Raw genomic sequence first — 57,671 nt, 5'->3', positions numbered from 1 at the left:
CAGTTCCAACAGTTAGATAAAATGGTCAACTCCATGACTAACTCCAGTGCCTCAATCGGCCGTTTATTAGGTTAATTTTTTAAAAAGTAGGACATTATGTATCAACAATCAGCCAGTAAAATGTATGCTCAAATCGACGTTGAAAGCGAGATTTTAAATGCCACGCCTTACCAGCTGATCCAGATCCTATTTAATGGGGCGCTTAGCGCCCTTCGCCGTGCATTAATATTAATGGAACAAGGAAATATCGCCGGTAAAGGCGAAAATATTTCTAAAGCCATTAATATTATTGGTAACGGACTCAAACAAGGTCTGGATAAAGAAAAAGGCGGTGAGCTTGCAGAGAACCTGGAGCTCCTTTATGACTATATGGTTAATCAGCTACTCGATGCCAACTTAAAAAATAACCCAGAAAAAATTCATGAAGTCATCAAGCTCTTAACTGAAATTTCTGATGCTTGGCAACAAATTGGCACACAGATTAATTCTTATTAAATTAGAGTGGATAACAATATGGATATTACGGCGGCTTACGAGCATGTTTTGAAATCAAGTGAGCAAATGTTAACGCTTGCCAAAAGTCAGCAATGGGACGAGCTGATCGAAATGGAAATGGATTATTTAAAAAGTGTAGAAAATATCACTAAGATGGTAAAACCTGCTGATGGTGAACTAAGCCTACAGCAGCGTCTCACTGATATGCTAAAGAAAATCTTAGAAAATGAAAATGAGACACGAAATTTATTACGAGCAAGGTTAGATGAGCTCGGTGTGTTAATCAGACAGACTGAACAAGAGCAGAGGGTACAAAATAGCTATGGTCAGTTTACAGAACATAGTTATTATCCTGACCTCAATCTTAAATAACTTTCCTCTGCGCCAAAAGCGGTTTTATTAGCTAATGGCGTCTTTGCTTAGAAAAAATCACTCTGATTATTCAGCTAAATTTGTTATCGGTAACGTAAGAAAGTACAACTCTACTTTTATTTTTTTGATTAAACGGTCTGCGTTAAAATCATATCAACATGAGGAATGTTATCTTCAAGATAAGGTTCTGAGTCAATGATAAAACCATAAGATTGATAAAATGACACTAAATAAGCCTGTGCCATTATCTTTATTGTCTCTGTATTAAATTGTTTAAACGTTGTTGAAATGGCTTCTTTTATTAATTGATGAGCTATTCCCTTTCCCCGCTGATTTTGAGCCACAATCACCCGCCCTATTGAAGCTTCTTTAAATACAATACCTTGAGGCAATAAGCGTGCATAAGCAATAAGCTGCTGGCTATCTTCCTCTTTGGCAAACAGATGTAATGTATTTTGATCGACTCCATCCAGATCTTGATAAACACATTGCTGCTCACAAATAAAAACCTGATTTCTTAATACCAAAATAGCGTAAAGCTCATCTGTGGTGAGTTGTGAAAATGATTTTAACATCCAATTCATGCGCTTTATCCCGTGATTTAAAGTGATAACAAAGCAGTCCATGATAATGCAATATCATCGACAAGCGCTTTATTTAATAAAAAGAGTGAAATAATAATATTGGTTGCACGTTTTTTATTATAAAAACGGAAAAGAACAGGCGATAAAGCAGTCAATCTAAATACGTTCAGACTCCCCACGAGCCTTTACTTCTTGTACTATAAAAATAATCTTATAGTCGCTCTAACCCTTTCCACGCTCTATTTTTTACTTCTGTAACTAAAATGGCAGGATTTAAGGTTATTTTTGCTGCAATTGAAAAAGCTAACTCAATAACGTCTTTGTGACTCTCTGTTTCTGTATAGTAATTAAACTCTGCGAGTGGCAGAACATATTTACCTTTCAAACCATCAATCTCTTTCTTAAATCCTTCTTTTACCATCTTTTGTGTTAATAACACATAATCTGCATTTTCAGGATCGGATAACTCAACTCTAACAGTAAACTCAGGCATAGAAACCTCCTACAGTCTGTCTATGTCTAATGAAATTCTGTTAGCTCTCGGAAGGAAGTATATTAAATCAACAATCATTTTCCTAGTAAGAAACTGTGATAAATAATGTGATAATGATTGAAATAAAAATCGCCCACTTCACGGTGGGCGACCTATTAGTTCATAATAATCTGATAAATAATCCGCGGTTAAACCCGCTGATGGATTATATTGTACGCCAACGATCTCAGAGAATGCTTTCCCCTCTTTGCCTAGTGAGACTTTACGTTCATCTTTCCCCGTACTTTCATGGATAGAGTAAGTCTTACGGCGCATTGTAATGTACTTATCGGCATCATTCACCATGTCCGTGTGATAGCCCGTAATTTGTGTATCCGTTAAGGCTAATTTATTTGCTAGATCACAGCCCCAACGAGTTAAACAGACTTCGGCAAAATGGCGAACCACTAAACCTGGTGCATATAACGCATTTTCACCTTCGCTACCATCAATAGAGGCATTGCCCACTAATGTGGCATGACGACCTGAAATAGGGAAAATGTGCATTTTTGTTTCAGACGTGATGGTTGGGATCACACACGTAAATCCTTTTGAACGTTCATCTTTTGCATAAAATCCGACGTATTCTTTCACATTTTGACCTAACGTGACTTTTTCAGGTTGAAAATTCAATGGGCCCGGAACTGGGTCAATCGCAAAAATATTCACTGGAATATCTTTTAATTGTGGATCTGCCAACATCGCATTCGCAAGCATATGGCAAGTAATACCACCACGACTCCAACCCACTAAGTTAACTTGCGTTGGAATAATGCCATCTTTGCGGAAAATACGGATAATTTGCTGTTGAAGTTGCTGCTGAGTGATATGACGATCGCCATAATCATATTTGCGCCATAAAAAAGAGCCTGTAACTTTCACATCTTCGATAGGAATACCGGCTTTTTTTAGTTGGTTATACTGTTCTTCGGTCAATTTTTCACGTTGCCAATCAAAGTTACCTTTCATTAAACAAAGTGCATGATTGACGTTTTCTTCCCAACCACTGCCAAAAAGCGAACCCTTAATATCAGAGTAATTAGGGCTTTCAACCCATAAATCATCTTCTTGCAGATTACCACTGCCTGGGCCATCAACAATAAACCACTGTGCAAACTCTCGTCCTTGGTTGTTTTGCGCTAAAGTGGCAACTAATTCGCCTTGCCAGAAGGTAGGATTATTGTGATCAAATGAGTGAGAGCCAGTACCACATAAATAAACGGTTAATACGGTCATAGTGTAAATTTCCTTTTAATAATGACTAAAAAATCAAGATAATGATTTTTATTTCCTTGTATTGAGCTATTCCTTAGCCCACCAGCACATTAACCATAACGTTTTTTTTATTCAATTATTAAAAATGAATTAGTAAAGCTCAGGTCACATAATTGAATTATATTTAAGTAAAAAAAGTGTGGTTAGATCAAAATAATTAAATAATATAAGTAAATACTTTATTTTTGATAATTTGTAATTGGGAATAAATACATTACATAATGTGCTAAAATAGCCATTATTAGAATTGCTTTAATATAAAAAAATCCCACATAAATAAATGTAGGATTTCTATTAGGTAGGTATAATTTCTTATAAACGATTAAAAGCAACTACTCTCACTGCAGGAATATCTGCTTGAGCCCCTTCGGCTACTTCCTGACATGCTTTATCTAACGCAATATGGGGCGTGATCCCACTTTCTGTTTCTACAATTTTATGTCCGGCGTAGGTATCACCATTTCTGGAACGCACTTTATACGCAATAAACCAATATTCCATATCATCACCGTTTACGTTATTAATCATGTAATTACCATAGCGGTTTATGACTCGCTTTAATGTGATAATAATCAACAATTTTTAGTTTAATAAAATTGTTTTAAAAAATAATGAACGTAATCGCAGAAAATTTAAGCATTACATTCCATTTCTGATTGTACTAATTTTTTTATTTTGAGTGCTTTTTCAAAGTGATCAAATTTATGCGTCATAATCCACCATGTTGCAACTTCCATTAATAATTCAGGGTTGTCATTTTTATTTGCAAAAAAAGCATAAAAAGATAATCCCACCCCCTCTCCTTTAGCCCTTATTTTTTCATTACATATTTGAATGATTTTTTGTTGCAGTGATTTTCTCATATTCTCTCTATCTATATTTTTTAACATGATAATAATAGTTAAGAGTAAATACTTTACCCATGAAACTTGTTCCATAACTGAATCAGTAACCAAGCAGCAATAACCCAGCAGAGCACCGCCGTAACCAGTGCCGTAAATAATTTTACATAGTTGATCATCACATAGAGTGAAATTAGATAAACCATATAAGGAATAACAGCCCATAGACTAAAAATAATGGTGGTGCGTAACGCTTCAATAGAGCGTTCAGAGCCCACAACATAGTGTGCAATAAGTGCAAAAGTGGGAAATAACGGAACCAATCCCGCAATATAGTAGTGGCGAGATTTCGATAAAACGGCGATTAATACCACGACAAACGCACCTATCAGTGCTTTAACCAGTAAGCCCATTATTTTTTCATCAAGTTATAAAAACCTTAGTTTTATCATACAAGCTAACACCTGTATGTGAACTGATTTTATTTTTTTAGTGTAAGATAGTATGATATTTTTAACGATGAAAAAACAGACTACACTACGTGTTTTCCAGAAAATGGAATAAAAATAAATAATGACAGAACGTTATACAAAACTAATCCAACAAGAAAAAACACTTCATAAAAGTACCCATCGAAAAAATACAGATATACTTATTCAACTTCTACATAATGAGTTTATGGAGTTTTGTCGCTCTGGTATTTGTGTTAATAAAGCAGACACAATTAACAGCCTGACAAACGACAATCGCAATATAGAGATTTATTCAGAAAACTATCAAGGTTCACAACTAAGTGATGATGTGGTGCTATTAACTTACGTCAGCTATCAAGTAGAAGATAACAAAAAAATAAAGCAGACTTACCGTTCATCCCTCTGGATAAAAAACTCTCACGATGATTGGCAACTACGATTTCATCAAGGCACCGCTAAATCGGAAGGATAATACACATCTCAAGAAATGGGATTGAGCTAAATCTCATTATTTAGCTCAAAAGTAACATTCTTAAGCATCTAAATGTGTTTTCTTTTTTCCTGTTGTCGTTATTTTTTCTTTTTACAGCGATCATGTGAATATCTTTATTTAATATAAAAAATAGGGCTAGTTTTTAATTAAACTAGCCCTATCCTATTTGGTCATTATTGATTAAATATTAAAAAGTTGCTTCATATTCTTTGGATTTATTCTTATCAAATTGGTGCTCCCATTTTGCGATCACCAAAGCAGCCAATGCATTACCAATCACATTTAATGCCGTTCTTGCCATATCCAGTATTCGGTCGATACCCGCAATAAATGCCAGCCCTTCAAGTGGAATACCCACACTGCCTAATGTGGCTAATAACACCACAAATGAAACACCGGGTACGCCAGCAATCCCTTTCGAGGTGATCATTAAGGTCACTACAAGCGTTATTTCTTGCCAGATAGAGAGATCAATACCATATAATTGCGCAATAAAAATAGCCGCAATACTTTGATAAAGTGTAGAACCATCAAGATTAAATGAATACCCTATTGGAATAACGAAACTAGTTACTGATTTAGAAGCCCCATATTTTTCCATTTTATCCATTATTCGAGGTAATACAGTTTCAGAACTTGCTGTAGAATAAGCTAATATCAATTCGTCTTTTAAAATCTTAATCAGCGTAAAAATATTTATTCCACAATACTTTGCCACTAAGCCTAGCACCACGATCGCGAAAAATAGAATAGCGCCATGAACCAGTAATACTAATTTAATTAATGGGATTAATGAGGTAAAACCAAAACTTGCCACCGTGACAGAAATAAGCCCAAAGACCCCAATAGGCGCATACATCATAATCATATGCGTTACACGGAACATGGTTTCAGAGAAAGTCTGTAATACTACTAATAACGGCTCTCTTTTCTCAGCGGGTAATGATGAAAGTCCCATACCAAAAATAACTGCAAAGAAAATAACAGGCAGCATTTCACCACTCGCCATAGCTGCAAAAATATTTGAAGGCACCAGAGAGAGTATAGTTGCCATAATACCATGTGATTGGCTTTCAACTTGTTGAGTGGTTTTCTCATACTGAGATATATCGACTTGACTGAGTGCTGACATATCAATGCCCACACCTGGTTGAAATATATTTGCAAGACTTATCCCGACAATAATGGCTATCGTTGTGATAATTTCAAAATAGAGAATCGTTTTAAATCCCAATTTACCTAGTTGTTTGGTATTTCCAACACCCGCTATTCCTACCACCAGTGTTGAAATAACTATCGGAACCACAATCATTTTAATTAATTGAATAAATATTTTACCTGCGGGAGATAAAACATTAGCAATTAACCAATCTTTATTTTCATTATCGTGCAAAATTGCACCGACAATGATCCCTAAAATAAGGGCGGTAATAATTTGCCACCCAAGACCAAATTTAAATTTGTGTGCTTTGTTTGCTGTCATTATGATATTCCTATTTTTTGTTTCTATTTTGTTATACTTGATCTCCCATCCATAAAACAAATGAATATTTTATAAAAATGTTTTTAAGCGCACTAATCAAACAAAAAAAACCAAAGAAATTAACACGAGAATCAATTAATTAACAAAGGACATTAAAAAACAACAAAATAAAACCTTATCATTCTAATTTATAAGGTTAAATATCATACATATTATTAAATAAAACATTCTCTTTTACTTGAAAGATCACAATAACAAGCTTTTTATTATATTTAATTAAACTCAAAGTAAAAAAAAAGAAACGATATAAATATCTTTATTTTTTCGGATAACACGTTTTACATTTTTCACTTTCTATAATGAAATTTCTTTTCATTCTCGTCATGTTGAAGACAGATCATTTTATCTATTTTTGCTAATTCAAAATCTGAAAGAGAGCATACTCTTTAGTTAATATTTGGCCCGTAACATTCTAGGCACACTTTATTCTGAATAGACAGAAAAAATAACTTCAACCATTATGGCGTTTTCTAATATTATTCATATTATTACTGTTCCATAGAATAATGGATTAAATAGCTTATTTAATCATCATTTTTTATCCGTTTGAAATATAAGAAGCGATAAAAGAGTGAATGGCTTTGATATAGATGAGCAGAAGCGCACATCAATTAAATGATGTGTTTATTATTTTAATTCAAGTCGGGGCTCCCATTATCGAAAATAGCGGATAAAAGTATAAGTATTCAAATATTTAATAATATTCGATTGCTTAAACCCTCTATTCAACGAAATAAAGTAAGATACCCCATCTCTATTTTGATTGGCTGCTTCTTATAGAAATCATATAAAAGAAAAGCCACCTTTATCAAATGATAAAGTACTAAACTTGCATCGACATAATTTCTTGATAAGCGCCCACTAATTTATTTCTTACTTGGATACCCATTTGTAATGAGATACTGGACTTTTGCATATCTACCATCACATCGTTTAACTCAACACCGGGTGTTCCTAACGTAAATGCTTGGACTTTGTTGGTTGCATTGACACGTGTTTCATTAATTTTACCTACAGCTTCAACAAGCTGAGTGGCAAACCCTGCTTGTACTGGCTGGGGTTTCGCAATATTGGATGCTTGTAAAGTCTGGATTTGCATTTTATCCAGAACACTTTCAATAGCTGGAATTGACATATAAACCTCTGCGTTAATCATCTAATTCAATTACTGAATCAATGTCATAGTAAGGAAGTGAACCAACACGCTTACCGAGTTATACCCTAACACAGGGGCTTCATTCCAAAGCGAGTAATTGACACAAAAGTTAAGGGTTAATTACGCCATTAAATGAAACGCAAAAGGCCAATAATGAGACACCTGAGAGTAGGATTATTTATTTGCGTAAGGGGAGTCTGTTTTGTTACGCCACGCTTTTAGTATTCATCCCGAACTACAAGGCAAGGATTGTCTATGAATGCCGAAAAAACCGACGTTGTGAACCAGAATAAGGGTTTTAACGCCATTATTAACCGGATAAAAGCCGATCCGAAAGTGCCGCTCATTATTGCGGGTTCGGCGGCAATTGCCATTTTTGTTGCTGCATTTTTATGGTTACAAAGCCCTGATTATAAGGTGCTTTACAGTAATCTTAGCGATAAAGACGGTGGCGAAATTGTCACACAGTTGACACAAATGAATGTACCTTATCGCTTGTCACAAAATGGCGCTGCGATTATGGTGCCTGACAATCAGGTTCATGAATTACGCCTGAAACTTGCGCAAGCAGGGTTTCCTAAAGGTGGAGCTGCCGGTTTTGAACTGTTAGATAAAGAAAAGTTCGGGATCAGCCAATTTAGTGAGCAGATTAACTATCAACGTGCACTTGAAGGTGAGCTTGCTCGCACTATCGAGACATTGGGTCCTGTACAAAATGCTCGTGTTCATTTAGCACTACCAAAGCCATCTCTTTTTGTTCGTGAACAGAAATCCCCTTCTGCATCCGTTACGGTGGGTCTTTTACAGGGTAGAGCGCTTGATGAAGGTCAAATTAATGCTATCGTGCATATCGTTGCGAGCAGTGTTGCGGGCATGCCCGACAGCAGTGTCACCATCGTTGACCAAAGCGGTAAATTATTGACACAACCTGATGCAATGGGTCGTGACCTTAACTCTACCCAATTAAAATATGTTCAAGAGCTAGAAAATCGTTACCAACAACGCATTGAAACGTTATTAGGCCCAATTGTGGGTCGTGGAAATGTTCATGCACAGGTAACGGCTCAAGTTGATTTCTCTCACACTGAAGAAACTGCCGAAGAGTACAAACCCAATCAGCCGCCTAATCAATCTGCTGTGCGCTCAAAACAATTGAGTCAAAGTGAACAAAATGGTGGCATGTTAGCGGGCGGTGTACCGGGTGCGTTATCTAATCAACCTGTTGCTCCACCTCAAGCGCCGATTGAAGCACCAAAAGCGCAAGAAGGTGAAAAAACAGATGAGGCAAATACAACGGGCACTAATCGTACATTAACCCGTAATCCAAACAGCAATAGCCGTTTAGATGAAACAACGAACTATGAAGTTGATCGCCGTATTCGTCATATCAAACGCCCAGTGGGTAATGTCGAACGTCTTTCTGTCGCCGTTATTGTGAATTACAAAACGGTTGATGATACGAAAGAAGCGGTTGATGGCGAAGAACCGGTTGTTGAAACAAAACAAATCCCGCTAACGGATGAACAAATTCAACAAATTGAAGGACTTGTTCGTGAAGCGATGGGCTATTCCCAAGAACGTGGTGACTCTTTAAGTGTCGTGAACTCACAGTTTAACGATATTGAAGAAAAAGTGATTACCGTTCCTGTTTGGGAAAATCCAGAAATATTGTCAAAAGCATTGGATTTAGGTCGCTGGTTGTTACTTGTCATCATCGCATGGATCTTATGGCGCAAACTGGTGAAACCACAGCTTGAGAAACGCCGTGAAGCTGAAATTGCCGCACAAAAATCTGTGCTGAAAACAAAGCTAAAAGTAAAAGATGATGTTGATGAAACAGAATTAGATGACGAAGCAAGACGTAAACAAGCACGTAAACGTGTGAGTGCCGAATTGCAGAGCCAACGTATCCGTGAAATGGCAGAGAAAGATCCTCGTGTCGTCGCAATGGTAATTCGTCAATGGATGAGTAAAGAGCAATGAGTAATAACTTAACTGGAACCGAAAAAAGCGCCGTTATGTTACTAACACTCGGTGAAGACCGTGCGGCGGAAGTGTTTAAACATCTCAATACACGTGAAGTCCAACAGCTGAGTATTGCGATGTCATCAATGCGCCATATCTCAAACCAGCAATTGATTGATGTAATGGCAAGCTTTGAAGAAGATGCCGTCCAATACGCTGCGTTGAACGTGAATGCAAATGATTATTTACGCTCTGTTCTGGTCAAAGCATTGGGTGAAGAACGTGCAAATAATCTGTTAGATGAAATCTCAGAAACGCGTGAAACAACAACGGGTATTGAGACACTTAACTTTATGGAACCACAAATGGCGACCGATATTATCCGCGATGAACATCCGCAGATTATCGCTACCATCTTGGTTCACCTCAAACGGGGTCAAGCGGCAGATATCCTTGCTCTGTTTGATGAGAAATTACGTAATGACGTCATGTTACGTATTGCGACATTTGGTGGTGTTCAACCGTCTGCATTAGCAGAGTTAACGGAAGTATTGAATAACCTGCTTGATGGCCAAAATCTTAAACGCAGCAAAATGGGTGGTGTTCGTACTGCCGCTGAAATTATCAACCTGATGAAAAGTCAGCAGGAAGAGAATGTCATTACAGCGGTACGCGATTACGATGGCGAGTTGGCACAGAAAATTATCGATGAAATGTTCCTGTTCGAAAACCTTATCGATATCGACAACCGCTCTATCCAGCGCATTCTACAGGAAGTGGAATCCGACTCCTTGGTTGTGGCATTAAAAGGATGCGATCAAGAGCTACGCGATCATTTCCTCAACAATATGTCGCAACGTGCTGCTGAAATTATGCGTGATGATCTGTCTTCTCGTGGCCCAGTTCGAATGTCACAAGTGGAAGCAGAACAGAAAGCCATTCTGCTTGTGGTACGCAGATTAGCAGAGACTGGAGAAGTTGTGCTTCATGGAGGAGACGATACCTATGTCTGATAAACATACTGATACTAACTGGACGCCTTGGGTTCCAAAAGAACTCACTGATTGGGCATTAGCTGCTGAGGATACGGCAGAAGACGAAAAGGAAGTCGAAAAACAGGAAAAAGAAGTCGTTCAGCAACAGAAAGTCCTTGAGCAAATTAATATGCTTGATGACATGAAAGATAAGGCCCAGAAAATGGGCCACACTGAAGGCTTTGAGGCAGGGAAAAACCAGGGTTATCAGGATGGTTATCAAGCGGGATTACAATCAGGTATTGAAGAAGGCATTCGCCAAGGTATTGCTCAGCAATCCCCTTTAATTAATGAGTGGCAAGGATTGTTAGCAGAGTTTAGACATTCACTTAATGGGCTAGACAGTGTTATTGCATCGCGTTTAATGCAAATTGCACTGACCGCAGCAAAAGAAGTGTTGGGCCAACCCGCTGTCTGCGATGGCTCGGCATTACTTGCTCAAATTAGCTTAATGTTGCAACAAGAGCAGATGTTCTCAAGTCATCCTCAATTACGGGTTAATCCTAAGCATATCCCACAGATTGAAAAAGAGTTGGGTGAGTCTCTTTCTGCTCATGGTTGGAAAGTCGTTGCCGATAACAGTATTCATGTAGGTGGATGCCGAGTGGTAACGAATGATGGTGATCTTGATGCCACAATTGCAACTCGTTGGCATGAACTCTGCCGTCTTGCTGCGCCGGAGGCATTGTAATGACAGCCAGATTGGGGCGTTGGTTAGAAAAACTCGGTGAAGCAGAAGCACGTTTAAATAAAATTCCGCGTGTACGCCAATATGGGCGTTTAACCAGAGCAACAGGTTTAGTCATGGAAGCTAAGGGGCTTGTTATGCCCCTTGGCTCTACGTGTTTAATAGAACGTACCATTGGTAAAACGGTTGAAGAAGTTGAAAGTGAAGTCGTCGGTTTTAATGGTAACAAAATGTTGTTAATGCCTTTACAGGAAGTTGAGGGATTAACACCAGGGGCGCGTGTTTATGCACAAGTCACACCCAATGGTGAAAATGAAGGTCGTCAATTACCACTGGGTGATGCGTTATTAGGTCGAGTGTTAGATGGTTCTGGCTACCCTTTAGATGGTTTTCCACCACCAGACACTGGCTACCGAGCTCCACTTATTACGCCGCCAATCAACCCATTACAACGTACACCGATTACAGATGTACTTGATGTGGGTGTGCGTGCGATCAACGCGCTGTTAACCGTAGGTCGTGGTCAACGCATGGGGCTATTCGCAGGCTCTGGCGTGGGTAAAAGTGTGCTTTTAGGTATGATGGCGCGTTTTACTCAAGCTGATGTCATTGTGGTTGGGCTAATTGGTGAACGGGGTCGTGAAGTCAAAGACTTTATCGAAAACATTCTTGGTACTGAAGGATTAGCGCGTTCGGTTGTCGTTGCAGCTCCCGCGGATGTTTCGCCCCTTCTCCGTATGCAAGGTGCCTCTTATGCAACACGTATTGCAGAAGATTTTCGTGATCGCGGAAAACATGTTTTGCTGATTATGGATTCACTGACGCGTTACAGTATGGCACAACGTGAAATTGCGCTTGCTGTCGGTGAGCCACCAGCAACAAAAGGTTATCCCCCTTCTGTCTTTGCAAAATTACCGGCACTGGTAGAGCGCGCAGGTAATGGTGTTGATGGTGGTGGTTCTATCACCGCTTTTTATACTGTTTTAACTGAAGGTGATGATCAGCAAGATCCCATTGCAGACTCAGCGCGTGCCATTTTAGATGGTCATATTGTGCTTTCTCGGTCACTCGCTGAATCAGGGCACTACCCTGCTATTGATATTGAAGCCTCTATTAGCCGTGCAATGACATCATTAATTGATAAAACACATTACCGCCGCGTACAAGTGTTTAAACAGCTTTTATCAAGTTACCAGCGTAACCGCGATTTAATTAATGTAGGGGCTTATGCCGCAGGAAGTGATCCAATGCTGGATAAAGCTATTGCGCTTTATCCGTCATTAGCAACGTTCTTACAACAAGATATTCAAGAGCAATGCAGTTATCAAAGTGCATGTGAGCAACTTAATCAACTGATTACATTAAACTCATTCTGAACATAATCAGAGAAAGTAAAGAGGGTTCCAATGCGGGAGCAGTCACCTTTAGTGACACTGAGAGAACTGGCACAGACAGCGGCTGAACAAGCCGCTATTCAACTGGCTCAGGTCCGGCAGAGTCATCAACAAATGGAACAGCAACTCAATATGTTGATCGGGTATCAGGATGAATACCGTGTACGTCTAAATGAAACGTTAAATTTAGGGGGGATGTCGTCAGCATCATGGCAAAACTACCAACAATTTCTCAAAACGCTTGAATTGACTATCGAACAACATAAACAGCAACTTCGGCATTGGCAGGCGCAACTTGATCTTGCAACTGAACAATGGCGGGAAAAACAGCAACGACTCAATGCTTTTGAGACTTTGGAGCAACGTGCCGAAGATAGCCGTAAGCGACATCTTGATCGTATTGAACAGAAACAAATGGACGAGTACGCACAGCGTAGTACTTTACGGAGAATAACTTGATGGAGATAACGCTTCTGACCATGGATGTCGCTGCAGCCTCTCCGGGAACGACATCTGCTACAAACAGTCAGCCCGGTGATAATGCCCCGACCTTTGCTCAGATTTTGGGCTCTCAACCCCAAAATACACAGAGTGATAAAAAGACGGTCAATATCGCAAATCATTCAGCCAAAGAAAGTAAAACACATTCACACACTGATGAAGACAAAACAAAAGAAGACGACAGTCATCTTGTGTCTGTTGCCACAGCGCCAAATGTGAAAGAAGAGCCAGCTGTAGAAAAATCTCAATTGGCACTGACCTTGCCAGATAATGAACAATTTGCCACTATTGTCGAAAATAGAACATCCTCTTCATTAATGTCAGCAGAAGAACTTGCCGCTGAACTTCCTGTTCAATTAGCAGGCCTACCGGGATTAAAACGTCTTACTCTTCCATCCGAGCAACTGGCCCAAGCATTACAACAGCCGCAGTCAGTTAGGCGAGAAGACGGTTTAACCTCTTTGGCACGCACTTTTTCAAAAGATAACGATATGTCGGAATTCAACCTTACCGACAAGCTAAATCTATCGAAGTCAGATGAAAAATCACTACTAACACAGCGACGTCCTGAAACAGCGACATTAGTGGCAGAGAGCACCCTTGTCAGTACACAGCAAACAGAAAAGCCATCGACTAAAAAAGCAGATAGCATTGCCACCCTTTTAACGCCAACTGCTGAAAAAGTGAATACATTGCTAAATGGCGATAAGCAAATGGCAAATCAAAAACTGACTGACAATATTGCTCAACAAATGATGCCTGGTAACAGTGTTGCAGAAAGAGATCTTCACAGCACCTTATCCAATTCGTCCTCTTTTGCATCGCACGGCATTGCAAGCCATACCCCCTCTTCTACGTTGACACAACCACAAATGCAATTTTCACCAATGGCAACACAGGTATTAAATGCACAAGTGGGAACGCCCGAGTGGCAACAGCAACTGAATCAGCAAATTGTGATGTTTAGCCGTAACGGTTTACAAAAAGCTGAGTTACGTTTACATCCTGAAGAGCTAGGTTCATTGCATATTCGCATGAAAATAGAAGATGGACAGGCACAGTTACACCTTGCGTCACAGAATGGACAAGTTCGTACTGTATTAGAAAATGCCATGCATCAATTGCGTCAAGCACTCTCTGAAAATGGGATACAGCTCACGCAAAGTCAGGTGTCTAGCGACACTAATGACAGTTGGCAACAACAAAATATGTCAGATTCCTCTCAATTTAGTGGAGATGGTGCCGATAATCATCAAGGAAGCGAGGGTAATTCAACGCAATTAGCCTCTGAAACGGCACTACAAAAGATAACGCTTACGCCTCAAGAATTAGCATCTGCTCGTGGTGGTGTTGATATTTTTGCCTAATACAAATGTATTGGGAGGGCACACTGTGTCAATAAACGTAAGAGTTAATGGTTTTTTCCCTATCTGTTTCTGCAATTAAAAAACAGAAATAGCGGGATAATTAAGGTTGATTTAGATGGATATGGAAGTCCACAACAGTGAACACGTATCCACTACAAAACAGGAATTTAACTGTCCATGTCTAATTACAGCAATGAACGTAAAAGCTATAGCTTAATTCTGATCATCGTATTATTGGTGATCGCCATTATTGCAGCGGCATTCGGTGGATATAGTTGGTGGGCATTGAAGCATGCTAAATCAGGTTCAGCGGGCACTAATCAAGAAAAAGTTATACCAGCACCCGTTTTTATGTCATTAGAACCCTTTACGGTAAATCTAATTGATGACGAAGAACACTTAGACAGAGTGCTCTACATAGGTATTACATTAAGATTGCATAATGAAGAGACTCGTAAACGTCTACATGATTATTTACCTGAGGTTCGTAGTCGCTTGCTATTACTGCTTTCTCGTCAACAAGCAAATAAGCTTGCGACAGACAATGGAAAACTCCAGCTAATGACGGATGTAAAAGAAACGCTGAGACCGACTCTCGTACCGGGAGAATCTGAACAGATCCTCTCCGATGTACTGTTTACCACGTTTATTCTGCGATAATCATTATGAGCGATAATATCCTTTCACAGGCAGAGATTGATGCTCTGCTGAATGATGACACATCAGGTGACGACGCCAAAAGCGCGAACAGGGAACCTGCGATAGCGAAGGATCCGAATGAACCGGATATTCAGCCTTATGACCCCAACACGCAACGCCGTGTGGTTCGAGAACGTTTACAGTCGTTAGAAATTATTAACGAACGCTTTGCGCGTCAATTCCGTATGGGGCTGTTTAACATGCTCCGTCGGAGCCCAGACATTACTGTTGGTGGCGTTAAAATTCACCCTTATCACGACTTTGCTCGTAACTTACCTGTGCCAACAAATCTTAACTTGGTGCATTTAAAGCCGTTACGAGGAACAGCCTTATTTACCTTTGAACCCAACTTGGTTTATATCGCGGTAGATAACCTGTTTGGTGGTGATGGACGTTTCCCTATCCCTGTGGAAGGCCGTGAATTTACCAATACAGAACAACGGATAATCAACAAAATGTTGAAACTGGCACTTGATGCCTACCGTGATGCATGGGATTCCATATTCAAAATTCAAGTTGAATATGTTCGTTCTGAGATGCAGGTGAAATTTACCAATATCACTTCATCACCGAATGACATTGTAGTTACGACACCTTTTCAGGTAGAGATCGGCTCAATGGTAGGGGAATTTAGCATTTGTATTCCTTTCGCCATGATTGAACCATTACGTGAACGACTGATCAATCCACCAATTGAAAATGTTCGTCAAGAAGATGGGGTTTGGTTAGATAGTTTAGTCAACCAAGTTCAGCATTCTGAGCTTGAGCTGGTCGCAAACTTTACTGACATCCCACTGCGTTTATCAAAAGTGCTTACACTTAAAGAAGGGGATGTTATCCCTATTGATAGACCAGAAAGATTAATTGCACATGTTGATGGTGTGCCCGTATTGACTAGCCAATACGGTACAGTAAATGGGCAATATGCCCTTCGTGTTGAACACCTAATTAACCCTGTTTTAAACGCTCTGGATGAGGAACAAACCAATGAGTGATGCGAATCGCCCAACTGATAATTCACAATCTGCTGAAGATTTGTGGGCCGATGCAATGGAACAGCAAACTGGGAAAAGCCAGGACAATAGTTCCGATCTATTTGAACATCTTTTACCTGAAGACGATACGCTTAATCATCTGTCCGATATTAATTTGATTATGGATATTCCTGTCAAATTAACGGTAGAGTTAGGCCGTACCAAAATGACCATTAAAAAATTACTTAGCCTATCCCAAGGTTCTGTCGTTTCACTGGATGGTTTAGCTGGTGAGCCGCTTGATATTCTTATCAATGGCTATTTAATTGCACAAGGTGAAGTGGTGGTCGTTTCTGATAAATACGGTATTCGCATTACCGATATCATTACACCATCAGAACGTATGCGTCGCCTGAGCCGTTAATCTATGGAACAGCTTCCTTCCTTTTCCAGCCAAGGTGCGGTAAATACTACCGCGCCCGCTACAACACAGACTCTTCAAGCGCCTACACAACCCTTGCCTGTAGGACAAAGTCTTGCGCAAGTCAGCACAGCACTTGCAGGCATTATTGTTCTTATTATTGTGGCTATGTGGTTATTCCGCCGGTTCGGCCTGACACGTGGTTCATTTAAAGGAACAAGTGCACAACTTAACGTCAAGGCAAGTTGTTCATTAGGGGCAAAAGAGCGTGTGGTTGTTGTTGAAATTGAACAGGAATGGCTTGTATTAGGGGTAACCTCGTCGCAAATAAATCTGCTACATAAGTTACCTGTCCCTGAAAAAGCCTCGCAGGAAGCGACTACATCACCCACATCACCATTGTTTACTCAATTATTACAAAAAACGCTAAAGCGAGATAAAGGCAACTCATAATGCATCAGTGTGTCACTTTTTTTAACGCATTAACGCGTTGGCGTCTCTTCGCTAGTGTGCTGGTTTTGGTTTTATTGCCTAGCAGTGCGTTTGCTCAATTTCCAAGTGTGATTACACAATCTTTACCCGGTGGTGGTCAAAGTTGGTCATTACCCGTACAAACCTTAATCTTCATTACTGCATTGGGTTTTATTCCTGCTGTTTTGCTGATGATGACCAGTTTCACGCGGATTATCATTGTATTGGGGTTACTGCGCAATGCATTAGGAACGCCATCAGCACCACCAAACCAAGTGGTTCTTGGTTTGGCGTTATTTATGACCTTTTTCATTATGGCGCCTGTATTTGATAAAATTTATCAAGATGCCTATATGCCATTTACTGAAGATCAAATTACCTTTGAGCAAGCATTAGAGAATGGTTCTAAACCTTTGCGCGAATTTATGATGCAACAAACACGTGAAACAGATTTAGCCCTGTTTGCTCGTCTTGCAGATGCCCCCGCATTTGAAACGCGTGAAAGTGTACCTATGCGTATTTTGGTGCCCGCTTATATTACCAGTGAGCTAAAAACAGCATTTCAAATTGGTTTTATGATTTTTATTCCTTTTCTTATCATCGACTTAGTTGTTGCTAGTGTGTTAATGGCACTGGGTATGATGATGGTGCCCCCTGCAACCGTATCTTTGCCGTTTAAACTAATGCTTTTTGTTTTAGTTGATGGTTGGCAATTAATACTGGGCTCACTTGCACAAAGCTTCTTTAATTAGCGCTGAGGTAAATCAATGACACCTGAATCTGTCTTAGCATTGGGTACGGAAGCGATGAAAATCGCTTTATCACTTGCTGGCCCACTTTTATTATCAGCGCTGGTAACCGGCCTTGTGATCAGTATGCTTCAAGCTGCAACGCAAATAAACGAAATGACATTATCGTTTATCCCTAAAATTCTAGCGGTATTAGCGGCTATTTTAGTGGCAGGCCCTTGGATGTTAAGTTTGCTATTAGATTATATGCGCAACTTATTTACGGGTATTCCAGGGATGATTGGTTAATTGCAATGATAACTCTGACCAGTGAAATGCTTAACGGCTATATGAGTGATTTTTTCTGGCCTTTTGTGCGTATTCTCGCGCTTTTTAGTACAGCACCGTTATTTAGCGAAAAACAAACACCTAAAAAATTTCGGATTGCTCTCGCCTTTTTAATTACAGCGTTAATTGCACCTGGATTACCGCAAAATCATGTCCCTTTATTTTCGATCATTGCTTTCTGGGTACTTATACAACAAATTCTCATTGGGACGATTTTAGGGTTATCAATGCAACTCGCATTTGCATCTGTTCGTCATGCGGGTGAAGTGATTGGTTTGCAGATGGGGCTTTCATTTGCGACCTTTTTTGACCCATCAGGCGGGCCTAATATGCCTATTTTGGCACGTATCTTTAATATGTTGACTATGTTGCTATTTTTAGTTTTTGATGGTCATTTATGGTTAATATCGATATTAGTTGATACGTTCTATGTTGTTCCTATTGAAAATCAAACCTTTAATTCGTTAGGTTTTTTAACATTAGTTCAAAGTGGTGGCTCGATATTTATTAACGGTATGATGTTAGCCATGCCATTGATCACCCTACTCCTCGTACTTAACCTTTCATTAGGTATTCTAAACCGTATGACACCACAGCTTTCAGTTTTCGTGGTTGGTTTCCCCCTCACGCTGACTATCGGTATGTTAGCATTATCCATGATTATGCCTGCCCTACCTGTATTTACAGAGCGTATCTTTAGCGATACGTTTAATCGCATCACCTTAATATTACAGCAATTGGTTTCTTGAGGTTTAAATCAACTTACCTACCCCCGTATAAACATAAATAAAATTAATACCTTTAAGGGCTTTTTTCTTTAAGATTAATCTGGTTGAGTTTTCTTAATAGGAAAATATAGCCATTAATAATGCAATAATTAATATTACAACTAATTTTGGTCACATGCTTCCCGTAAGCAAAATAAAATTAGATCGTATTTATTATGAAGATTCACAGGATGTTATTAATAATTGGCGAAAATCTAATAAACGTGATTGGATAGAATTTGATTGGTCTCATACTCGTTCTCGTCAAACTAAAAGAATTGATATTACCATTCGATGTTGTGATATTTTATGTGGATTAATGCTAGCAAAGCGTTCTAAAAAACGATTGAATGTAACATTACATTATTTGGAAGGTAATCCTAATGAGCCCCCTCTTTCAGGCTATATATTACCTATTGCATTAATTATTGCTGAAAGTTTCGCTTTTGAATACAACATTCAACAAGTCTGTATCAGCGTCTAGCCAAAGGGCTGATAGCTCAGTATATGGCTCAAGGATATGAACTCACTTCAACGGATAAAGCACGACAAAAAAGAAACAATAAACCCCGAGCAAAACTTATGAGCAAAATATTAAACACTTGAGCTAACTGAACGATTATTAATCAATTAAGATAAACAGGAATAGTAAGAATGTAAGTTAGGAGGCGATATGAATATAAATAAATCATCCAAAACTAAGCACTATAAAAATAAAAGCTCAAACACATCTCCACACGAACAACTATCAACCATTATGCATCAAGCCTCAATCCAAAGCGAATATGAAGAAATTCTTGATTTTATGATCAAAGCTAACTTACAAAAAAGTGAAGATAATGGCGTTGCCTTAACAGAGTCGGCAAAAAAAACGATTGAAAGTGCAGCAAGAAAATATATTTTAGTCGCTCAATTACGCAATATTACGCAATATTACGCCTAGTAAAATTAAGCAAAAAATAACTGAATCTATTAAACAAAATTCTAATCATTCCAACTGGAATGCAGATACTCAGCTAGAAAAAAAGTTCAGTGTTATGGCTGGTGCTTACAGTAAGTAAAAAAATCCCCTGATAAACCAATATCAGGGGAGATATCAAAATAGTTTAAAGCTATAGTGCAATAATTAGCGATACATTTTGAACATCGACATATCTTTCATGTCGTTAAAGACTTTATAAGAAGCCTGCAATACCGACTCTTCTTGATAATAATCTGAAATCGCTTGTGTCCAATCTAATTCACGCAGTTCGCTTAAGCGTTTTGCGTTTCTTAAAGACGTATCTGCACCTAAATCATCTAAATTATCAAGCTCTTGAAGTTGTAAACCTAATTTAGCTTCTACACTTGAAATATTATTTAAGGTTGCACGATTAACACGGTTTGCAGCATCAATTTTTTCTAATGCAGCATCACGATCTGCTTGTGGTTTACCTGTTAAAGGCTCACGTAACGCGGTAATAGCACCGTCTAGCGCATTAAAAATATCAGGTTCGGTTCCTTTGCCTCCTGAAGATTGTAATGTTTCAATCCCCGTAAAGTTAGTCACCATTTCAATATTGCTGTCCACTTTTTGGGTAATTTGTTGATCACCACCTTGATAGGTGATTTTACCCGTTGCATCAGCAACAAAAGGCGGTTTATCTGATTGGAAACCTGCAAAAATATAACGACCTACACCATCTTTCGTATTACCAATGCCCAGTAGTTGATCTTTTAAGCCTTCTAATTGATCAGCTAGAGATGAGCGGTCTTCATCACTTAACGTTGCATCATTTCCCGAAGCAACCAATGTTTCTTGAATTTTAGTAGTAATATTCACCATTTGGCTGGCTAAGCTCATTTGCAAAGACATACTGTTTTTTGCAAATCCACGTGCTGTCGCATATTGCTGGTTACGTGATTCAGATTGCTTAACCATAACAGCTTGAGATGCCGCCATAGGATCATCTGAGGGTTTTTCTACACGACGACCACTGGAAATTTTATTTCCTTCCGTCATCCATTTACTTTGCGAACTGGTGATATTATCCACGCGTTGGCTAAAAATTTGATTAGAACTTAAGCGCACAGGTTATTCCTTATTCTGATGAAGGGTGACTTAGAAAACTTGCATAATCGCATCAAACATACTGTTTGCCGTTTGAATGACTTTCGCATTTGCCATGTAATATTCTTGGATGCGATACATTTCACCGTATTCTTCATCCATGTTGACACCAGAAACGGATTGCTGTTGTTCTTGAATACTTTTGGTAATAGAAACCTGAGCATCAAAATCAACTTGAGCGGTGTTAACCTTATTACCGACCATACTAATTAACGAGCCGTACCCACCAGCAATAGTCGTTTTTCCGTCAATAATTTTTTCATCAGGTAACTCAAACAATTTTTTCATGTTTTCGTTATCACTAGGGCCCGTATCTTTAGAACCTGCAGCTGCAATTTCACTTGGATCAGTGACAGCCACTTTCATACCCGCAATTACGTTACCTACAGATTGCACCACAACAGAATCACCTTCTTTTGGTGTACCATTGACTTTGATACTCATGCCATCAAATTCTAAGTTGCCCGTTGTGGCATTCGGTGTCGCTTCAAATTTACGGTTACCTGGCTCGACAGTGACATTCCACTTACCACTTTCATACTTAACCGTATAATCAGCCGCTTTTACTTCTTTTGTATTGGTATATTCAACAGTAAAATTAGCATCGCCTTTATTCTTACCGTTAGGCATCACATGAGCGCCACCTAATTCGAAGAATTCTTTACCTTTATCACCATTTAAATCAAAACCTTGTTCGTGTTGTTTATTAAATTGATCACCCAACACTAACGCTAATTGATTTAATTGATTACGACTTGGGTCTAGCACTTCTTCACGGCTACGATAAGCACCACCAAGTTCGCCACCTTTAATACGTTTAGCATCAACTTCGTGCACTTCATCAATGCCATTGCTGTAACCAATAACAAGACGTTCACTGTTTTTATTTGATGGAATAGCAGAAACTTCATAAGAGCGCGTACCAGACACTAATGGCAGACCATTAGCAAATGTGACGTTAACAAATCCCCCATCTTGTTGAGTGACTTGTACATCAACTAAGGTGTTTAGCTCTTGAATTAAACGATCGCGTTGGTCTAATAAGTCGTTAGGATCAGCGCCATTAAAGCCCTTGGAACGACTGATTTCATTATTTAATTTAGCAATCTGTTTCGTATATTCATTGATATTCTTAGTTGTATTATTTACCTGACTATTAATATCTTTTTCTAAATCACGCAATGATTGGTCTGATTTAGCAAACATATTGACCATAGCTTCCGCTTTACCAATCACCGTCGTACGCGCGGGATTATCTTCTGCGTTATTCGTCACGTTAGGTAAGCTGGTAAAAAACTCGTCAATGGCAGTAGAAACATCATTGCCTTTGTCAGCTAGCAAATCATTGATTTGTGAGATATTTTGAGTATAACTACTTAAAGCACTTTGTTTTCCCATTGCACGGTTCATTTGACCCGCAAGAAATTCGTTATACTCACGATGAATACGGCTAACATTAACACCATTACCGATATAACCATTACCGGTCATTGTGCCGCTGTTTTCATTAAACACGGTCATTTGACGGTTGTACCACTTTACATTTTGGTTAGCGATGTTATTACTCACAGTGCTCATGGCAGCTTGTGCCGCATTAAGTCCGCTCATCGCTGTATTAATTAAACTGTTGGACATTTGTCTATCCTTTTACGTTTAGTCATCTCCCGTATGCACGGAGCATAACTGGCAAGTTGGAATGAATGCTCTGGTCTTTATTATCGGTTCTTCCCCTCTAAACTTGAGGGGAAAATGATTAAAATAGATCGCTTAAATCATGAGTATAAGTTTTTGCAACTTGCTCACCGCTTCCTTTTAATTGACCAATAATTGAAACCAGTTTTTTGGCATAACCTGGATCGGTAGCATAACCCGCTTCTTGGATACGATAAGCAGCTTGTTCTGGGGTTTGAGCTTGGGGCACTTTGGCGTAACGAGGGCTTTCTGTGATCAATCTTAGATAATCTTGAATCGCTTCAACATACGAACCATAAACGCGGAAATTATCACGCATTTTTATTGACTTACCATCGATAACTTCGGTTGTCATAATATTCGTCACTGGGCCTTTCCAACTATTTCCTGCTTTAATACCAAACAGGTTATAACTTGGCTTACCTTCGCCCGTTAGAATTTCACGTTTACCCCAACCTGATTCAAGTGCAGCCTGAGCAACCACCAATAGATGGTGAACACCTGTACCTTCGGTAGCTTGTTTTGCAGGACCTAATAGTTTTGAAGCAAAAGAAGCACTGTTTTCAGATAATCCTTTAAGCTTGCCAATCGTACTTTCAACCGCATTTTGATAAGGCTGCATCGCACGATAAATTTGCCCTAGGGCCTGCGTTGGCAAGGATTGGAAAATATCACTGCCATCTAATGGCATTGGCGTTTTTCCTGCCATTTCGCTCGGATCCATCGTGACTTTTGCAGAAAGCTGTTTTTCTATCATGTCAGCAAAGCCCAAGCCTTTTTGTGATAAGTCTTGAGCAATTTGTTGATCATAAAGTGAAGTGTACATTTTGGTGCTTTCTGAATTGAACATACCTTCTTGAGGTATGGCATCTCGCATGCTCTTTAACATCATTTGAACGAAAACGCCTTCAAGTTGCTGCGCCACTTGGCGCAGCCCTTGTTGATCGGCATTCTGTCCAACCTGATATTTAAGTTTATTCAATGCATTACTGTCATACGCCGGCGCTGACATCGTCGGCATTGAAGAAAGCAGAGATAAATCTTTCATCAGATAATCTCCAATCTCGCACGTAAGCAACCTGCGCTTTCCATTGCCTGTAATATCGACATTAAATCTGTCGGTGTTGCACCTAATGCATTTAATGTACGGATCACTTCGTTTAGGCTTGCACTTGCACTCACTTGTTGTAATGAGCCACCTTGTTCACTCAAGTTCACGCTTGTATTACGCGTGACAACAGTGCTCCCCCCCGCAAATGGGGTATTTGGCTGGCTAACATTGACTTGACTATCAACCGTGACTGAAAGGTTGCCCTGTGCAATAGCACAGCTTCCTAATGTCACATCACGGTTCATCACAACAGAACCTGTTCTTGCATTAATGATAATCTTCGCATCAGCGACAACGCGTTTAATTTCAAGATTTTGAACTTCTGCTAAGAAGCGTACTTGCTCACTTTTACCAATAGGAACACGTAATTGAACTGTACGTGCATCTAATGGAATTGCCGTCCCCACACCACGCAATTTATTAACCGTATCTGAGATATTTTGTGCCAGTGTGAAATTTTCTTCATTAAGCTGTAAGTTCAATAAGCCTGTTTGACCAAATTGAGACGGTAACTCGCGCTCGATAATCGCACCATTACTAATACGCCCTCCCGCTAACTGATTAACCTTTACGCTATTTCCCCCCGCAGATGCACCTGCACCACCCACAACGATGTTACCTTGTGCTAAAGCGTAAATCTGATTATCAACACCTTTAAGCGGTGTCATCAGTAACGTTCCCCCTCGTAAGCTTTTCGCATTACCTAATGAGGAAACAACCACATCAATAGATTGCCCAGTACGGCCAAAAGGGGGTAATTTTGAGGTAACCATTACCGCCGCAACGTTTTTTAGTTGCATGTTGGTGCCTGGTGGTACCGTTATTCCCAATTGTGAAAGCATGTTATTCAGACTTTGTGTGGTAAACGGGGTTTGCATTGTTTGGTCACCCGTTCCATCTAACCCCACCACCAAACCATAACCAATCAGCGCATTTTCTCTTACCCCTTCCACCGAGGTGAGATCTCTGATCCGTTCAGCATGGGCGGAAAAACCGGTACATGTCATCACGATAAAGAAAAGGCTAATCGCTATTTTTTTCATCTGGACCCTACTCATTAAAAAGGTGATACATTTAAGAAGAAGCGTTGTAGCCATCCCATAGACTGAGCTTCATTGATATAACCGTCTCCGATATATTCAATACGCGCATCAGCAACTTGGGTTGAATTTACAGTATTTGTACCACTGATCGTCCGTGGGTTAACGACACCAGAAAAACGAATAAACTCAGTACCTTGATTGATAGCAATTTGCTTTTCACCAATAACATGCAGATTTCCATTAGCAAGCAGCTGATCAACAGTCACTGTAATGGTGCCTTTAAAGGTATTATTTGCATTTGCGCCACCCTTACCACCAAAATCACTGTTTCCTTCCATGCCCATATCTGTACGGCTATTACCAAACAATCCTTCCAAGAATCCAGGCGTAATAGAAGCAAGGAACCCAGCTTTACCATTACGGCTCGCATTAGCCGATGAGTTTTTACTTGCGCTAACATTTTCTTGCAAGGTAATGGTTAACGTGTCGCCTATATTTCGTGGTCGTCTATCTTCAAATAAAGGTTGATAACCAAAATAAACAGGTTGAGCTGACTGAAAAATAGAGCCATTAGGTGCAGGCGCAGTGGGTGCCGTTGGAACTGCAGTTGTGTCGCCTTCTACCAACGGTTTTTTAGGTATATGTGCGCATCCTGCTAGTGTCAGTACCAACAGGGCGGTACCTAAACGTTGATGACGACGCCATCTGACACTAAGCGTTCTTGCCCCAGAATTGTCAGTAATGACCTTTGTATCCATCTTCGATACTCTTTTAGTAATAGGCCTGACAGGCAGTCCTGTCAGGCTAATAAACAAACGAAATTAGAGTTGCGTTAGTTTCTGTAACATCTGATCAGACGTCGAAATCGCTTTACTGTTAATTTCATAAGCACGTTGAGTCTGGATCATATTGACCAGCTCTTCAGCTACGTTAACGTTAGAGGTTTCAACATATCCCTGATATAACAAGCCTGCGCCGTTAATACCGGGAGCATTCTCTGTTGGTGCGCCAGAACTTGCGGTTTCTAAGTATAAATTTTCACCCACACTTTCTAATCCGCTGTCATTAATAAAGGTAGTTAGTGTCAATTGGCCTACTTGTTGTGGCGCAGGATCACCTTCCATCTCAACACTGACTGTACCATCACGACCAATCATCACTTTCTTTGCGGTATCAGGCAAAATAATAGCAGGTACAACTTGGAAACCACTGGTTGTGACTAATTGGCCATTTTGGTCCATTTGGAATGCACCATCACGCGTATAAGCGTCTGTACCATCAGGTAACTGAACATGGAAAAAACCTTGTCCTTTAATGGCGACATCACGGGTTCCGTTTGTTGGCGCTAAGTTACCTTGGCTATGTAAACGCTCAGTCGCAACAGGACGAACACCCGTACCAATTTGCAAACCTGAAGGTGCATTAGTTTGTTCAGAAGTCATTGCGCCAGGTTGGCGAATTGTCTGATACAGTAAATCTTCGAAAACCGCACGTTGGCGTTTAAAACCATTGGTGCTGACGTTTGCGAGGTTGTTGGAAATCACATCCATGTTTGTCTGTTGTGCATCCAACCCAGTTTTAGCAATCCATAAAGAACGGATCATGGTTTTCCCCTTACACTATTTAACTCAGTGATAGCAATTGGTTAGCGCGTTGTGCGTTATCATCTGCGCTATGAATGACCTTCATTTGCATTTCGAAACGTCTTGCGTTTGCTATCATATCGACCATGGCTTCTGCTGGATTAACATTACTGCCTTCTAATACACCAGCTAACACCTTCACGCTATCATCCGCAGGTAATTCTTCACCCGCACGCGCAGTCCCTTTAGGGGATAAATGGAATAAGCCATCATCACCACGAACTAAATCGTTTTGCTCTGGTTTGACCATTTTCAGGCGACCAATCTGACCCAACATTTTAGGGAGATCAGTCGGCACATGCGCAGTCACAATACCGTTATTGGCAATACTGACATTGGCTTGAGGAGGTACTTCAATTGCACCGTTATCCCCCATTAACAAACGCCCTTGCACCATCAACATGCCATCTGCGTTACGTTGGATATTCCCGTTTCGGGTATACGCTTCTGTGCCATCGTCAAGTTGAACCGCTAAATAGCCGTTATCACTTAGCGCAACGTCCATTGATCGGCCGGTATAGTTCATCGTTCCTTGGCTTTGATCGCTACCTGGCGTTGAGGCTACTGTTAATGTCCGAGTCGGTAAGGTATCGCCATTGACAGGTACGGCTCGCATTGCACTAAGTTGCGCTTTAAATCCTGGCGTTGATGCGTTTGCTAAGTTGTTCGCCACGACAGCTTGATTTTCCATCGAGTGTCTGGCGCCGCCCATCGCGGTATAAATCACATGATCCATAACAGATTATTTCCGGCGTTATTAGCGCAAGCTAACCAGAGTCTGCAGGATCTGATCCTGAGTCTTGATGGTTTGTGCGTTTGATTGGTAGTTACGTTGAGCAACGATCATGTTGACTAACTCTTGGCTCATATCAACGTTAGACGCTTCTAATGCGTTGTTGGTTAATTTGCCGAAGACACCTGAACCTGCCACACCCACGATAGGAGAACCTGAACCATTCGTTTCAGACCACATGTTATCGCCTTGTGAGCTTAAACCGCCTGCGTTTGCGAAGTTAGCTAATGCGATTTGGCCGACAACTTGGCTTTGTTGGTTTGAATAAGTCGCCATAATTGAGCCATCTTGCTCAATACGGAAGTTAGTGAATTCACCCGCTTGGTAACCGTTTTGTGCCAGTTTAGACACACTTGATTCAGAGACTTTTTGCTGAGTACTGCCTTTAAAGTTCAGCGCAACATCCATTGCTTGAGAACCTTTATAAGATGCAGCTTTGAAATTACCCATAGTCGTTGCAACTTCATCTAACACACCATTGTCTTTATAAGCCAATGTTCCTAATTTTTGTGCTGCTTCATTTGTAGTGCTGTCTTGAGCATGAACGTCCCATTTATTATCATCCGTTTTCACGAAGAATAAATTAACGTTATGTTCGTTACCTAAGCTATCGTAAGTCGTAACGTTCGTACTAAAGTTATAAGAATCATTATCTTTAGGATCAAACGGATGCTTAACTGCATCAATCTTATCTTCACCTGAATTCAGGTTAACGGCCATATCCAGTTTATTGGTTGCACTCGCGTTCATCATATCCGTAGGAATAACGATAGGTGCGGGTGTTGCCCCTTTTTGAACAACATTTTTGCCGTCAACCGTTTGTACTGGGTAACCGGTAATACGCATACCTTGCATATTAGTCAGGAAACCGTCTTTGTTTTTACCAAACTCACCATTACGTGAATAGAAAACACCGCCGTTTTGATCTTCAATACGGAAAAAACCACCACCAGAAATGGCCACATCGGTTGGGCGGTTAGTGGTGGTGATACTGCCGTCTTTAAAGTTTTGGTTAATACCTGCCACTTTAACCCCCAAACCTGCACCTGAACCGGCGAAAACGTCCGCAAAAGAGACGTTAGCACCTTTAAAACCATAGGTTGCGGAGTTAGAGATATTGTTACCGATAGTATCTAAGTTAGCGGCTGCTGCGTTTAAACCACTTACTGCTTGTGAAAAGGACATGCGCCCTCCAAGTTGAATATGTGTTAGTTAAAGAACCTGACGAATTTCATCCAATGAAACGGTATTACCTAAGCCAACATCAAGGCGGGCACCACCATCTACCATGGATACACTATTCACCAGCGCATAATTCAGTGTCTTAACAGGGACCTGAGCATCATTAAGCGTGGCGTTAACGGTAAATTTATAACTGCCTGGTGGAACAGGATTGTCATCTTCATCCGTACAATCCCAAGAAAAGTTATAAACATCCGGTAGCATCTTTTTGTCCATATTGATTGTACGTACGGTCACACCACTGTTATTGGTGATGTTTATCGTAAGAGAATCCGTTGGACTGAGTAATTCAAACCCAAAAGGGGTTGAAAAAAGGTGTTCATCGCTAGGGGTATTTGGGTCAGTATCATCTGCTTTATACGTTCCCATTTGCTGGCGTGTTTTTTCATTTTGAGTGTCAGGTGTTGTAGGATCACCCTCACCAGGTTTTTCAGCGCCATCTTTACCGTCGGTTGGCTGAAAGACAACAATCTTATTCCCAGAAACCATCACACCACGCCCGACTAATGAAGAAGCACGTAATGCTTGGCTTTGGTCAATTTGCCCAACAATGTTATTCACGGTTTTATTCAGTGTTTCAATGCCTTCAACCGTTGAAATCTGCGCCAACTGCGACGTTAGCTCATTATTTTGCATTGGGTTTGTTGGATCTTGGTTTTTCATCTGAGTGATGAGAAGAGTCAGGAAATTCCCTTTAATATCATCACTACCCCCTTTTTTTGTGTGGTATGACGAAGGGGCTTCCCCGATAATAGTATTATCATAAGGTTCATTCATTGAGGACGAAATACCCACAATTTATTCCCCCTATTGACCTATCATCAATGTTTTCTGCATCAGCGATTTTGCCGTGTTCATGACTTCAACGTTAGCTTGGTAACTTCTAGAAGCAGAGATGGTGTTAATCATTTCACCTACCACATCAACATTCGGCATACGCACATAGCCTTTTTCATCGGCAAAAGGATGTCCTGGCTGATACTCCATACGGAAAGGAGCTGGATCATCAACAACTTCAGTCACACGAACACCACCAATCTCTTGACCGGCAGGCGCATTAACCTGAAAAACAACTTGTTTTGCACGATAAGGGTCGCCATCTGGCCCCGCAACACTGTCGGCGTTTGCCATATTGCTGGCACTCACGTTTAAACGTTGTGATTGCGCTGAAAGTGCTGAACTTGAAATATCGAAAATACTAAATAAAGACATGCTCTTTATCCTTGTTGCAATACGGCCATCATGCTTTTAACTTGCGAGTTAATAAATGTCACATCAGCCTGATACTTAAGGCTATTGTCAGCAAAATTACTACGTTCCATGTCCATATCCACGGTATTACCATCCATCGCAGTTTGATGAGGAACGCGATAGAGTAAATCCGCTTCTAAGCGGTAACCGGGTTTAATCGGAATATGGCGCTCTGATGTCATCGCCAATTGCATACCATGCGTACCAGTACGTCCGTTTTCTATGGTTTTCTTCAACTCCGAAGCAAAATCAATATCGCGAGCCTGAAAGCCTGGGGTATCTGCGTTAGCGATATTCGCAGCAAGAATTTCTTGGCGTTGATTGCGTATTGAGAGCGCTTCTTGTTGAAAATGAAACGTATTTTCTAATTTATCGAGCATCTTCTATCCTTGGTGGCTAAGCCACTTACCTCAGCTGATAAAACAATTTCAGTTGACAGAATAAACGCTCAAAAAAAAGATGATTGGAGGAATAGGCGTAAATTGGATTGCTATTTATGCGTTTAAGGCATGTGAAGACGATGTACACTGTTCTTGCTAAATAAGCACAAATGCACAATTAGCCTATAAACTTAGTAAGGTGATAAAAATTATGTCAGTTAGAATTCTTATCGGTCTATTTTCTTTTTTCTTTATGGTGAATGTGAGTTTCGCTAAATCACTCCCTGAAGAACTGCAAGACTTCTTTGTTGCACTTCACCAACAAGGCGATAAAGTCACTGTCAATATTTTAACACCTGAAGAGAAATGGCCCGTATGCCAAACCCAAGAGATCCAACGTCATTCTGGCTCTCGCAATTGGGGGCGCCTTTCGATACCTATCCAATGCGATAACCAACGCCGTTTTATTCAAATTGATGTGAGTGTCAATGGTGAATATCTCATCGCTAAAAAGGACATTAATCGTGATGATTCGATTGAAGCTTCTTCTATCAGTATGGCAACCGGTGAGTTAGAAAAATTACCTTATGATGTATTACGTGATCCAGCATCAATCAAAAATGCCATTGCGATGCGACAAATCTCGGCAGGAAAACCCTTAACATCTACCATGGTTCGCCGTCCTTGGGCTATTCTTGCGGGTCAAACGGTTACCGTATTTGCACAAGGCCCTCACTTTCAAATTCGTTATGAAGGCAAAGCCATTAATAATGCTGTCGCCAATGAAACGATCAGAGTCAGAGTAAAATCAGGCCAAATTGTCACTGGTGAAGCCCTTGAAAATGGCTCTGTTCGCATTCCACTTTAATCGATTAAAAACTGATAAGCAGAATAAGCCTATATTGAATTGCTTGTTACCCGTTTCAGTTATGACAAGCCAAGGTAAACTCTCTTGTATTACGTTTATCGATGTCACATTTTGAATAAGACTTTAGATTCGTTTACATACTTTTTACTCTAAGCTTTTTTACTCTAAATAATTCAAGATGTAGCTAGGCGACAAATGAACGAATCGCTAGAAGCATACATCAGTATGTGACTAGTGTGAGTGAGTGCAGTTAACAACGCTACGGTTTGAAGTATGACGAGTAATGGGACTAATGCGAGTGAGTGCGGTCAACAACGCTACGGCTTGAAGTATGACGAGTAATACTAAGATTAAAGTTTTTGATTCAACAGCCGATATAAAGAAACAAGATGATAGGCGAAAACACATAGGTTGTTTTACAATGGCTTCATCTGACTATTAATTGATGCCTAACAAAGGATTTTCCTATGAGTATTGAACGCGCAAATCCACTGCTCCCGATTAACGCTATTGCACAACGTAACCCAAGTGAAATTTCACAAGGCACACGCAAATCGGGAACAACTGAACAAAAAACTGCAACAGGCGACACTTCTGTTAAATTAAGTGAAGCACAGAAAAAACTTGTTCAACCTGGAAACAAAGACATTGACGTTGAGAAAGTTGCTCGCTTAAAAGAAGCAATTGCCAACGGAACATTAACCATGGACAGTGGTAAAATCGCGGATGCACTTTTCCGTGAAGCTGCTGAAAGCATAACTCAATAATATTTTAGTGATTATGATGGAAGAACTCCGCCAGACTTTAGATCTTCAGTTATCACAGCTCAATACCATTGCGGGTATTTTACGTGCTGAACAACAGTTATTATGCGCGGGTAGCATTGATATCAATGCACTTCATGAAATGACTGAACAGAAGAATTTTGTCTTATCGGCTTTAGGTCATACAGACCAACAGCGTCATACGCAAAGCTTACAAGCCGGTGTAGAAAAACCTTATATAGGGTTGCCTTTCCTGTCTGATTTATGGAACCAGATAATGGATATTTCGGCGGAACTAAAACATCTTAATCAACATAATGGATTACTGTTAGAGCAACATATTTCTCGTAATAGTGACACTATCCGTTTTTTGCAGAAAAACCACAGTCCGACCCTTTATGGTTCTGATGGACAAGCACAGCGTTCGTTATTAGCAGGACGTAAAATTCAGGTTTAGTGTTCTCAAAACTGATAAAAAACAGATAACGCCATCAATCATGATGGCGTTTTGTTTTATCTATTAAACTCAAATAGTCTTCCGTTTTCCACAACATCCGTTAATTCTTACCCCAAATATTCTCTTTGTTTTATTTCTTCTATTTGCCGCTTTATTAACACTCCCTCTTCATAACACATAAGATGTTATGGCTAGGCTAGGCTATACTTTATTCATTATTCTGCGTCCACGCTTATCATCACTAGATAACATATGCTGCCATTCCTTTCTTCTTATTAAGCATAATCATTGGCAAGGTTCATTCCCTCCATTGCCCCACGCTATAAGTATAAAAAAAGGCCACTTTATAAAGTGACCTTTTTAACTGAAAGATATCTTACTGCTGATTAATGAGGCTGCCCACCAATCATTGACGTCATACGGATACGGCGACCTTCACTCACTTCCATATTCGATAATACGGCTAATTGTGGCAAGCTACGTCGTAAGAAGCGTGAAAGTAGTGAACGCAATGTATGATTCACTAATAATACTGGCGCACCACCTGACATCTCTTGGTGACGCACTGCATCTGCTGCTTGTTGCTCAATATTTTCAGCAAGCCCAGGCTCTAATCCTCCCCCGCTTTGCATTGCTTGAACAAGAATACGTTCTAAGCTGGCATCTAAGCCAATCACTTGAATTTCATCTTGATCACCAAACCAGTGTTGCGTAATGGCTCGACGAAGTGCAACACGAACAACTGCCGTCAATTCAGCCGGATCTTTCTGCTCAGGAGCATGTTCTGCTAGCGCTTCTAATATGGTTCTCATATCACGAATAGGCACTTGCTCAGAAAGTAAATTTTGCAATACCTTATGTAATACCGTAAGTGAAAGCATATCTGGGATCATATTTTCTGTCATTTTAGGGAGTTCTTTACTGACCCTATCAAATAACATTTGTGCTTCTTGACGGCCAAACAACTCAGAGGAATATTTTGTTAATGCATGATTAAAGTGTGTTGCAATAACGGTGCTGGCTGCCACAACGGTATAACCTTGAACTTGTGCTTGCTCTCTTAAGCTGTCATCAATCCAAACTGCGGGTAAACCAAAGGCTGGCTCTTGGGTAATATCCCCTTCTAAAGATCCCACCGCATTACCGGGGTTAATTGCTAACCAACGACCAGGGTGCGCTTCACCATGACCAATTTCCACCCCTTTCATTAAAATACGATAAGAAGAAGGTCTTAATTCCATATTGTCACGAATATGCACAACAGGAGGTAAATAACCGGTTTCTTGAGCAAACTTTTTACGAATACCACTAATTCGGCCTAATAACTCCCCATTTTGGCGGTTATCTACCATTGGAATTAAGCGATATCCCACTTCCATCGCTAATGGATCTTCTAGTTGTACATCTTCCCATGACGCTTCAACAACCCGATTTTGCTTTTCAACTTGCTCCATCTCTTTTTGTTGTTGTACATCAGGATTAGCATCACGACGTAAGATATACCAACCTAATCCCGCTAACGCTATCGTGAAGAATAAGAAGACAAAGTTTGGCATTCCCGGCACTAAACCTAACAGGCCTAATACCCCTGCGGTTAACATCAGCACACGCGGATTATTAAAGAGTTGGGTGACCATTTGTTGCCCAACATCTTCATCTGTGGCAACACGAGTCACGATAACACCCGCTGCCGTTGAGATAATTAATGCAGGGATTTGAGCAACCAGACCATCACCGATGGTTAATAGGGTGTACGTACTTGCGGCATCATTTAAGGGCATATTGTGTTGAGCAACACCCACAATTAAACCGCCCACGACGTTAATCACAAGGATCATTAAGCCCGCGATCGCATCACCACGAACGAACTTACTTGCACCGTCCATTGAACCGTAAAAATCAGATTCTAATGAAACTTCTTTACGACGTTTTTTCGCTTCATCTTCGTTAATAATACCCGCATTTAAGTCAGCATCGATTGCCATTTGTTTCCCTGGCATTCCATCTAACACAAAGCGTGCACCCACTTCCGCAATACGTCCCGCACCCTTAGTGATAACCATAAAGTTAATTAAAATTAGGATGATAAAGACGACAATACCAATGGCAAAATTACCGCCGACAAGGAAATGGCCAAAGGCTTCAACAACACGCCCAGCTGCGGCAGAGCCAGTGTGTCCTTCCATTAAAATGATACGTGTTGAAGCAACGTTTAGCGATAAACGGAGTAACGTGGTAAACAACAAAATAGTTGGGAAAGCAGCAAAATCCAATGTGCGTTTAGTGAACATTGCCACCAACAGCACCATAATGGAAAGCGCGATATTAAAGGTAAATAATAAATCCAATAGAAAAGCTGGCAATGGCAATATCATCATTGACAGTATCAATAAGATAAGCACTGGCCCAGCCAGTATCTGCCACTGAGAACTTTTCCAATTTCCCGGCGAGCGGAGTAATGAGGCCAAATTAGCCATGACGATTATCTTCTCCAGCAAAGTCCAGTGCGGGAGGCACTGGCAAGTTCATAGGTTGTTTAGGTTTTAAACCACCTTCGGTTTTCCATCGTTTCAGTTGATAAACCCACGCAAGTACCTCTGCAACCGCACCATAAAGGGTTGAAGGTATTACATGGCCTATTTCACTGTGACGATATAACGCCCTAGCAAGCGGTGGTGCTTCTAGCAGCGGAATTCGATGTTCAGCACCAATCTCTTTGATTTTTAGTGCAATCTCGCCTGCACCTTTGGCTAATACTTTTGGCGCAGTCATTTTGTCGTTATATTGCAATGCAACGGCATAGTGTGTTGGGTTTGTGACGATAACATCGGCTTTAGGCACATCCGCCATCATTCTGTTACGAGACATCGCATGCTGTTGCTGACGAATACGCGCTTTCAGTTGAGGATCACCCTCTTGCTGTTTAAATTCGTCTTTAATTTCTTGACGAGTCATACGTAGCTTTTTCAAATGGCTACGGATTTGGAAAATAATGTCGAATGCCACCATCGGTATCAGCATAAAAACCGTGATATAAACGGCAAAAATCAGTAGCTTCATTGCATTGGCTAAGGCGCTCAGTGGCGGAAGCGTGATCAGATGGAGAATATCGTTCCAGTTATGCCATAAGAAAATGGTTGCCGCGAGTCCCACAAATGTCGATTTTAGTATTGCTTTAAATAATTCAGCTAACGCATTCATTGAAAAAATACGTTTTAATCCAGAAATAGGATTCCATTTTTTGGGATCAAACTTAATGGATTTGCTACTAAAATTAATGCCACCCAGTAAAGCAGACCCCCCGATTGCTACCAAGACTAAGCCCAAAAATACAGGGGATAGCGCAAAAACGGCTTGTTTAATTAAGCTACCAAATCGAGGGATCAACAAATTCTCATTACCGATAAGATGATGATTAAACGTAAATCCTTCCGTTAACATGGCATGTAGCCCACGAGTGATAAACCCACCACTCATCCACAGCAAACTCACACCACCTAAGATCATTAAAACGGATGAAAGCTCTTTAGAACGGACAATTTGCCCATCCTTTTTAGCTTTTTCCCGTTTATGGGGTGTGGGTTCCTCTGTTTTTTCGAGATCGCTATCTTCAGCCACAGTCTGTCCGATTTAGATAATGAGATTAAATGCATGAATGAAATGATGCTAAGCATGACAAATTCAGAGAAAATTGATGGGCTGAACAATCGCAAATTTACGGGGCTTTTTGGGCTATGACGGGAAATCTTAAGAAAATAACTTGATGATAAAAATAGAAACTTTGCCAATATGACCGATGATTATAGAGGGATCGGCGCAATTTACAGTAAAATTAGTGTTTTTCTCCCATTGGTGTTTATTTACCCAACGTCTGAAGCCGCTTAAAAAAAGCGGCTTACATTTTCTTCGATAGCATGGGCTATCAAAGCATTATTACGTGATTTTTTATCCATAAAGTACATCATCCTAAAAGAGCAGAGCCTAGAGCGAATACGTTTTGTATATCTCAACGTCCTTATCGCCCTAAAACTCATCAGCAGGTTAAAAACCCATACTTTCCAGTAAATCATCAACTTGATCTTGATTTTTGATCACACCGGCATTGTTTTTATTTACCTGTGGACCATTTAATAAAGAATCTGTCTCTTTTTTCACATTCGACTTTTCAAGTTGCTCTGGTGGCAGGTTTTCCATTAATACCATGACGAGTTGTTTTTCAATTTCTTGAACAACACTCATCATGCGTTTAATCACCTGACCTGTCAGATCTTGGAAATCTTGTGCCATCATAATTTCCAATAACTGACTGTTAGTAAAAGCCGTACTCTCAGGGATATCCCGCAAATAATTGCGGGTATCGGTAACAAGAGAGCGTACATCTTTCAGCTCTTCTGGCTGTTCAAACCATAGGTCCCAACGTTCAGTAAGCTTACTCGCATCGGAGCTTAGTGCATCCTGTTTAGGTTGCGCCGCTTCGACACAGTTCAATGTACGCTCAGCTGCCTGAGCGGTCATTTGAGCAACATAGTCCAGTCGTTCCCTAGCGTCAGGGATGGCTTCTGCTGCTTCGGCTATTGCTTTATCCAATCCTAATTCTCGCAAACTGTCGCGTAACATCCGCGTCAATTGTCCGATCCGGCTGATAATATCAGATGTCATTTCAATATTATCTTTCGGCATAATTGGATTCCCACTCATTGCGACTCCTTAGATGCCCAGTTTTTCAAAAATTTTATTTAGTTTTTCTTCAAGAATTGCTGCTGTAAAAGGTTTAACAACATATCCACTTGCACCCGCTTGCGCCGCTGCAATGATATTTTCTTTTTTAGCTTCAGCCGTCACCATTAATACGGGTGTTGCTGCTAATCCTGCGTCGCTACGAATATTTTTCAGAAGCTCTAGACCATCCATATTTGGCATGTTCCAGTCTGTAATCACAAAATCAATTGTCGAATTGCGTAATTTAGCTAACGCGTCGGCACCATCTTCTGCTTCATCTACATTCGTAAATCCTAATTCCTTTAGCAAATTACGAACTATGCGGCGCATTGTTGAAAAATCATCAACCACTAAAAATTTCAGATCCTTACTTGCCATTGAAAACTCCTTCAAAATATATCGGCAAATTACTGTATTGCTTTTTAAACTGAACTTAATCAGATACGCAATGATTGCGTGCTACTGATTTTCATCAGTACCGCTTTGCTCATCGAGCTTATACTTTTCACCTCGTCCACTGCGCCCAGTTCAACCGCAGCACGAGGCATGCCAAAGACGACACAACTCGCTTCATCTTGTGCAAAGGTATAACTACCTGCACTACGCATTTCTAATAATCCTGCCGCACCATCACTGCCCATTCCGGTTAAAATAACGCCAATAGCATTACGTCCAGCATATTTTGCGACAGACCTAAATAAGACATCGACAGAAGGGCGATGACGGTTTACCGCAGGCTCTTTATTAATATGTATTTGGTAATTTGCACCATTACGACGAAGCTCCATGTGAAAATCACCTGGCGCAACATATGCGTGCCCAGGTAATACACGTTCGCCGTCTTCTGCTTCTTTTACACTAATTTGACATAAACGATTGAGCCGCTCTGCAAATGAGTGTGTAAACCCTGCTGGCATATGTTGTGTAATTAATACCGCAGGGCTTGTAACGGGTAAAGGTTCTAGAAAATTACGAATAGCCTCTGTGCCACCAGTTGATGCGCCTACTGCAATCAACTTTTCACTCGAAATCATCGGTGTAAATGACAATGATTTAGAAGGCGGAGCTTGTACTTCTCGACGACTAATTCGTGCCAGTGCTGCAGCACGAATTTTCTCGGCAATCAGTTCACTATAAGCCAGCATACCTTCACGCAAACCAAGCTGGGGTTTAGTCACAAAATCAACAGCACCCAGTTCTAACGCTTTTAACGTCACTTCTGAGCCTTTTGCTGTTAATGATGAAACCATCACGACCGGCATTGGTCTTAATCGCATCAGTTTTTCCAAGAAATCAATACCATCCATACGTGGCATTTCAACGTCTAACGTTAATACCTGTGGGTTGTACTTTTTTATCAAGTCACGAGCCACTATAGGATCTGGTGCGCAATCAACAACTTCCATATCGCTATGGCTGTTGATGATTTCTCGCATGATTTGACGCATTAGCGCCGAATCATCAACACAGAGTACCGTTATTTTATTCATAACCTCTCCTTGCTGGTGTCAGCCCGTAAACGGTATGCCCATGCAAGTAGAAATCCTTGCTAAGCTGGCTTACATTTTCAGAATGCCCAACAAATAGCATTCCGTCTGGTTTAAGTAATGAGGTAAAGCGATTAAGTAGGTTTTGCTGTGTCGCTTTGTCAAAATAAATCATGACATTACGACAAAATATCGCATCAAAACCACCTTCTAAATCCCATTGCTTGTCGAGTAAATTTAAATACTGAAAAGAGACCATCTCGCTAATTTGTTGTCTAATTTTCACGTATCCATCAAAATCGCCGACACCTTTGAGAAAATATTTTTTCAAATATTCATCATTTAATGTTTTAAGCTCTTCTTGTCGGTAAACACCTTTTCGTGCTTTATCCAACACATTTGTATCGATATCGCTGGCAATGATTTTAGATTTATAAGGATTATTTCCAAAAACATCGCGTAAAGTCATCGCAATTGAATAAGGTTCTTCTCCAGTAGATGCAGCTGCACACCATACTCGATAGACGCCTCCTGCTCTTTTTTTGGCATGTTTTGCCAAAATAGGAAAATGATGCGCTTCCCTGAAAAATGCAGTGAGATTGGTCGTTAATGCATTAACAAACTCTTGCCATTCAGGGTTGCGTACATCACTTTTAAGAAACGCAAGATAGTCACCAAAGTTATTCATCCGTAATTCACGTAACCTCCTAGTGAGACGGTTATAAACCATCTCCCTTTTGTTGTTAGTCAGCACAATACCTGCCTTTTGATAAATCAATTGGCATAGTGATTGGAACTGATCATCGGACAACATGAACCGTTGAGTAAAAATATCCAACGGTTGAGCAGCGATATCTGATAAGACTTCAGTAACATTACGTTTCATTGTTTTTTAATGGGTCTTTTTAAAAAATGATTTTTTATCTGCTTTTTTCAACCCATTACCCGCTAAGGATTGAGAAGATTGATTCTCATCCGTGTCAGGCAACTCGAATGCCGATACAGCATTAACAAGGTTATTAGCCTGATCTTCTAATGCTGCGGCCGCAGATGCTGATTGCTCCACCAAAGCAGCGTTTTGCTGTGTCACCTGATCCATCTGACTGACTGCATCAGCGACTTGGTGAATACCTCTGCTTTGTTCATCAGAAGCTGAGGCAATTTCTGCCATAAGTTCAGTGACTTTATTTACTGATGTAACGAGTTCCTCCATTGTCTGCCCTGCGTTATTGACAAGCTGAGAACCTTGAGAGACACGTAAAACAGATTCATCAATCAATAACTTAATTTCTTTTGCAGCATCAGCACTACGCTGAGCAAGATTACGCACTTCCCCTGCAACAACAGAGAATCCACGTCCTTGTTCACCTGCGCGAGCAGCTTCAACTGCCGCATTAAGTGCTAATATATTGGTTTGGAACGCAATACCATCAATCACACTGATAATAGCTCCTATCTTTTGAGAACTTTGTGTAATCGCATCCATGGTTTCAACAACACTGTGCGTAATTTCACCGCCACGCATAGCTGTTCCAGAAGCCGACTCGGCTAACTTACTTGCTTGTAAAGCGTTATCGGCATTCTGTTTCACAGTTGCTGTTAACTCTTCCATGCTCGCCGCCGTTTCTTCTAATGAAGCCGCTTGTTGTTCAGTTCGAGAGGATAAATCCGTGTTTCCTTTTGAAATCTCTTGGATCCCGGAATACATTGCATGGCTGTTATCTCGAACAATACGAATAGAGCGTGCAAGTTCACCACGCATATCTCGTAATTGTCTAAATACATCCCCTATTTCATCATCCGTAAACACAAGAATTTCACGATTTAATTTACCTGTCGCAACATCGTTAAAATAACGGCTTAAACTCGCGAAAGGTTTAATGATATTAAAACTTAGCCAACGATGAGCCGCGATTGATACGACAATTACCATCGCTATTGCACCGATAAACATCAAGACAGCAATAGTATAGGCACGATGCCCTTGCTCAATAGAATCTGTAATTTCTGTTTGAACATAGTTCATGTAAGTATTAAATGAATTTTCCATTGCGGTTTGATAACGTTCTGTTGGTTGTTCTAAAAAACCTTGGAAGTTATTGTTCTTCAACATGCTATGTAATTCAGTTAATGCCCCGTATAAAACGCGATAATCATTTTTCACCGCTTCAACGATTTCTTTTTCTTCTGTAGGTATTGCCTCTTTGTCTATATCAGCAAGGAAATTTTGAAAATGTGTATTCGCCGTTTCCAAGCGTGAAAGTGCTATTGATTCAATAGATTGAATGTAATCCGTTGACTGTTCAGTTTTCACTGCGATTGCAACACGATTAATTGCATTACGTGTCTGTATTAAAGATGCCCAACTTAATCCTAATTCATCTCGCTTAGATGTATCTAAATCAACTCTGGTGATCTGTTCGTTATTCGAATGAATAATTCCCAGTGAAACACCACTAGAAATCACCTGCATAACGCAAAACATCATCAGTAATAAATATAGACTGGTGGATATCTTTAATTTGCGAAACCTAAACATGCCTTCACCTCGTTTAAAGCGGTGGTAAAAAGCCACCGCTTGTCAGCCACTTGTTGTTGTTAGAAAGTTTCCCAATTAGCGGGATCTTCAACACTGCTGCTCTTTTTCTTTTCTGAGGTTCCTGGTTTTATAAGTGGAGCAGCGGCTTTAACTACCGGGGTTGCATCCGATTCCTTTCTTTCTAGCGTTTTTTCTTCCTTACCCGGTAATTTGAAGATTGAAACTAAACGGGTTAATGCAACTGCTTGATCTTCAAGACCAGCAGCCGCGGCTGCAGATTGTTCTACTAAAGAGGCGTTTTGCTGAGTGACGCGATCCATCTCAGAAACCGCAAGGCCAACTTGTGAAATACCTCGGCTTTGCTCATCTGATGCAGAAGCGATTTCACCCATGATGTCAGTAACACGCGTTACTGAGTCCACGATACGTGTCATCGTTTCACCCGCACTTTCAACCAGCACAGAGCCCGTTTCAGTACGACTTACAGAATCTTCAATCAGTGTTTTTATTTCTTTAGCAGCTTCTGCACTTCTCTGTGCAAGATTACGAACTTCACCGGCAACTACCGCAAATCCGCGACCATGCTCACCGGCTCTTGCCGCTTCAACAGCCGCATTCAGTGCCAAAATATTGGTCTGAAATGCAATGCCATCGATCACAGCGGTGATATCGGTGATTTTTTGAGAACTTCCGGCTATGTCGTGCATTGTTTGCACCACATTAGCAACAACTTTTCCGCCTTGACGGGCGATATCTGAGGCATCATTAGCAAGGTTACTTGCTTGACGAGCATTATCTGCGTTCTGTTTTACTGTCGCCGTTAGCTGTTCCATACTGGCCGCAGTTTCTTCTAAAGAAGCCACTTGCTCTTCAGTCCGAGCCGACAGATCATTATTTCCAGCCGCAATTTCACTGGTACTGTTATAAATATTCTCTGTGCTCTGATAAACGCCACGAACAGTTAAAATCAGCTCTTGTTGCATATGTTTTAGTCCATTTGCCAACAAGCTCATTTCATTACGTCCTTTAACTTCTATATTTGGACGTAAATCACCCTCAGAAAACGTTTTAATACTCAATAAAAGTGAATTTAGCGGTCTAATCAATGCATTACGTAACGCAAACCAGCATAAAATTAATGCTGAAATGACGATAATGGCCAATATAAACATCGTGATGACAGTACGTTGGTGAGAGGCTTCTAATGCCACATTTAATTCATCATTAAACTTCTCATTACGCATCACATAGGCAAGGTACTCTTTATAAAAAGAATCTTGATAACCTGTCGTTGGTTGCTCAAAAAAATCTTTTAAATTCCTATCTTGAAGTAAAATTTCCAGTTGGTTTAATGCAGAAAAATATTCAATAAAACGCCCTTTCAGGCTACGAACATCATCTTCTGAGTGAACTTGATAAGCGGTAATGTTCTTTTCGAATTCTTTAAATTTTTCATCTGCACGAGACATATTTTTACGAGCAAGACCCGTGAGATAGTCAACAGACAAAGAATCATCCACATTCAGGTTTTTATCTTGTAACAAATAGCTAATCGCAGCGCGATTAATATTATTACGAGCTTGGAGTAAGTTAGCCCAGCTTTCATCTAGGCGCTCACGTTGATCCTGTATAATCAGTGTTTTATTAAGGTCATTTCTTGTCTCAACAATATTTGAGTAAAAAACGCCTCCGGAGATAAATTGCAAAACACCAAACAACAGAAGAATGGATAATAATCCAGTCACTATTTTCATTCGGCTAAACATAGTTTCCCTTTTTATAATAAGCGGTAATGAGCAAGTTATCGGCAGACTTAAGAGAAACTTTATAGGTTTAATTTCATCTTAGTACTGTTTTTGCCCCATTAGAAAACGTCGGTAATCCTGTTTTTAATTAAAATAATGAGTATAAAAAACTTTATAGTTATTTTTGTAAAAATAAAAATATGACACAAGGTATTATCTACCTTAATCTAATAAACAATAAAAATAGAACTTAACCTAAATTATAAATTCTATTTTTATCTTTTAATTTCACTTAAAGTTAATTTAACATCTTTATTATTCTTTAATAAAATAAGAAGATAGAAATAGCTATTCCGGCGTAATTACCGGAACAGTATTTGAATTATTTTTTAAAAATAAAAATTTATTTAGCTAGAATAGTTGCGCTATCAACTAATTCCATCTCTTCGCTATTGAGCAATTTCTCAATATCAACCAGAATAAGCATTCTTTCATCTAATGTCCCTAAACCTGTTAAGTACTCCGTAGACATTGTGACTGCAAACTCTGGCGCAGGGCAGATCTGCTCTGGTTTTAGCGTAAGAACATCAGAAACACCATCAACAACAATTCCAACAATTCTATTTAATAAGTTAACCACAATAACAACAGTATTGTCATTATAAGTTACACTTTCTTGTGAAAATTTAATACGCAGATCAACTATCGGAACAATAACGCCCCGTAAATTTGTTACCCCTTTAATAAAGCTAGGTGAATTAGCAATACGGGTAACTTGGTCATATCCACGAATTTCTTGTACTTTTAAAATATCAATTCCATATTCTTCATCGCCCAGCGTAAAAATTAGAAATCCTTGTCCAACAGTTTCACCGGATAATTTCTCGAAATGTTCCGAAGCCATAATCTTATTTTATCCTCGCTATTAAATGACTGCGCTTGCAGTTGTATTCTTTTTCTTATTCGTCATTTGTGTATGACTTAAACGTTGCAATTCTGGTACATCAAGAATTAAAGCCACACTACCGTCGCCCATAATTGTTGCAGCAGAAATACCAGGAACTTTTCGGTAATTGCTTTCTATATTTTTAACAACCACTTGATGCTGTCCAACTAATTTATCGACTAATAATGCATAACGACGTCCCGCACTTTGGACGATGACTGCAATAGCCTGCGTAATATCAGTTTGTGCACCTTCAATATTAAAAGTACGATGCAATTCAATCAGAGGTAAATATTCTCCTCTGACTTGTAATAATTTCTCGTCACCCGCTAATGGATAAATATCATCCTCTTCAGGTTGTAACGAACTCACAACAGTACCTAAAGGCAGAATAAAGACTTCATCTTGTACTTTAACTGACATACCATCGAGAATAGCCAATGTCAGAGGCAGTAAAATACGAATTCGTGTTCCTTTACCTACTTCAAAACTGATTTGAATCTGCCCCCCCATTTCTTGGATATTTCGTTTCACCACATCCATACCCACACCACGGCCTGACACATCAGTGACAACTTCAGCGGTAGAGAAACCAGGGGCGAAAATCAGCATAGCCACTTCTTCATTACTCATATTTTCAGACACTGAAAGTCCTGAAGAAATCGCCTTTTTCAAGATCCTTTCACGATTTAATCCCGCACCATCATCAGTGACTTCAATACAAATATTGCCACCTTGATGTTCCGCAGACAGTGTTAATTGTCCTGCTTCTGGTTTACCAACGGCAACACGATCGGCGGGCATTTCAATACCATGATCAAGGCTGTTTCGGACTAAGTGAGTTAGAGGATCAATAATTTTTTCAATTAAACTTTTATCAAGTTCTGTTGAGCTACCAATCATATTTAGCTCAACTTTTTTATTCATCTTACCCGCCAAATCACGTACAACGCGAGGGAAGCGACTGAATACGTATTCCATCGGCATCATACGAATCGACATAACAGATTCTTGTAAATCACGCGAATTACGTTGTAGCTGGGCAATACAACTTAATAAATCACTGTATATAGATGGCTCAAGGCTATCACTATGCTGTGCCAACATCGATTGTGTGATCACAAGTTCACCCACCAAGTTAATGAGTTGGTCAACTTTTTCGACAGCAACACGAATACTTGTGGATTCTGTTTTTGGTGTTGCCGCTGCCACAGGCCTTTTTGTTGGTATTGATGGTGATACCGGTGCCGACGCTACGGGTGTCGTAGTCACTTCTGGTGATAATGTTTTTTCTGCAACCTTATCTTGAATCAGTGCAGATGATTCAGCTATAGCGTCAACATGATCATCCTCAGCGAATGCGGTAGCACTCTCTTCTTCGATAATCGTGTTTTCTTGTGATGTTTCTGTCTTAGTGGCTTTTCTAAAAGAAATTTGCTCAGGTTCAATCACAAAACAAAGTACAGCACTGATATCTTCTTCAGTAGCCGTTGTTTTTAATATTGCTTCAAGGCCATGATGTTGTTTTTCAACTTGGCTAACATCACCAAGGTGTTTTAACTCATCAAGCATCAAATCAATATCCGTCTCTTTGAGATCTGACAAAACAATATGATGATAATAGTGTCCGTCAGAGGCCATTGTTGATGCTTCTTCTACTATGGCTTCACTTTGTAGATGTTCAGAGTCTAATGATTGAACCGAAACCTCAGTAGCTTGCGTGGCTGAAGATTCAGATCCAGCAATAACCTCGATTTGAGGGACTGATTGTTCTTCTTTTACATCGAGAGCCAGCTGACGCAACTTCTCACAAATATAATTAAATGTTTCCTCATCAGGTTCTTGTGAGTTTTTATGTGCATCCAATTGCTGTTGCATAATATCTTTCGCTTCCAGAAACAGGTTAATAATGTCGTCGGTGAGCGCCATCTCATGACGTCTTGCATTATCAAGCAAGTTTTCAAGCACATGAGTGGTCTGTTGAAGTTTAACGAAGCCAAATGTTGCAGCTCCTCCTTTTATGGAGTGTGCACTACGGAAAATCGCATTCATCTGCTCTTGATCAGGATTTTGAGGATCAAGTAACAGTAAATGCTGTTCCATATCAGCTAACAATTCATCTGCTTCATCAAAAAATGTTTGATAAAACTCAGTAATATCCATCGTTACTCATTCACCTTTACGCGATTACTCACAAATCAGGGGGCTGTTCCCTGCTTTGTCGTAATATTTGTCGATTGTGATGGCAAACTTTCCCCAGAAACTCCTGTTTCAACATTTTCCTTTTTTGATTCGGGAAGCTCAGATGCAGAATACACAGACGATCCCGTCTGTGTATTTTCTGCTTTTTCTTGTGGGGTTTCTTGCCCTGAAAGTAGAGGTTCAATTTCTGATGCCTCTTTTACTGTCGGTGCAACCCGCTCATTCTCATGTATAATTTTTTGTTCTGATTGCTTTGTTAAAACCAGAATACTGATCCGTCGGTTAGCCGGAGCAAAACCATCCTCTTTGACTAAATGAACCGTCGACGCCATTCCAACCACACGTAAAACTTTCCATTCGCCTAGCCCAGCACCAATCAATTCACGACGAGAGGCATTAGCACGATCCGTTGATAATTCCCAGTTGCTGTATTTAAAAGCACCACTGGCGTAAGGAATATCATCGGTATGGCCCGACAAACTAATTTTATAAGGTGTATCGTTTAGAATAGGTGCAATCGCCGTTAAAATGTCCTTCATATAAGGTTCAACTGTGGCGCTACCGACTCTAAACATAGGGCGATTTGCTTTATCTATAATTTGGATACGCAAACCTTCGTCCATCATGTCGATTAATAAATGAGGCTTGAGATCTTTTAATCTAGGGTCATTTAAAATGACTTGTTCTAAATTCTCTTTTAAGCGACGAAATTGTTGCTTTTCATTGAGCTGTTTATCTTCCTGACCTTTTGGCAAGATATCACCTTCATTGTAGACAGGATCACGCCCTCCTCCAGGAATAGGATTGGTTGCATCCCCACTAAATCGCCCTTTTTCAATAGCGACTTTTAATGGTGTACGAAAATATTCGGCAACACGAGTTAACTCTTGTGGGCTAGAAATTGAAAGTAACCACATCACTAGAAAGAACGCCATCATTGCGGTCATAAAGTCAGCATAAGCTATCTTCCATGCACCACCGTGAGCTTGATGTTGCTTTCTCCCTCGCTTTTTAACTCGAATGATTTGTGAATTACTCTTCATAATTACTCTTCTTTCATTGCATCAGGATTTGCCTGCATTGGTGTCCGTACCTGACGTACATGTTCTTCCAACTCAATAAAAGAAGGTCTGTCTGCCAGAAAGAGGGTTTTACGTCCAAACTCAACGGCTATCTGTGGCGCATATCCATTCATGCTAGATAACAGTGTTGTTTTGATACATTCCATCATTTTCATTTGTTGACTAGAGCGTTGTCTGAGTCTGGACGCTAATGGTGAAATAAAACCATAAGCTAATAAAATACCTAAAAAGGTACCGACCATTGCGTGTCCAATTAATACGCCCATTTCACCTGCAGGCCTATCCGCAGCACCTAATGCATTAACAACACCCATTACCGCTGCAACGATACCAAATGCAGGTAAAGAATCGCCCATTGCAGATAAACCGGTTGCAGGTACTTCACTTTCTTCCTCAAAAGTTGCAATCTCTTCATCCATCAAAGATTCAATTTCATAAGGATTCATATTTCCTGTCACCATGAGACGCATATAATCAGTAATAAAACTGAGCATATAAGCATCTTTCATGATGCGGGGATATTGGGAAAAAATATCACTCTGTTGTGGGTTTTCGATATCTCTCTCTAATGCCAACATCCCGTTTTGGCGTGCTTTTGACAATAAACGAAACATGAGTGCCATTAAATCCATGTACATCGCTTTATTGTAATTCGTACTACGAAGTAATTTCGGTAAAATCTTTATCGTCGATACAATCGCTCTACCATTATTACCTACAATAAAAGCACCGATACCGGCACCAAAGATGATTATAAATTCGGCTGGCTGGTATAGAGCGCCTAAACTACCACCGACGAGGAGGTATCCTCCGATGACGGCGCTCATAACCACGATATATCCTAAGAGTACTAACACGCGATATCCCTTTAGCTAATTTCGTTATAGAGAGAATGGCGAACATAGCAGCAAGAGATAGGAGGGGAAGAGGAAACGGCTCAGGTTATAGATAACTAAGCTCTATAACCTGATATTTAACTTTCAATCTCGAATCACATTGCAAACTGTTCAAGACCATCCAACAGTTGTAAGTTAATATCGGCAGGATTGGCGGAAAGTTTACGTTTTTTTATTGCGCGAGAAGGAGGCTGGCAAAGACTACAAACATAATTGCTAGCAGGCTGATGTGCGTGTGTAATAAATGAACCATTACATTTGGTACAAACTGAAAGTTGTAACATTCCACTTTCAACAAAACGCACCAATGTCCATGCTCTGGTTAATGCTAAAATAGGATCTTGATCTTTGGCTGGCGGGCATTGTTCTAAATATAAACGATATGCTTTTACGACCGCCTCAACGCCAACACAGCCCCCATTTTTCAAGAGAAAACGGTAAGCGTTATAAAACATTGATGAATGGATATTTTGTTCCCATGTCATAAACCAATCCGTTGAAAAAGGTAACATTCCTTTTGGAGGGGGGCTCCCTCTTAATTCTTTGTATAATTTAATTAAACGCCCCCGACTTAACTGAGTTTCACTTTCAAGCATTTGTAAGCGGGCACCCAAGGTGATTAATTCCATTGCTAAGCGAATATCTTTCGCTTCTCGGACGATACTTTTTTCACTCATTGTTATGCCCGTTTCTTTGTTGCAGTGGTGTCTTGTTCCGCTAATTGACGAAACAAGTTTGAAGAAAGAAGTATCCCTGTGTGGATTTGCTGTAAATCATCCACTCTAGATTCTTTAGTAAGTTGTTCTATTGTTTCGCTGTCTTCAAACCGGAAATTACAGATTAGTTGGTTTGTTTCAGCCAACTTAACCAATTGAGGCAATGTTAGCTCTGCAAGAGCATCAGCCATGGAATCACTAATACCAAGCCGAAACATTGCTGAAGCCTTTTCTTGGTTAATTAACCTTTGCGCCAAAAGCAAATACGATAAATTTATGTCATAAATATGCTTAAGCAATTCAACCGTACTCATCTCTTTACATCCCGTCCGATTATATTGAACAAAGAGGATCTCCCTAATGAAAGATCCCGAGGAAATTAATATAAATGTAATATTAAATTTCCAGGCCCCATTTTATGAACATGACACGTAGTAACACTACCTTGTATTACTTAGTTACGGTCATTTTCAAAAGTAGCGAAAAAAACATTTAAATTAAAAGTAAACTTTAAATGCTCGCCAATATAGCTTGTTAAGAATAATCCTAACGCGACAACTTTACTCCTTAACGATTAAGTTATTCAACGGATAAAGTAGTCTAATTTAAATACTATGTGAGTCACATCACAAAAAGATAATCATTATTATGGAATTAGTTCATTAACTATTCAAGTGATAAAAGTAATAAAACTTCGTGTAAATTAATAAGCGAATCTACCCTAATTAAAATATTAATGATAATTTTTTATTTTATACGATCTATTAAACTTATAAACCTAAAAATACAGCATAAAAATTTGACAAATCTACAATTGGAGATTTTTTTGATCACAGTAACATATATTGCAATACCTCCTCCTCATCTTTATCTAAACGACTCATTCCAATTTAATAAATATTTCTATAGATATTATTTTTTTCATCATTTACTTAAACCTTCAGAAATGATCACTTTTTATTTACAATTTGATTAAAAAACAGACAATTATAATTACTTATAGTTATCCATTTTTTTAAACCCATTTAATAAAATTAATTATACTTTAAAATCAATAAGATAATGATGTGCATTTTAAAGATAGTAGGAAAAGTCATATAAAATTAAATTCTTAGTTATGCACCTTTCCCCCTAAATCATTGAATATTTATTTCCATATTATTAAAGTTTCTACAGAAACAATGAAATTTAACTAATGATTAATAAAGTCACGTTAACACTTGGATTACAGAACTCTTAATAAGAGTTTTATTGACTGTAAATTAATCATAGATAAATAATATCTCCATATAATTAAGTTTTATTTATGAATTGATGTGTATTTTATAAGCAAATCCTTACCTTTATTATTAGGATCACAATATTAAAATAAGATTAAAAATCTATTTGATTTAATAAAAAATAATTATGATTTTATTATCAAAGTTAATTGGAATATAATAATAATACAATATTTAGCTTAAGTAAAATGTAAGTAATAAATAATATATTTATAATAATTAGCCATTTTTTATTTAAAATATCGAGATGATTTAAAATACAACGTTATTCAAATAAGTTTATTTATATCAAAAAGACAAGTAGAATTTAGTTATAGCGATAATAGTTAATAGAACAAATAAAGTAATCAAATAATTTTATATCTTATATTATTTGTCTTTTTTTATTATAAAAATGAAATCAATTTTAGAATATAAATTTCAATTTTATAAAAAAAGACTCAAAGATCCCCAATACAAAGTGATTAATTCATAAAAGAATAAGACAGAATATAAATTCTGTTTTTCCTATTTTTGATTGTCTTTTAACACAGAAAATCTCTTTACTGGCAAATACAACGCCCTACAGTTTACACTTGTATACGTCGGCCTTTTCAATGTAAACACCGTAAAATAAATATGATCAAAATAACATCTTATTGACTACTCTATTAGCATCAATACAAACTATAAAATATCAAATGTTACTTTCTGTCATTGAAACTACTTATGAACGTAAGTTATTTTACACCTATAAATGATGAGCATTCTTTCACTTTCCTTTACCTTGTATGCCCTGCACCTTCTTTTCAACCTAGTTAGCACAAGTCTCAAGGCATTACAGCACCAAAAGTGCTGACTTCTATGTAACACCATTGCTTAACAAAAGTTGATGTTAACGGGATTAGGAGAGCGCAAAGATTTAACTATCGTTATATCTTTACTTAGATAGCTAAAATATATTTCTAAATATTCCTCTGCTCTTACCACTAATTTGACTCGTTTTATTACCTTTTTTAGGCGTAATTTTAGGTTTAAAAAGGCTTTTCTTCTCCACCAGAATGTAATAAAAATATTGATATATCTAAATATTCAAGATCTATATCTCATTTATTAGATTATTCTTAAAAACAAATAACCGAGCCGAGTAATTTATGACACAAAAACGTTCTAGTTCTTTCTAAAGTAAAAAACTTGAAAAATATTGTAACGGTATTTTTCAAAAGTAATAATTGAGATTATTCATGACGTGAATGCAAATACTTTGTGTATTGCTTTCAGTTCTATTGAAATGAGCTTCATCATTCTTTGTAAGCTATCTTGAAATGATTGATCTTCTTTTTTACTTACACTTTTTTTAAATTAACGCTTATCTTATCTTTTTTAGTAAATCAAAAAAGGTCAATATCACAATTATCCTTTATATTTATTTCTAGAATAGAGCAGAATGGTACATCTATTTCACACTAAGATAATTCTCTTTCTGTAATAAGTAAGATTTACGTCCTTGACAAAGTTATAAATAACACAACGTTGAAATGATTATTTTATCAAAAGAAAAGGTTGGTGTGATTTTTCTACTCTCATTATAAGATTACTTATTGATATCAATTTTTCTACATGTTTTTTACAAAAAATCTTATAGTTTTTCAAAAAAAATTGGCACATCATTGATAAGCAATTACAAACCACATAATTACGTAATTCATCAGCTTTACTGTAGCGGTTAAAACAACCTATTTAGTCGATCTCTTCCTTCTTTTTTTTGAGCATTGACTTAGTTAAATTAAAAATATTACTTAAAAAATAAGATTTAAACTAAATCAGATAAAAAATATTGATAATGTTTTCACCAAATACATTGAAATAATTTGAGAGTATAATTCAGGTATTAAAAAAAACCCAATATAATCAATAGAAAACACATATTATCGCCCAAGATTCTATACTGCACTAAGCCCCTTAATAACGATTATTTGTCCTACAATACGCCTAATGGCCTCATTTAATAAGTAAACAGTAAAGTGCAAACGCTTACTTGATTTTAGGGTTTACTGCTTATTCAAAATAAAATAAACAGTGATAAATCAAATCGGCCTAAGATCAATGATTAATAAAAAAAGGATGCCATATCAATTACGCTCAAAACGAACTCATCATTTTTCATTCAAACCTCATTATATACGGGTTAACCACAATACAAATAATGGGCGACTAATCAAACTAAGTAAAAATGTTTGTTTTGATTAAATGGAAAATGAATATGACTACTCTATCCTCTTTTTTAATTAGATCTTTATAAATAAAATCCTCTGTTTTTTATTCCATAAAGTAATAGTTACAAATTAAATAATTACACAAACAAAATACTTTATTTCTATATGTTAGTAATAATACTTAATGTATGACTGGGATCTCATTATTCTCGTTGAAATAACTTAGTTTTAAAATTAAGCACCGAATTTATCTACTTATAAACTATAAGGTTATATTGCTGTCACTTTTTAAATATTCATATTCTTTTAAGATGATTTTTGATATCTGATGTCTATCCCGAGCCCTAATAAAAAAAGCTCCCTATATAAAATATAGAGAGCGATAACTAGAAATAAATCATAAATAAATTGTTCACTACACCGAGTGTTCTATCGCAATTTTCCAATTAATCGCACTGACACTCTTTTCTAAGCTTACTCGACACACGATAGCCTCTATCTCTTTTTGCTCAAGAGGTGTTGCCAGCAATTCAGCACAAACTTCCAGTTGACAAGGCATTAGTGTGTCAGCGCTGCTCAAAGATTGTAGCCGAACATGTAAACCATTTAGGGCTTGTAAAATCAGCGTTCTAACTAAAACCTCATCTTCTGCGTCACAAATAATGCGGATTGAGTAACGTTGCTCAATATCGGCTGCCTGAAGTTGAGGTTGGGCATTAATTCGTTGAGCGGCTTCTCGTAATAATATATTGGCACAAAGAATAAGAAGTGTTGCTATAGTTGCTAATTGATATAGACCTAAGCCACATAACACACCAATTCCTGCTGAGCACCAAAGCGTTGCCGCCGTATTAAGTCCTCGAATATTCATACCTTCACGCATAATAACGCCTGCGCCTAGAAATCCTATTCCTGAAACAACTTGAGCTGCGATTCGGCCAGGGCTGTCTGGTGACGTTTCGATTGAACTTAAGATAAAAACAGCCGCTCCAGTTGAAACTAAAGCATTAGTTCTTAAGCCTGCCATTCTTTGTCGCCATTGGCGCTCCGCACCAATCAAAGCACCAAGGCACATCGCAATAACAAGATTTAAAACATAAGGTGTCATCGTCATGTTTATTTCCTCTACATGATGATTAAAAATCAATATGAAAAATACCCTCTGAAATTTCAGAGTATTGAAATTAATTAATCACACTAGGCGGAGGAAATAATGAAAAAAATAGGTAGCACATACCTTTACCCTTCTCTTTTATATGAAATAAGGGAATGTCATTTGGGTAGATGCAACAACAGAAATATTAAGAAAGGAATATTACCAATGCACTGCCCACCAAAAGTGGTAAGCAGTTTTAATGAAGAAAATAGCCTACCAGACGGTTTGAATAAGTCTATTTTGGGTTAATTGATTTATCGTTAACCTACAACTTTGTATATCCAAGATGCTTTCTCCCCACTAAAATTTAGTCAAAGTATAAGTAGCTGATTTAAAAATGTAAATGAACCGTACCTAAACAAAATTTACTTTTGTTGTATTGGCCTAACAAAAATACCTTCATCACCTTCTTTTTCATTAAAAAACCAAATTCCTTTTGGGTATTCTGGCAATGAGACTAAATACATTGTTCCTTCATTAAATTCTTCGATAAGTAGGATAGTACCTTCACGATCATCAATGCCATCTGTTTTTACAACAACTTTATCACTAACCTGCATTTTCTCTCCTGATAAATATAATCATTCTCTTTTTCTTTATTTTACCCATAAAGAAAAAGCCTGCCACCATAAGGTGACAGGCTTGAAGAATATTTTTAAAAGGCTTTAAATTACAGAGCTGTTACGTTAGCAGCAGCTGGACCTTTTGCACCGTTTTCAATTGTAAATTCTACGTTCTGACCTTCAGCCAGAGTTTTGAAACCGTTACCTTGAATGGCAGAAAAGTGAACGAATACGTCTTTGCTTCCGTCTGCTGGAGTAATAAAACCAAAGCCTTTAGACTCGTTGAACCACTTAACTTGACCTTTCATTTTGTCAGACATGTAACTTTCCTATATATCAATAAAACGTTGCCTTCTCGGCATCTACTGGCCTGAACCACCTATAACTTATGGGCATACATGAAGAAAACGGTCAAAAAGCGATGCTGTTTAAAACTCATTAACTTAGAATGTCAATCATAAATCAGGTCTGTTTTTAGGCCTTACTCATTAACGCATGAGACAAGTTTAATAGCAATAGTTTTATGTGTCTAAAGATTAAAAAAAGGAGAATTGCACATTAAAAATACAATTATTCCTCTATTTTTATCACTACCTATAAAATTTATTTGATATTTTATCTCTTTTATTAACAACAACTAAGAATAATCTTAACGTCATCACAATAACAGTTAGCAGGTGAATTTGAAAAAAACTGTTCTACCCGCTTAGCTTGTCTCCATGATAATCTAGTTACCAGAAACAAGTTTGCAACATTCATCTCTTAAGGTGTTTACAATGAATGTATTAAAAGAAATCTTAGAACGTGATTTAGATCGGATCAATAAAGCAGAAAAAAGAGACGGCAAACCACATTTTAATAGTCAATTTTTAAAAAATCATATCTGGTTATGCATCAGTATGGTTCTTTCTTATATACTGCTTGCTGCTTTATTAATTTATTCTCCTTACTTTGGTGTTATCTCACTCGTCCTTTTTACTGCTATGTTCTTGGTTATGGCTGGGGTATTGTTATTTGATATTAAACCTGTCTATAAATTTGAAGATATTGGCGTACTGGATTTAAGAGTTTGCTATAACGGTGAATGGTATACCTTTGAAAAATTATCTGATGAAGCAATTAATGAGATCCACCAGCACCCAGCCATCTCTCAACAAATAAAAGAAGACATTCAAGAAATTATTCGTAAAAAACAAGAAATTCATTTTTATGATGTTTACTTAATGGCGTTTGATCCCATTCAAAAATCAATTTCAGCATCACAATTATCCCCCCAAGCTTAATTTATTCTCCGTGGTTACCACAACAACACGGAGAATAATTTCTATTATTTAACCACTTTGTCGATAAACCAACCAAACAAACATTTAATCTACTTTTAGCGTTGACACACTGATATATCATCGTTATTATGCGCCTCGTTCTCAAGAGAACACGCTTCCTCCATAGTTCAGTTGGTAGAACGGCGGACTGTTAATCCGTATGTCACTGGTTCGAGTCCAGTTGGAGGAGCCAAATTTAGAAAAGCCCGCGCTATTACAGTGCGGGCTTTTTGCTATTAACTATTCAAACAATATTTTTCTATTAAAATCAGCCACTTTTCCTCATTTTTAATCTATTTTTTTATTTCTACCGTATTGTGGCGGTTTGGGCTTCTTGTGAATAAGAGATAGCCAATAAATACGCTTGGCTACGTTTAACGATACAAACCAATAATTTCTTGTTCTAAGTGCTTTTTATATGCCTCAACATCTTTTTCAATTTGAGGTTGTTTTACTACATCAAACATTCCAAAGGTTTTTAATCCTTCCATGCCTAAAAACTGATTTGCTTTGTGGAATGGAAAATACACAGCATCAATACCTTTTCCTTCAAAGAATTGCTCTTGTTCTTCAAACGATTCAAATGGCGCATTCCAAGTCACAGAGAGTAGGTATTTTTTACCTTGTAGTAATCCACCAGAACCATATTTTTGGGATGGATCTTTTCGAGTACGCCCATCATCAATAAACATTTTCCCGTGACCGGCACTAAACACATCATCGATATATTTTTTTAAAATCCAAGGCCCTTCCATCCACCATGCTGGCATTTGATAAATAATCACGTCAGCCCATAAATATTTATCAACTTCTTCATCATTATCGTAGCCATCATCAATACGTGTTGATTGCACATTTATCTGATGTGAAGATAATAACGTTGTCGCAACGTGCGTTAAATAATCGTTGAGTTTACCTTCTGAACCATCAAATTCTTTTGATGCATTAATAATAAATACGTTAGCCACTTCAAACTCCTTTATATACCAATATCTAATAGCATGACTGTAACGCAATCATTCATTATTGCTTTAACTCATTTCTCCATTATTCTTGCCTAATAATCCAAAGATACCCTTTCAGGGTCAGATTCTTTTAATCGTTGAATATCTTTTAAAGGGGCTAGACCAAATAATCGATGATATTCACGACTAAATTGTGATGGGCTTTCATATCCCACTCTAAATGCAGCTTCAGAAACGTCTGCCATTTCAATTAACATAATGCGTCGGGCTTCATTAAGGCGTAGCCATTTTTGATATTGTAATGGTGTCATACCCGTTCGATTTTTAAAATGGAAATGAAATGAAGAGGTACTCATTCCGACTAATGTGGTCAAATCTTCAATACGAATAGTGTCTCGATAATGTAGCTTAACCCAATCAAGAGCATGATTAATTTGACGGCATTGAGGATGTTGTGATGCCAATAACTGCTGCCTTGCCCCACCATTTGATCGTAATAAGTAATAAAGGATCTCTTTTTGAATCAAAGGAGCAATGAAAGGTGCATCTTCTGGTGTATTAATCAGTTTAATAAGTCTAGTGACTGCTTGTAATATTGGTGCTGTCGCGGGAACGACTTGTTGAGCTCTATGTTGATTACGTTCTTGCAATAATTCAAATCGATTCTCAGCTAATAATTCAGGTAATAAAGAGAGATCTAATTTAAGTAAGATAGCTAAAAATGGTGCCTCTTTAGAGGCTTCACACACTTTAGCAAAAGTAGGTATATCAGACGATGTCAAAAGCATATTCATAGGTCGATAACAATTTGTTTCTAAGCCTATTGTTATTTGTTTTGCACCTTGTGCAGCAATAGCCAAACTTGGCTCATACATCCACCCTTCTGATTCTGTCGTTGTTGTATAGTGACACAGCGCTAATCCAGCAACCGCCGTATCCCAACCTCCTTCTTTATTTTTTGTATGGGAAAGAAGCGTTTTTTTAAATTCCTCGAACTCAATTAAAACCGGCGTTGATAAATCGGTGGTGTTCATTATCTCTGAATCTTCTATTTAACCTCTGCATTCCTTACATTGTATTATTAAACAGTATGAAAAACTTTCTTTTGAAAAGACCTCTTATTGTTTCTTATCGGCTTTAGAATTACACCGCATAATAAAAATGTCTTATTGAGCATAATATCTACTGATAACTATTTATTTTTTATACATTTTTATCAAAAAAGAAACAACTTGATGGACTCTTGAGCAAACGGTATTTTTTTTCATTTTTTTACTTTACAAGGCCGCGAAGGATAGCTATTATTCGCCTCGTTCTCACGAGAACGCGCTTCCTCCATAGTTCAGTTGGTAGAACGGCGGACTGTTAATCCGTATGTCACT

63 protein-coding genes and 1 tRNA gene (1 of these 64 running past the window's edge) are annotated in these 57,671 nt (G+C 38.8%); 25 read left to right on the top strand and 39 right to left on the bottom strand.

Features of this window, described 5'->3' with window-relative positions; translation table 11 throughout:
- The 3 genes in view from fliD to fliT are tightly spaced (at most 21 nt apart) and all read left to right on the top strand, a layout consistent with a single transcriptional unit that may run on beyond the window.
- Positions 1–75, top strand: the final stretch of a protein-coding gene (gene fliD / locus INT04_RS05310) for a flagellar filament capping protein FliD (protein WP_193015136.1). Its footprint begins 1,344 nt before the window's first position; only the last 75 of its 1,419 coding nucleotides appear in the window; its start codon lies off the left edge, out of view; its stop codon occupies positions 73–75.
- A 21-nt stretch (positions 76–96) separates the two neighbouring features.
- Entirely contained in the window at positions 97–495 is a 399-nt protein-coding gene (gene fliS, locus INT04_RS05305; RefSeq protein ID WP_023581844.1) for a flagellar export chaperone FliS, read from the top strand.
- Between the two features lie 18 nt (positions 496–513).
- Complete coding sequence (fliT, locus tag INT04_RS05300) at positions 514–867, top strand: flagellar protein FliT (RefSeq protein WP_193015135.1); 354 nt, start codon at positions 514–516, stop codon at positions 865–867.
- Positions 868–995: 128 nt separating this feature from the next.
- On the opposite strand, the gene INT04_RS05295 is transcribed toward fliT, so the two are convergent.
- From INT04_RS05295 to INT04_RS05265, 7 genes are all read right to left on the bottom strand, one after another.
- Positions 996–1,451, bottom strand: a complete 456-nt coding sequence (locus tag INT04_RS05295) for a GNAT family N-acetyltransferase (protein ID WP_193015134.1) — start codon at positions 1,449–1,451, stop codon at positions 996–998.
- 17 nt (positions 1,452–1,468) lie between these two features.
- Complete coding sequence (locus tag INT04_RS05290; protein WP_193015133.1) at positions 1,469–1,630, bottom strand: hypothetical protein; 162 nt, start codon at positions 1,628–1,630, stop codon at positions 1,469–1,471.
- Between the two features lie 32 nt (positions 1,631–1,662).
- On the bottom strand, positions 1,663–1,944 hold the full coding sequence (locus tag INT04_RS05285; RefSeq protein ID WP_193015132.1) for a hypothetical protein: 282 nt from the start codon (positions 1,942–1,944) through the stop codon (positions 1,663–1,665).
- Positions 1,945–2,082: 138 nt separating this feature from the next.
- The gene (locus tag INT04_RS05280) at positions 2,083–3,219 is read right to left on the bottom strand and encodes a hypothetical protein (RefSeq protein ID WP_193015131.1); all 1,137 of its coding nucleotides are present in this window, start codon (positions 3,217–3,219) and stop codon (positions 2,083–2,085) included.
- Between the two features lie 351 nt (positions 3,220–3,570).
- Positions 3,571–3,786 carry a hypothetical protein gene (locus INT04_RS05275; RefSeq protein WP_006533140.1) on the bottom strand — a complete coding sequence of 72 codons (216 nt, stop codon included), beginning with the start codon at positions 3,784–3,786 and terminating at the stop codon, positions 3,571–3,573.
- Positions 3,787–3,890: 104 nt separating this feature from the next.
- Positions 3,891–4,121, bottom strand: a complete 231-nt coding sequence (locus INT04_RS05270; RefSeq protein ID WP_193015277.1) for a DUF6500 family protein — start codon at positions 4,119–4,121, stop codon at positions 3,891–3,893.
- Positions 4,122–4,174: 53 nt separating this feature from the next.
- Positions 4,175–4,513 carry a GlpM family protein gene (locus tag INT04_RS05265; protein ID WP_193015130.1) on the bottom strand — a complete coding sequence of 113 codons (339 nt, stop codon included), beginning with the start codon at positions 4,511–4,513 and terminating at the stop codon, positions 4,175–4,177.
- Positions 4,514–4,673: 160 nt separating this feature from the next.
- Between INT04_RS05265 and INT04_RS05260 the strand changes: the two genes are divergently transcribed.
- Complete coding sequence (locus tag INT04_RS05260; protein ID WP_193015129.1) at positions 4,674–5,045, top strand: DUF4440 domain-containing protein; 372 nt, start codon at positions 4,674–4,676, stop codon at positions 5,043–5,045.
- A gap of 208 nt (positions 5,046–5,253) precedes the next feature.
- Here the strand turns inward: INT04_RS05260 and gltP are convergent, their stop codons facing one another.
- Positions 5,254–6,549: a glutamate/aspartate:proton symporter GltP gene (gltP, locus tag INT04_RS05255; protein ID WP_193015128.1), complete on the bottom strand. Its 1,296-nt coding sequence runs from the start codon at positions 6,547–6,549 to the stop codon at positions 5,254–5,256.
- Between the two features lie 883 nt (positions 6,550–7,432).
- Positions 7,433–7,744, bottom strand: a complete 312-nt coding sequence (gene fliE, locus INT04_RS05250; RefSeq protein WP_193015127.1) for a flagellar hook-basal body complex protein FliE — start codon at positions 7,742–7,744, stop codon at positions 7,433–7,435.
- A 276-nt stretch (positions 7,745–8,020) separates the two neighbouring features.
- Between fliE and fliF the strand changes: the two genes are divergently transcribed.
- The 15 genes from fliF to INT04_RS05175 all read left to right on the top strand — a co-directional run bounded on the left by fliF (position 8,021) and on the right by INT04_RS05175 (position 20,065).
- Positions 8,021–9,748, top strand: a complete 1,728-nt coding sequence (fliF, locus tag INT04_RS05245; protein ID WP_193015126.1) for a flagellar basal-body MS-ring/collar protein FliF — start codon at positions 8,021–8,023, stop codon at positions 9,746–9,748.
- On the top strand, positions 9,745–10,743 hold the full coding sequence (gene fliG / locus INT04_RS05240; protein ID WP_193015125.1) for a flagellar motor switch protein FliG: 999 nt from the start codon (positions 9,745–9,747) through the stop codon (positions 10,741–10,743). The genes fliF and fliG overlap by 4 nt, the downstream gene beginning before the upstream one ends.
- Positions 10,736–11,455, top strand: coding sequence for a flagellar assembly protein FliH (gene fliH, locus INT04_RS05235; RefSeq protein WP_193015124.1), 720 nt, complete (start codon positions 10,736–10,738; stop codon positions 11,453–11,455). The genes fliG and fliH overlap by 8 nt, the downstream gene beginning before the upstream one ends.
- On the top strand, positions 11,455–12,828 hold the full coding sequence (fliI, locus tag INT04_RS05230) for a flagellar protein export ATPase FliI (RefSeq protein ID WP_193015123.1): 1,374 nt from the start codon (positions 11,455–11,457) through the stop codon (positions 12,826–12,828). Before fliH ends, fliI begins: the two co-directional genes overlap by 1 nt.
- Positions 12,829–12,858: 30 nt before the next feature.
- On the top strand, positions 12,859–13,305 hold the full coding sequence (fliJ, locus tag INT04_RS05225) for a flagellar export protein FliJ (protein ID WP_193015122.1): 447 nt from the start codon (positions 12,859–12,861) through the stop codon (positions 13,303–13,305).
- The gene (locus INT04_RS05220; RefSeq protein ID WP_193015121.1) at positions 13,305–14,714 is read left to right on the top strand and encodes a flagellar hook-length control protein FliK; all 1,410 of its coding nucleotides are present in this window, start codon (positions 13,305–13,307) and stop codon (positions 14,712–14,714) included. The genes fliJ and INT04_RS05220 overlap by 1 nt, the downstream gene beginning before the upstream one ends.
- 177 nt (positions 14,715–14,891) lie before the next feature.
- Positions 14,892–15,374 carry a flagellar basal body-associated protein FliL gene (gene fliL, locus INT04_RS05215; RefSeq protein ID WP_109373788.1) on the top strand — a complete coding sequence of 161 codons (483 nt, stop codon included), beginning with the start codon at positions 14,892–14,894 and terminating at the stop codon, positions 15,372–15,374.
- A 5-nt stretch (positions 15,375–15,379) separates the two neighbouring features.
- Entirely contained in the window at positions 15,380–16,408 is a 1,029-nt protein-coding gene (gene fliM / locus INT04_RS05210; protein WP_193015120.1) for a flagellar motor switch protein FliM, read from the top strand.
- Positions 16,401–16,811: a flagellar motor switch protein FliN gene (fliN, locus tag INT04_RS05205; protein ID WP_193015119.1), complete on the top strand. Its 411-nt coding sequence runs from the start codon at positions 16,401–16,403 to the stop codon at positions 16,809–16,811. Before fliM ends, fliN begins: the two co-directional genes overlap by 8 nt.
- Before the next feature lie 3 nt (positions 16,812–16,814).
- A complete protein-coding gene (fliO, locus tag INT04_RS05200) occupies positions 16,815–17,261 on the top strand; it encodes a flagellar biosynthetic protein FliO (RefSeq protein WP_193015118.1) in 447 nt (148 codons plus the stop codon).
- Positions 17,261–18,031: a flagellar type III secretion system pore protein FliP gene (gene fliP, locus INT04_RS05195; protein ID WP_226893985.1), complete on the top strand. Its 771-nt coding sequence runs from the start codon at positions 17,261–17,263 to the stop codon at positions 18,029–18,031. The genes fliO and fliP overlap by 1 nt, the downstream gene beginning before the upstream one ends.
- Positions 18,032–18,046: 15 nt before the next feature.
- Positions 18,047–18,316, top strand: a complete 270-nt coding sequence (gene fliQ, locus INT04_RS05190) for a flagellar biosynthesis protein FliQ (RefSeq protein WP_064720361.1) — start codon at positions 18,047–18,049, stop codon at positions 18,314–18,316.
- A 5-nt stretch (positions 18,317–18,321) separates the two neighbouring features.
- Positions 18,322–19,104: a flagellar biosynthetic protein FliR gene (gene fliR / locus INT04_RS05185; protein WP_193015116.1), complete on the top strand. Its 783-nt coding sequence runs from the start codon at positions 18,322–18,324 to the stop codon at positions 19,102–19,104.
- Positions 19,105–19,258: 154 nt separating this feature from the next.
- On the top strand, positions 19,259–19,606 hold the full coding sequence (locus INT04_RS05180; protein ID WP_193015114.1) for a hypothetical protein: 348 nt from the start codon (positions 19,259–19,261) through the stop codon (positions 19,604–19,606).
- A 189-nt stretch (positions 19,607–19,795) separates the two neighbouring features.
- Positions 19,796–20,065 carry a hypothetical protein gene (locus INT04_RS05175; protein ID WP_193015112.1) on the top strand — a complete coding sequence of 90 codons (270 nt, stop codon included), beginning with the start codon at positions 19,796–19,798 and terminating at the stop codon, positions 20,063–20,065.
- A 183-nt stretch (positions 20,066–20,248) separates the two neighbouring features.
- Here INT04_RS05175 and flgL read toward each other — a convergent pair whose 3' ends face one another.
- The 11 genes from flgL to flgB all read right to left on the bottom strand — a co-directional run bounded on the left by flgL (position 20,249) and on the right by flgB (position 30,387).
- Positions 20,249–21,193: a flagellar hook-associated protein FlgL gene (flgL, locus tag INT04_RS05170; protein ID WP_193015110.1), complete on the bottom strand. Its 945-nt coding sequence runs from the start codon at positions 21,191–21,193 to the stop codon at positions 20,249–20,251.
- Positions 21,194–21,223: 30 nt separating this feature from the next.
- Positions 21,224–22,867 (bottom strand): flagellar hook-associated protein FlgK, encoded by a 1,644-nt coding sequence (flgK, locus tag INT04_RS05165; RefSeq protein ID WP_193015108.1) that lies wholly within the window; start codon positions 22,865–22,867, stop codon positions 21,224–21,226.
- Positions 22,868–22,985: 118 nt separating this feature from the next.
- Positions 22,986–23,972, bottom strand: a complete 987-nt coding sequence (flgJ, locus tag INT04_RS05160; RefSeq protein ID WP_193015106.1) for a flagellar assembly peptidoglycan hydrolase FlgJ — start codon at positions 23,970–23,972, stop codon at positions 22,986–22,988.
- A complete protein-coding gene (locus INT04_RS05155; protein WP_193015104.1) occupies positions 23,972–25,078 on the bottom strand; it encodes a flagellar basal body P-ring protein FlgI in 1,107 nt (368 codons plus the stop codon). The genes flgJ and INT04_RS05155 overlap by 1 nt, the downstream gene beginning before the upstream one ends.
- Positions 25,079–25,092: 14 nt before the next feature.
- On the bottom strand, positions 25,093–25,836 hold the full coding sequence (locus INT04_RS05150) for a flagellar basal body L-ring protein FlgH (RefSeq protein ID WP_193015102.1): 744 nt from the start codon (positions 25,834–25,836) through the stop codon (positions 25,093–25,095).
- A 63-nt stretch (positions 25,837–25,899) separates the two neighbouring features.
- Complete coding sequence (gene flgG, locus INT04_RS05145; RefSeq protein WP_072068525.1) at positions 25,900–26,682, bottom strand: flagellar basal-body rod protein FlgG; 783 nt, start codon at positions 26,680–26,682, stop codon at positions 25,900–25,902.
- A gap of 19 nt (positions 26,683–26,701) precedes the next feature.
- Positions 26,702–27,457: a flagellar basal body rod protein FlgF gene (locus tag INT04_RS05140; protein ID WP_193015100.1), complete on the bottom strand. Its 756-nt coding sequence runs from the start codon at positions 27,455–27,457 to the stop codon at positions 26,702–26,704.
- 21 nt (positions 27,458–27,478) lie between these two features.
- Positions 27,479–28,699: a flagellar hook protein FlgE gene (flgE, locus tag INT04_RS05135; protein WP_193015098.1), complete on the bottom strand. Its 1,221-nt coding sequence runs from the start codon at positions 28,697–28,699 to the stop codon at positions 27,479–27,481.
- A 27-nt stretch (positions 28,700–28,726) separates the two neighbouring features.
- The gene (locus INT04_RS05130) at positions 28,727–29,551 is read right to left on the bottom strand and encodes a flagellar hook assembly protein FlgD (protein WP_193015097.1); all 825 of its coding nucleotides are present in this window, start codon (positions 29,549–29,551) and stop codon (positions 28,727–28,729) included.
- A gap of 12 nt (positions 29,552–29,563) precedes the next feature.
- Positions 29,564–29,968 (bottom strand): flagellar basal body rod protein FlgC, encoded by a 405-nt coding sequence (gene flgC, locus INT04_RS05125; protein WP_023581815.1) that lies wholly within the window; start codon positions 29,966–29,968, stop codon positions 29,564–29,566.
- A gap of 5 nt (positions 29,969–29,973) precedes the next feature.
- Positions 29,974–30,387: a flagellar basal body rod protein FlgB gene (gene flgB / locus INT04_RS05120; RefSeq protein ID WP_193015095.1), complete on the bottom strand. Its 414-nt coding sequence runs from the start codon at positions 30,385–30,387 to the stop codon at positions 29,974–29,976.
- Positions 30,388–30,598: 211 nt separating this feature from the next.
- Here flgB and flgA point away from each other — a divergent pair, with 211 nt between their 5' ends.
- From flgA to INT04_RS05105, 3 genes are all read left to right on the top strand, one after another.
- Positions 30,599–31,255 carry a flagellar basal body P-ring formation chaperone FlgA gene (gene flgA / locus INT04_RS05115; protein WP_193015093.1) on the top strand — a complete coding sequence of 219 codons (657 nt, stop codon included), beginning with the start codon at positions 30,599–30,601 and terminating at the stop codon, positions 31,253–31,255.
- A gap of 467 nt (positions 31,256–31,722) precedes the next feature.
- Entirely contained in the window at positions 31,723–32,022 is a 300-nt protein-coding gene (gene flgM, locus INT04_RS05110; protein WP_193015091.1) for a flagellar biosynthesis anti-sigma factor FlgM, read from the top strand.
- Positions 32,023–32,038: 16 nt separating this feature from the next.
- Entirely contained in the window at positions 32,039–32,476 is a 438-nt protein-coding gene (locus INT04_RS05105) for a flagella synthesis protein FlgN (protein WP_226893984.1), read from the top strand.
- Positions 32,477–32,862: 386 nt separating this feature from the next.
- Here INT04_RS05105 and flhA read toward each other — a convergent pair whose 3' ends face one another.
- The 15 genes from flhA to INT04_RS05030 form a co-directional block, all read right to left on the bottom strand.
- The gene (gene flhA / locus INT04_RS05100; protein ID WP_193015087.1) at positions 32,863–34,953 is read right to left on the bottom strand and encodes a flagellar biosynthesis protein FlhA; all 2,091 of its coding nucleotides are present in this window, start codon (positions 34,951–34,953) and stop codon (positions 32,863–32,865) included.
- Positions 34,946–36,094 (bottom strand): flagellar biosynthesis protein FlhB, encoded by a 1,149-nt coding sequence (gene flhB / locus INT04_RS05095; protein ID WP_193015085.1) that lies wholly within the window; start codon positions 36,092–36,094, stop codon positions 34,946–34,948. The genes flhA and flhB overlap by 8 nt, the downstream gene beginning before the upstream one ends.
- A 423-nt stretch (positions 36,095–36,517) precedes the next feature.
- On the bottom strand, positions 36,518–37,174 hold the full coding sequence (gene cheZ, locus INT04_RS05090) for a protein phosphatase CheZ (RefSeq protein ID WP_193015083.1): 657 nt from the start codon (positions 37,172–37,174) through the stop codon (positions 36,518–36,520).
- Positions 37,175–37,183: 9 nt separating this feature from the next.
- Positions 37,184–37,573: a chemotaxis response regulator CheY gene (gene cheY / locus INT04_RS05085; protein WP_064720384.1), complete on the bottom strand. Its 390-nt coding sequence runs from the start codon at positions 37,571–37,573 to the stop codon at positions 37,184–37,186.
- A 59-nt stretch (positions 37,574–37,632) separates the two neighbouring features.
- Positions 37,633–38,685, bottom strand: a complete 1,053-nt coding sequence (locus INT04_RS05080) for a protein-glutamate methylesterase/protein-glutamine glutaminase (RefSeq protein ID WP_193015081.1) — start codon at positions 38,683–38,685, stop codon at positions 37,633–37,635.
- Positions 38,678–39,568 carry a protein-glutamate O-methyltransferase CheR gene (cheR, locus tag INT04_RS05075; RefSeq protein WP_226893983.1) on the bottom strand — a complete coding sequence of 297 codons (891 nt, stop codon included), beginning with the start codon at positions 39,566–39,568 and terminating at the stop codon, positions 38,678–38,680. The genes INT04_RS05080 and cheR overlap by 8 nt, the downstream gene beginning before the upstream one ends.
- A 6-nt stretch (positions 39,569–39,574) precedes the next feature.
- Positions 39,575–41,221 carry a methyl-accepting chemotaxis protein gene (locus tag INT04_RS05070; RefSeq protein ID WP_193015079.1) on the bottom strand — a complete coding sequence of 549 codons (1,647 nt, stop codon included), beginning with the start codon at positions 41,219–41,221 and terminating at the stop codon, positions 39,575–39,577.
- A gap of 59 nt (positions 41,222–41,280) precedes the next feature.
- Entirely contained in the window at positions 41,281–42,987 is a 1,707-nt protein-coding gene (locus INT04_RS05065; RefSeq protein WP_193015078.1) for a methyl-accepting chemotaxis protein, read from the bottom strand.
- Between the two features lie 382 nt (positions 42,988–43,369).
- Positions 43,370–43,870 carry a chemotaxis protein CheW gene (gene cheW, locus INT04_RS05060; RefSeq protein WP_193015076.1) on the bottom strand — a complete coding sequence of 167 codons (501 nt, stop codon included), beginning with the start codon at positions 43,868–43,870 and terminating at the stop codon, positions 43,370–43,372.
- A gap of 21 nt (positions 43,871–43,891) precedes the next feature.
- Positions 43,892–46,015, bottom strand: a complete 2,124-nt coding sequence (cheA, locus tag INT04_RS05055; RefSeq protein WP_413465704.1) for a chemotaxis protein CheA — start codon at positions 46,013–46,015, stop codon at positions 43,892–43,894.
- Between the two features lie 95 nt (positions 46,016–46,110).
- Positions 46,111–47,157: a flagellar motor protein MotB gene (gene motB, locus INT04_RS05050; protein ID WP_193015073.1), complete on the bottom strand. Its 1,047-nt coding sequence runs from the start codon at positions 47,155–47,157 to the stop codon at positions 46,111–46,113.
- A gap of 2 nt (positions 47,158–47,159) precedes the next feature.
- Entirely contained in the window at positions 47,160–48,053 is an 894-nt protein-coding gene (gene motA / locus INT04_RS05045) for a flagellar motor stator protein MotA (RefSeq protein ID WP_193015072.1), read from the bottom strand.
- Between the two features lie 134 nt (positions 48,054–48,187).
- Positions 48,188–48,769, bottom strand: coding sequence for a flagellar transcriptional regulator FlhC (gene flhC, locus INT04_RS05040; RefSeq protein WP_193015070.1), 582 nt, complete (start codon positions 48,767–48,769; stop codon positions 48,188–48,190).
- Positions 48,770–48,771: 2 nt separating this feature from the next.
- Positions 48,772–49,122, bottom strand: a complete 351-nt coding sequence (gene flhD / locus INT04_RS05035) for a flagellar transcriptional regulator FlhD (protein WP_193015069.1) — start codon at positions 49,120–49,122, stop codon at positions 48,772–48,774.
- A gap of 3,576 nt (positions 49,123–52,698) precedes the next feature.
- Positions 52,699–53,397, bottom strand: a complete 699-nt coding sequence (locus INT04_RS05030) for an MgtC family protein (RefSeq protein ID WP_193015067.1) — start codon at positions 53,395–53,397, stop codon at positions 52,699–52,701.
- 99 nt (positions 53,398–53,496) lie between these two features.
- Between INT04_RS05030 and INT04_RS05025 the strand changes: the two genes are divergently transcribed.
- A complete protein-coding gene (locus tag INT04_RS05025; protein WP_193015065.1) occupies positions 53,497–53,688 on the top strand; it encodes a hypothetical protein in 192 nt (63 codons plus the stop codon).
- Positions 53,689–53,804: 116 nt separating this feature from the next.
- Here INT04_RS05025 and dsrB read toward each other — a convergent pair whose 3' ends face one another.
- Both dsrB and cspE read right to left on the bottom strand, forming a co-directional pair.
- Positions 53,805–53,999, bottom strand: coding sequence for a protein DsrB (gene dsrB / locus INT04_RS05020; RefSeq protein WP_193015063.1), 195 nt, complete (start codon positions 53,997–53,999; stop codon positions 53,805–53,807).
- 110 nt (positions 54,000–54,109) lie between these two features.
- Entirely contained in the window at positions 54,110–54,322 is a 213-nt protein-coding gene (gene cspE, locus INT04_RS05015; protein WP_004243573.1) for a transcription antiterminator/RNA stability regulator CspE, read from the bottom strand.
- 456 nt (positions 54,323–54,778) lie between these two features.
- Here cspE and INT04_RS05010 point away from each other — a divergent pair, with 456 nt between their 5' ends.
- Both INT04_RS05010 and INT04_RS05005 read left to right on the top strand, forming a co-directional pair.
- The gene (locus INT04_RS05010; RefSeq protein WP_193015062.1) at positions 54,779–55,285 is read left to right on the top strand and encodes a YlaC family protein; all 507 of its coding nucleotides are present in this window, start codon (positions 54,779–54,781) and stop codon (positions 55,283–55,285) included.
- A gap of 156 nt (positions 55,286–55,441) precedes the next feature.
- A tRNA-Asn gene (locus INT04_RS05005) sits at positions 55,442–55,517 on the top strand.
- 181 nt (positions 55,518–55,698) lie between these two features.
- On the opposite strand, the gene INT04_RS05000 is transcribed toward INT04_RS05005, so the two are convergent.
- Together INT04_RS05000 and INT04_RS04995 are read right to left on the bottom strand one after the other, a co-directional pair.
- Positions 55,699–56,292, bottom strand: a complete 594-nt coding sequence (locus INT04_RS05000) for an NAD(P)H-dependent oxidoreductase (protein WP_193015060.1) — start codon at positions 56,290–56,292, stop codon at positions 55,699–55,701.
- A gap of 89 nt (positions 56,293–56,381) precedes the next feature.
- Complete coding sequence (locus INT04_RS04995) at positions 56,382–57,323, bottom strand: AraC family transcriptional regulator (protein ID WP_193015058.1); 942 nt, start codon at positions 57,321–57,323, stop codon at positions 56,382–56,384.
- Positions 57,324–57,671: the final 348 nt, after the last annotated feature.

It is taken from the genome of Proteus sp. FME41, assembly GCF_014897315.1.
Lineage (GTDB): Bacteria > Pseudomonadota > Gammaproteobacteria > Enterobacterales > Enterobacteriaceae > Proteus.
This window is presented reverse-complemented; position numbering and strand designations above follow the sequence as displayed.

What these genes read in the sequence shown, in the direction of transcription:
- flgA (WP_193015093.1), top strand. Translation starts at nt 30,599, where the DNA reads ATGTCAGTTAGAATTCTTATCGGTCTATTTTCTTTTTTCTTTATGGTG.
- fliR (WP_193015116.1), top strand. Translation starts at nt 18,322, where the DNA reads ATGATAACTCTGACCAGTGAAATGCTTAACGGCTATATGAGTGATTTT.
- INT04_RS05010 (WP_193015062.1), top strand. Translation starts at nt 54,779, where the DNA reads ATGAATGTATTAAAAGAAATCTTAGAACGTGATTTAGATCGGATCAAT.
- INT04_RS05270 (WP_193015277.1), bottom strand. Translation starts at nt 4,121, where the DNA reads ATGAGAAAATCACTGCAACAAAAAATCATTCAAATATGTAATGAAAAA.
- flgE (WP_193015098.1), bottom strand. Translation starts at nt 28,699, where the DNA reads ATGTCCTTTTCACAAGCAGTAAGTGGTTTAAACGCAGCAGCCGCTAAC.
- INT04_RS05080 (WP_193015081.1), bottom strand. Translation starts at nt 38,685, where the DNA reads ATGAATAAAATAACGGTACTCTGTGTTGATGATTCGGCGCTAATGCGT.
- INT04_RS05140 (WP_193015100.1), bottom strand. Translation starts at nt 27,457, where the DNA reads ATGGATCATGTGATTTATACCGCGATGGGCGGCGCCAGACACTCGATG.
- INT04_RS05105 (WP_226893984.1), top strand. Translation starts at nt 32,039, where the DNA reads ATGGAAGAACTCCGCCAGACTTTAGATCTTCAGTTATCACAGCTCAAT.
- INT04_RS05150 (WP_193015102.1), bottom strand. Translation starts at nt 25,836, where the DNA reads ATGGATACAAAGGTCATTACTGACAATTCTGGGGCAAGAACGCTTAGT.
- INT04_RS05285 (WP_193015132.1), bottom strand. Translation starts at nt 1,944, where the DNA reads ATGCCTGAGTTTACTGTTAGAGTTGAGTTATCCGATCCTGAAAATGCA.
- flgG (WP_072068525.1), bottom strand. Translation starts at nt 26,682, where the DNA reads ATGATCCGTTCTTTATGGATTGCTAAAACTGGGTTGGATGCACAACAG.
- fliL (WP_109373788.1), top strand. Translation starts at nt 14,892, where the DNA reads ATGTCTAATTACAGCAATGAACGTAAAAGCTATAGCTTAATTCTGATC.
- fliH (WP_193015124.1), top strand. Translation starts at nt 10,736, where the DNA reads ATGTCTGATAAACATACTGATACTAACTGGACGCCTTGGGTTCCAAAA.
- flgM (WP_193015091.1), top strand. Translation starts at nt 31,723, where the DNA reads ATGAGTATTGAACGCGCAAATCCACTGCTCCCGATTAACGCTATTGCA.
- cspE (WP_004243573.1), bottom strand. Translation starts at nt 54,322, where the DNA reads ATGTCTGACAAAATGAAAGGTCAAGTTAAGTGGTTCAACGAGTCTAAA.
- fliM (WP_193015120.1), top strand. Translation starts at nt 15,380, where the DNA reads ATGAGCGATAATATCCTTTCACAGGCAGAGATTGATGCTCTGCTGAAT.
- fliI (WP_193015123.1), top strand. Translation starts at nt 11,455, where the DNA reads ATGACAGCCAGATTGGGGCGTTGGTTAGAAAAACTCGGTGAAGCAGAA.
- cheY (WP_064720384.1), bottom strand. Translation starts at nt 37,573, where the DNA reads ATGGCAAGTAAGGATCTGAAATTTTTAGTGGTTGATGATTTTTCAACA.
- INT04_RS05280 (WP_193015131.1), bottom strand. Translation starts at nt 3,219, where the DNA reads ATGACCGTATTAACCGTTTATTTATGTGGTACTGGCTCTCACTCATTT.
- INT04_RS05180 (WP_193015114.1), top strand. Translation starts at nt 19,259, where the DNA reads ATGCTTCCCGTAAGCAAAATAAAATTAGATCGTATTTATTATGAAGAT.
- cheA (WP_413465704.1), bottom strand. Translation starts at nt 46,015, where the DNA reads ATGGAACAGCATTTACTGTTACTTGATCCTCAAAATCCTGATCAAGAG.
- flgJ (WP_193015106.1), bottom strand. Translation starts at nt 23,972, where the DNA reads ATGAAAGATTTATCTCTGCTTTCTTCAATGCCGACGATGTCAGCGCCG.
- INT04_RS04995 (WP_193015058.1), bottom strand. Translation starts at nt 57,323, where the DNA reads ATGAACACCACCGATTTATCAACGCCGGTTTTAATTGAGTTCGAGGAA.
- cheZ (WP_193015083.1), bottom strand. Translation starts at nt 37,174, where the DNA reads ATGAGTGGGAATCCAATTATGCCGAAAGATAATATTGAAATGACATCT.
- INT04_RS05155 (WP_193015104.1), bottom strand. Translation starts at nt 25,078, where the DNA reads ATGAAAAAAATAGCGATTAGCCTTTTCTTTATCGTGATGACATGTACC.
- cheW (WP_193015076.1), bottom strand. Translation starts at nt 43,870, where the DNA reads ATGGCTTCGGAACATTTCGAGAAATTATCCGGTGAAACTGTTGGACAA.
- fliP (WP_226893985.1), top strand. Translation starts at nt 17,261, where the DNA reads ATGCATCAGTGTGTCACTTTTTTTAACGCATTAACGCGTTGGCGTCTC.
- flhD (WP_193015069.1), bottom strand. Translation starts at nt 49,122, where the DNA reads ATGAGTACGGTTGAATTGCTTAAGCATATTTATGACATAAATTTATCG.
- INT04_RS05295 (WP_193015134.1), bottom strand. Translation starts at nt 1,451, where the DNA reads ATGAATTGGATGTTAAAATCATTTTCACAACTCACCACAGATGAGCTT.
- INT04_RS05175 (WP_193015112.1), top strand. Translation starts at nt 19,796, where the DNA reads ATGAATATAAATAAATCATCCAAAACTAAGCACTATAAAAATAAAAGC.
- fliO (WP_193015118.1), top strand. Translation starts at nt 16,815, where the DNA reads ATGGAACAGCTTCCTTCCTTTTCCAGCCAAGGTGCGGTAAATACTACC.
- fliE (WP_193015127.1), bottom strand. Translation starts at nt 7,744, where the DNA reads ATGTCAATTCCAGCTATTGAAAGTGTTCTGGATAAAATGCAAATCCAG.
- flgK (WP_193015108.1), bottom strand. Translation starts at nt 22,867, where the DNA reads ATGTCCAACAGTTTAATTAATACAGCGATGAGCGGACTTAATGCGGCA.
- fliS (WP_023581844.1), top strand. Translation starts at nt 97, where the DNA reads ATGTATCAACAATCAGCCAGTAAAATGTATGCTCAAATCGACGTTGAA.
- cheR (WP_226893983.1), bottom strand. Translation starts at nt 39,568, where the DNA reads ATGAAACGTAATGTTACTGAAGTCTTATCAGATATCGCTGCTCAACCG.
- INT04_RS05025 (WP_193015065.1), top strand. Translation starts at nt 53,497, where the DNA reads ATGAAAAAAATAGGTAGCACATACCTTTACCCTTCTCTTTTATATGAA.
- INT04_RS05065 (WP_193015078.1), bottom strand. Translation starts at nt 42,987, where the DNA reads ATGTTTAGCCGAATGAAAATAGTGACTGGATTATTATCCATTCTTCTG.
- fliN (WP_193015119.1), top strand. Translation starts at nt 16,401, where the DNA reads ATGAGTGATGCGAATCGCCCAACTGATAATTCACAATCTGCTGAAGAT.
- motB (WP_193015073.1), bottom strand. Translation starts at nt 47,157, where the DNA reads ATGAAGAGTAATTCACAAATCATTCGAGTTAAAAAGCGAGGGAGAAAG.
- fliQ (WP_064720361.1), top strand. Translation starts at nt 18,047, where the DNA reads ATGACACCTGAATCTGTCTTAGCATTGGGTACGGAAGCGATGAAAATC.
- INT04_RS05260 (WP_193015129.1), top strand. Translation starts at nt 4,674, where the DNA reads ATGACAGAACGTTATACAAAACTAATCCAACAAGAAAAAACACTTCAT.
- flgB (WP_193015095.1), bottom strand. Translation starts at nt 30,387, where the DNA reads ATGCTCGATAAATTAGAAAATACGTTTCATTTTCAACAAGAAGCGCTC.
- fliG (WP_193015125.1), top strand. Translation starts at nt 9,745, where the DNA reads ATGAGTAATAACTTAACTGGAACCGAAAAAAGCGCCGTTATGTTACTA.
- gltP (WP_193015128.1), bottom strand. Translation starts at nt 6,549, where the DNA reads ATGACAGCAAACAAAGCACACAAATTTAAATTTGGTCTTGGGTGGCAA.
- flhA (WP_193015087.1), bottom strand. Translation starts at nt 34,953, where the DNA reads ATGGCTAATTTGGCCTCATTACTCCGCTCGCCGGGAAATTGGAAAAGT.
- INT04_RS05275 (WP_006533140.1), bottom strand. Translation starts at nt 3,786, where the DNA reads ATGATTAATAACGTAAACGGTGATGATATGGAATATTGGTTTATTGCG.
- INT04_RS05220 (WP_193015121.1), top strand. Translation starts at nt 13,305, where the DNA reads ATGGAGATAACGCTTCTGACCATGGATGTCGCTGCAGCCTCTCCGGGA.
- flgC (WP_023581815.1), bottom strand. Translation starts at nt 29,968, where the DNA reads ATGTCTTTATTTAGTATTTTCGATATTTCAAGTTCAGCACTTTCAGCG.
- INT04_RS05030 (WP_193015067.1), bottom strand. Translation starts at nt 53,397, where the DNA reads ATGACGATGACACCTTATGTTTTAAATCTTGTTATTGCGATGTGCCTT.
- flhC (WP_193015070.1), bottom strand. Translation starts at nt 48,769, where the DNA reads ATGAGTGAAAAAAGTATCGTCCGAGAAGCGAAAGATATTCGCTTAGCA.
- dsrB (WP_193015063.1), bottom strand. Translation starts at nt 53,999, where the DNA reads ATGCAGGTTAGTGATAAAGTTGTTGTAAAAACAGATGGCATTGATGAT.
- fliF (WP_193015126.1), top strand. Translation starts at nt 8,021, where the DNA reads ATGAATGCCGAAAAAACCGACGTTGTGAACCAGAATAAGGGTTTTAAC.
- fliT (WP_193015135.1), top strand. Translation starts at nt 514, where the DNA reads ATGGATATTACGGCGGCTTACGAGCATGTTTTGAAATCAAGTGAGCAA.
- INT04_RS05070 (WP_193015079.1), bottom strand. Translation starts at nt 41,221, where the DNA reads ATGTTTAGGTTTCGCAAATTAAAGATATCCACCAGTCTATATTTATTA.
- INT04_RS05265 (WP_193015130.1), bottom strand. Translation starts at nt 4,513, where the DNA reads ATGGGCTTACTGGTTAAAGCACTGATAGGTGCGTTTGTCGTGGTATTA.
- fliJ (WP_193015122.1), top strand. Translation starts at nt 12,859, where the DNA reads ATGCGGGAGCAGTCACCTTTAGTGACACTGAGAGAACTGGCACAGACA.